The sequence below is a fragment of the Microbacterium azadirachtae genome (assembly GCF_000956545.1).
Taxonomy (GTDB): Bacteria; Actinomycetota; Actinomycetes; order Actinomycetales; family Microbacteriaceae; genus Microbacterium; species Microbacterium azadirachtae.
Genome location: NZ_JYIT01000061.1, coordinates 1 through 56,154, shown reverse-complemented (window position 1 = coordinate 56,154; position 56,154 = coordinate 1). Strand labels below are relative to the sequence as shown.

Below are 56,154 nucleotides of genomic sequence, written 5' to 3'. Positions count from 1 at the left end.
CATAGTTCTGGCCCTGTAGCGCAGTTGGTTAGCGTGCCGCCCTGTCACGGCGGAGGTCGCGGGTTCAAGTCCCGTCAGGGTCGCTCCAAGCGACGGGCCTTTCTTCGGAAAGGCCTTTCGTCTAGGACGCAGGTCAGAAGCTTCCACCTTCCGGCTTGTGCGGCTCTGTAGCTCAGTTGGTAGAGCGTTCGACTGAAAATCGAAAGGTCACCGGATCGATGCCGGTCGGAGCCACAAGGGTGATCGTTACAATCACCCCAGGAACCCTCGCGTAGCTTCTACATCGCGGGGGTTTCGTCTTTTCCTGGCGCGGTGCGGTTTCTGAGACGCTCCAGGGGCTGTCCCCCACCCGCGTCCCCGGGTCAGACTGGCAGCGTGCGCTATGTGGGCAGGAAGCCGGCTCCGCCGCTGGATCGCTACGCCGACGACCTCTACTGCCTCTTCGGCGACCCGGGGCATCGACGCCGGTTGCTCGTGCCTCCGATGCCGTCGGCGCACCTCATGATCAACCTCGGCGATCCGGTCGTGCTCCATGATCCGTCGGGCGAGCGCACGCCCGAGTCGCTGGTGGACGCGTGGTTCCTCGGGATCTGGACCCGCCGGTACGTGATCGAGTACGGGCGCCACGTGAACGTGGTAGGCGTGCATCTCAAGCCGTGGGGCCTGGCGCCTTTCGTGGACGCGCCGATGGGCGAGCTGCGGGACCGCTGTGTGCCCGCCGACGCGCTCTGGGGGTCGGGGATCCGAGGGCTCCGCGATCGGCTGGCCGACGCAGCCACCCCCTCCGACCGACTCGCCGTGATCGAAGCCGAGCTCCTGTCGCGCCTCGCCGACGCCAGTCCGGACGAGCGGGATCCGGCGCAGCACGCCGCGCGACGGCTCGAGTCGTCCTGGGGATCCGGAACCGTCGCGGCGCTGACGAGCGAGACCGGGCTCAGCAGCAACCGCCTCGCCTCCCGGTTCACCTCGGTCGTCGGCGTCACCCCGAAGCGGCTGGCGCGCATCTACCGGTTCGCGCGCGTGGTGCTGTCGGTCGACGCGGCGAGCCCGCCGGCCTGGGCCGACCTCGCGCAGACCGTCGGCTACTTCGATCAGCCGCACCTGATCAACGAGTTCCGCGACTTCACCGGCCGCACGCCGACCGACTACCTGGCCCTGCGGCGCCGCTTCCCACCGGAGCCGTCGTTCCCGCCCGACATGGGGCCGATGCCCGCCGAGTGATTTTTTCCAAGCCGGCACTCCTGAGGCTCGGCGAGGATCGTCGCACCAGCGTTCAGCAACCGAAGGGATCCCCTCATGGGCACGGTGATCATGCACAGCGTCACGAGCCTCGACGGCTACATCGCCGACGATCACGACGCGGTCGGGCCACTCCACGACTGGTACTTCAACGGGACAACCCCGATCCTCCCCGAGCCGGACGCCGCGGACGGCGACTTCGACCACTCGCGATCCGGAAGCGGCTTCCGGGTGTCCCCGGCATCGGCCGAGTATGTACGCGGGTTCTGGCAGTCGATCGGCTGCATCGTGATGGGGCGGCACCTGTTCGACCTGGTCGACGGCTGGGAGGGGCGCCCGCCGGCGGGCGAGCACGTGGTCGTCGTCTCCCACCGGCCCAAGCCGGAGGGCTGGCATCCCGAGGCGTCGTACCACTTCGTCGACAACGTCGCCGAAGCCATCGCCGTGGCCCAGGATCTGGCGGGCGACCGCATCGTCGCCGTGAACGCGGGCCGGGTGGGCGGCCAGATCTTCGCGGCCGGGCTCGTCGATCAGGTCGCCATGGACGTCGTGCCTGCCGTCTTCGGATCCGGAAGGCCCTACTTCGGCGACATCGACGGCCCCCGCCTGCTGGAGGGCCCGACGGTCGTCGTGCAGGGCGAGGGTGTGCTGCACACCCTCTACACGGTGCCGTCGAGCCGCCCCTGAGCGCCCGCGCTTACTGGTCGCGACGAGTGTACTTCCCGGGACGATCGTGCACCGAGTGAGGCGGGGGTGCACTGCGGTCCGCGTGCTCCGCGTCAGTGTAGGCGCCCTTGTCCTCTCGGTCGGGTCCGGCATGCTCGGTCCGCGTGTACCGGCCGCGCAGCGAGCGGCGCGTCACGGGCTTTCCGTCGACGTCCGTGTAGCGCCCCTCGGTCTGCTCGTTCGAGGCGCCCGTGCCGTCTCCCTGGAGAGCGTCGCCGTCCATGGTTCCTCCTCATCTCCTCCCTCATCGGCACGCTACGTCCGGCGCGAGCGCACCGTCACCCCCTTGACAACGGCTCGGGTCCGCCGGCGCACCACACCGGTGGACTGCCCTCCGAACATCGCGCTGGATCCCGCCCGGCCCCGGTCGCAGAATGAGACGATGGGCGCCCCTCTCCATGAGACCTCCGACGGACGGACCGTCCGGTCGCTCGACGAGGACACGTGGGACGCGTTCGCCGCCCTGGTCGAAGCCCACGGCGGCGTCTGGGGCGGCTGCTGGTGCATGGCGTTCCACGTGGACGTCAACGACCCCTCGCGCACCGCGGAACGGAACCGCGCCGAGAAGCGGAAACGGGTCACTACCGGAACCACCCACGCGGCACTGGTGTTCGAGGGCGACGCCTGCGTGGGATGGTGTCAGTTCGGCAGCCCGACCGAGGTGCCGCGGATCAAGAGCAGCCGTGCGTATGGGAAAGGCCTCACAGCGCTCCCCGCGTGGCGGATCACCTGCTTCTTCACGGGCAAGGGCCACCGCAAGCGGGGCGTCGCGTCCGCCGCGCTCGGGGGCGCGCTGACGGCGATCGCGGACCTCGGCGGCGGCATCGTGGAGGGCTACCCCGAGGAGACCGACGACCGCCGCGTCTCCGGATCCTTCCTGCACACGGGGACGATGCCGACCTTCGAGAAGTGGGGCTTCCAGCGCATCCGCCCGCTCTCTCCGCATCGCTGGGTCGTGGCGCGGACCGTTCGCGCTTGACCGCACGGACGATCGGCGGATCCGACGCGCGACGAGATCAGCCCGGGCCCGTCAGGCAGATCCCTCGAAGTGCGCGAGCCAGCCGGCCAGCGTCGCCTCGAGCGCTGGGCGTTCCTCGGCGGGCACCATCGACAGGAGCCGCTGCTCGTTCGCCACGTGGTCGGCGAACGCCGCGTCGATCAGCTCCCTCCCCTGCCCGGTGAGCGCGACGACCCGGCCGCGCCCGTCGCCCGATCCGACCCGGCGGCTGATGAGGCCTGCACCCTCGAGACGATCGAGCCGCTTGGACATGCCGCCGCTCGTCACCATGGTCGACGCGGCGAGGTCGCTCGGGCTGGCCTCGAACGGCTCTCCCGTGCGGCGCAGCGCCGCCAGCACGTCGAAGTCGCCCTCCGACAGCCCGTGCGCGCGGTACACGGTCACGAGCTCCTCGGTCAGCGCGAGCGCCAGACGATGCAGCCGCCCGATGGTGCCGATCGGCGTCACGTCGAGGTCGGGGCGCTCGCGGCGCCACGCCTGCTGGATCCGCGCCACCTGGTCATCGATCTCGGTCACCCCTTCACTATATCTTCCTTGGAAGCTATAGTGTCTTCCGTGGAAGCTAATTGGAGATGGCTCGGGGTCGCGATGATCGCGCCGATCGCCTGGGGCAGCACCTACTTCGTCACGCGCGAGTGGCTGCCCGACTCCCCGATCTGGGGCGCGGCCATCCGCGCGCTGCCCGCGGGACTGCTGCTCCTCGCACTCGTGCGGCGCCTGCCGCGCGGCTCCTGGTGGTGGAAATCCGCCGTGCTGGGCACCCTCAACGTCGGCGCCTTCTTCGTGCTCGTCTACGCGGCGGCGCAGCTGCTGCCCACGAGCATCGCCTCCACGATCATGGCGACCTCCTCGGTCGCGATCGCCCTCGCTGCGTGGGCGATCCTGCGCGAGCGCCCCGGCGTCCTGCGCCTGCTCGGCGCGACGGTCGGCATCACCGGCGTCGCGCTCATGCTTCTCGGCACCACCACCGCGGCGGATCCCCGCGGCGTGATCGCCTCGATCGCCGCGATGGCCATGTCGTCGATCGGATTCATCCTCGCCAAGCGCTGGAACGGCGAGGTGGGGATCCTCCCCTCGACGGCCTGGCAGCTCGTCTTCGGCGGCCTCGCGCTCCTTCCGATCGCGGTCGCCGTCGAGGGCCCTCCACCCCGTCTCGACGCGGTGACCCTCGCGGCCTACGGCTATCTCGCGCTGGTCGCGACGGCACTCGCCAACGTCGCGTGGTTCGCCGCACTGAAGCACCTGCCCTCCGGCACCGTGGGGCTGATCGGGCTGCTCAACCCCGTGACGGGCGTGCTCCTCGGCGTGCTCGTGGCCGGCGAGGTGCTGGAGGCCCGACAGCTCACCGGACTGGCCCTTGTGCTCATCGGGATCGCCGCCCCGCTCGCCGCCGGGATCCTCGTCGGCCGCCGGAGACGCGCGCGCACTGCTTCCTCCGCCGACCCGCTCCCCGCGGAGCACGCCACGAGCGCCTGATCCGGATCCGGAAAGGACCACGGGAACGAGACCACCCCGCCTCTCCGGGAGGCGGGGTGGTCGTCGCGGATCAGGCGAGAGCGAGGGTCGCCTCTTCCGAAATCAGGATCCCGCCGGACGTGTTCGCCGAATTGGCGATCGCCTGGATGCGCGCCGGGTCCAGCTCGGGCGGATTCGGGTCGTCGAACTCGAACCGGAGCTGGATCGACGGGTGCAGCCAGATCGTGGAACGACCCAGCGGCTGATCGCCGTCGTGCCGCCAGGACAGGGTGAAGCTCTCGTTGCGCCGGAGCTTCGTCGCGATCACGACCTTGAGGTGGGCGAGGGCGTAGTCCTCGATCTCGATGGCGTGCTCGGAGCTTCCGTAATAGAGAGTGCTCATTCTTCGACGCTACGCGCCGCCCCGGGCTGCCGCCGGGATCGCGGGCTTCTCACACGCGACGCCCAGCGCCCTTCACACGCGATGCTCAGCCTGCAGGACATCATCGGGCGGATCCGGTCGCGGTGTGCGATTCTGCACATCGTGTTCGCCGCAAATGGCCATTGTCGCATCGTCGCGTTGCCCGCAGGCTGGGGAGTCGACAGCCGAACTGGACGTGCAAAGGAGCACTGATGGCATACGAGACAGCATCCCCCTCGGGTCTGCGACGGGTCGTGGCCGCATCGATGGCGGGCACGGTCGTCGAATGGTACGAGTTCTTCCTCTACGCCTCCGCGTCGACGCTCGTGCTCGGCACGGTGTTCTTCCCGCCGTCGGACGACCCGTTCAGCGGCATCATCGCCGCCTTCGTCACCTACGCGATCGGGTTCGTGGCGCGGCCGCTGGGCGGCATCGTGTTCGGCCACCTCGGCGACCGGTACGGACGCAAGCGCCTCCTGCAGGCGAGCATCCTCATCATCGGGGCGGCGACGTTCCTGATCGGCTGCCTGCCGACGTTCGCGCAGATCGGCTATGCGGCACCCGCGCTGCTGGTGCTGCTCCGCTTCGCGCAGGGCTTCGCGATCGGCGGCGAGTGGGGCGGCGCGGTGCTGCTCGTCGCCGAGCACAGCCCCCGGGAGCGACGCGGCTTCTGGGCCAGCTGGCCGCAGGCCGCCGTACCGGTCGGCAACCTGCTCGCGACACTGGTGCTGTTCGTGCTGTCGTCCACCCTCACGCATGACGCGTTCCTCGGATGGGGCTGGCGCATCGCGTTCTGGCTGTCGGCCGTGATCGTGCTGATCGGCTGGTACATCCGCACCAAGGTGACCGAGGCGCCGATCTTCCTGGAGATGAAGAAGCAGCAGGAGCAGGAGGCGGCGAAGAGCTTCGGACCCCTCGAGGTCGTGCGCCGCTACCCCCGCGGCGTGCTCGTGGCGATGGGCCTCCGCGTCGCGGAGAACATCCTCTACTACGTCGTCGTGACCTTCTCGATCGTCTACCTCACGCAGACCGTGAAGGAGGCGACCTCGGCGACGCTGCTCATCCTCGCCGGCGCCCACGTCGTGCACTTCCTCGTGATCCCGCTGTGGGGACGACTGTCGGATCGCTGGGGCCGCAAGCCCGTCTACGCGACCGGCGCCCTGCTCGGCGCCGTCTGGGGCTTCTTCGCCTTCCCGATGATGAGCACCGGCAGCCCGATCGTCATCTGGGCGGCCATCGCACTCGGCCTCGTCTTCCACGCCGCCATGTACGCCGGCCAGCCGGCGCTGATGGCCGAGATGTTCCCGACCCGGATGCGCTACTCGGGAGTCAGCCTCGGCTACCAGGTCACATCGATCTTCGCGGGCTCGCTCGCCCCCATCATCGCGACCAGCCTGCTCGCGCAGTACCACTCGAGCGCTCCGGTCGCGGTCTACGTGGCGATCGCCTGCGCGATCACGCTCGTCGCCGTCGCCGCAGCGCGCGAGACGAAAGGCGCCGACCTGCGCGCGCTCGACGCGGACGATCGGAACCGGCCCGGTCAGGAGACAGGATCCGCGGATCCCGTCACCACGCGACGCTGACACGCACGGACGCGAACGGCGGCGCCTCTGCGGAGGGCCGCCGTTCGTCGTGCGGGCCGCCCGTCGATCGCGTCAGACGGTCGTGACCGGCACCGGACCCGCGCGGAGCCGGCCCGCGAGGAACGGGCGATACGACGCGGAGTGGTCGTGCCCGCAGGCGCAGCGCTCGACGTCGCCGTGCAGCAGCTCTCGCGGAGTCTGCCCCGTCAGCCGCAGGCACTCGCGGCTGAGGTGCGCCTGGTCGGCATATCCCGCATCCACGGCGAGTCCGGCGATGCCGTCGCGGCCGACACGTCCGCTCGGCGTCGCGTGAGCCTGGGCCAGCGCGAGGAAGCCCTGGAACCGCAGGGTGCGCTGCAGCACCTTGGGACTCAGTCCGACGGCACTCAGCGCGCGTCGCCGAAGCTGGCTCTCCGACAGGCCCACTCCTGCCGCGACGGCGCCGACCTCGACCGGCCGCCACGGCATGAGCGCCGCGACCGCGGCCCGCAGCACCGGATCCGCCGCACGGCCGACCCGGAACCGCTGCAGGAGGAACGCCTCGAGCGCGCCGATCGCGCGCTCGAGGGTGCCTGCGGCGGCGACGTCGTGCTGCAGACGGTCGGCCAGGCCGCCCCACATCTCCGCGAGGGGCACGCTCTGATCGACGAGCTCCTCGAGCGGCAGAGGCAGCGGCGGCGCGCCACCCGGGCGGAAGCGCACCCCCAGGATCGTGGTGCGCGGCGGGATGACCTCGAGCCGATGCCCGGTGAGCGGACCGAGGAGCCGCGCCCCCTGCCCTACCACGACATGGATCTCCACGCCGCCCGTGGGCAGATGGCGATGGACGGCGGGGGCCCCGCCGACGCTCTGCACCCAGATCGTGCGCACCGCACCGCCCAGCGCGGCGCTCGGCGCCCGCTCCCGGTACGTGTCGGCCATGACGCCTAGCCCTGCTTGGGGAAGGCCGCCCGCGTCGAGCCGCGGTTCAGCAGCACCGCGATCGCGACGATGAGGATCCCGATGGCCCCCTGCTCGATCTTCATCCAGAGCGGATACCCGGAGTCGGGCGAGATGATGATCAGCCCGATCCCGATCGGCGCGATGATCGAGATCCATCGCATCCGCGTGAAGGCACGACGACTGCCGCGCGATGCGGCCCTCGTGACGACGACGAACACGAGGCTGGCCACCGCGACGACCGAACCGCGCAGCCACACCACCCAGTTCACCTCCGCGGGATCCACGATCGCGAGCACCGCGGCGACGGCCAGAGCGATCAGCGAGACCGCGGCGCACAGCCACCACAGCCGGCGCACGGCGTCGAGGGCCGGACGGACCGCGGCGAGGCGGTCGACGGTCAGGGTCATGATCAGGATCCTCCTTCCGGGCGGGTGGCCCGGTGGTAGAGCGCGACGATCTCGTCGATCGCCGCCGCGGTCGCCGCCTCCTCGGACGGCATGGTCATGGCGAAGGCGTCGATGGTGGCGCGGATCGAGCGCGCCACCACCAGCGGATCGAAGGCGCGGAACTCCCCCGCCTCCTGCCCTTGCGTCAGGAGCAGCGAGAGGAGGAGCGCCGAGGTGTCCTCGCGAAGGTCGTTGTCGGTGCGCGGCGCGTTGCGGATGACCTCGATCAGGGCCCGGGCCGCGAGCCGGTTGTCGGCGAGGAACCGCAGGTTGCTCGTGAGGTACGCCGCGAGCTTGCCGCGCCACGTGGCCTCGGCCTCCATGGCCGGCACCATGACGGCGGCTGCCTGCTGGACGACGTGCTCCACGAGGGCGCCCATGAGCGCCGCCTTGTCGACGAAGTGGTACGAGATCATGCGGGTGCTGCTGAGCTCGGCGACCTCGCGGATCCGGGCGAACGACGTGGCCGCGAAGCCCTGCTCCGCGAGCACCCGCACCGTCGCCTCGATGATCTCGGCACGGCGCTCCTGCGTCGTCCGGTAGCTGCGCGTCGGTGTCATGGATCCATTTTTACTCAATTGAGTAATTTAGGCAAGGCCGTCTGCGCGCTGCCTCAGCGCGCGTTCTCCCGACGCCAGCCGACGTAGTGCGCCACCGCCGCGCGCAGGTCGAACGCCGGCGCGAAGCCGGTCTCCGCGCGCAGCCGCGCGGTGTCGAGATACGGCGCATCCTCCGGCGTCCCCTCCGGAGTCTCCACGGGCACCGACGCCCCACCGGATCCGGGCAGCGCGGCGTTCAGCGCCTCGACGAGCTCTCCCGCAGTGAACGGGACACCGCTCGACACGTTGTACACGGTGTGCGCGAGCGAGGGCTCCGTCATGAGCAGCGCGATCGCCCTTCCCGAATCCGGTGCGTAGGCGAAGTCCCCTCCCGCGGCAGGAAGCGGACGCGGGCGCTCACCCCGCAGCATGGCGCCGACCGTCGACGGCACCGGGTTGAACGGCGATTCCGGATCCATCAGCGGCCCCCACGTGCTGCCGATCCGCAGCAGCACGGGATGCACTCCGGTGCCCGCGAGGGCGAACAGGGTCAGCGGCTCGACGGCCTTCTTGAACGCGGCGATCGGATGCGGCGGCACCGCCGAAGGCAGGGCGAGGTCTTCCGTCCACGGCCTCTGCGCGAGCCCCTCGTAGGAGCTGATGCTGCCCGCGACGGCGAAGCGCGCGACCCCCCACGTGCGCGCAGCCTCGAGCGCGGTGAGCAGTGCCGCGGTGTCGCGACGGAAGTACGGGATCGGATCCGGCTCCGGGATGCTGCCGGCGAGATGCACGATGCCACCGATGTCGTAACGCTCGCCGAGGGCGAGGAACGCATCGCGGTCGGCGACGTCGACCGTCTCCACGGCCGCCCGTCCGGCGAGGAACGAGGGCACGTCGGTGCGGCGATGCGCCGTGATCACCACCTCCTCGCCGAGGTCGGCCAGCGCCGCCGCGGTGTGCGCGCCGATCATCCCGAGCCCGCCCGTGACGAGGATCATCGCGCGCCCCCCTCGTCGGCGCGGCCGGCGTGCTCGACGAGATAGTGCAGGTGCGTGACGTCGGGCGCCGGCACCACTTCGTGGATCCGCAGCGCGATGTGCCGCGGGAGCTCGTGGAAGAAGCGCCGGCCCGCCCCCAGCAGCACCGGCACCTGGTGCAGGATGAGCTCGTCGACGAGCCCGGCCTCGAGCGCCTCGGTGACGAGCACGCCGCCCATGAGTCCGACGTCCTTGCCGTCGGCGAGCCGCCTGGCCTCCGCGACCGCGTCGGCGAGGCCGGTGCTCACGATCGTCTGCCGCTCGTTGGCCGGGGCGAACGCCTCATGGGACAGCACCACGAGAGGGGCCGTCGGATGCGGAGCGCCTCCGACGAAGTCGTCGGAATCGGCATAGGTCGTGCGCCCCGCAAGACTCGCCCCCACGCGCGACGCGAGCGCGTCGAACACCCTCGCACTGGGCGCCGAGAGCCGGAAGCCCGCGAACACCGCGCTCGGCACATCCCCGCTGCCGTACCAGTCGAACAGCACGCCGCCGTCGCCGAGGCCGTGCCCCGGCCGGGGATCACGTCCCGTGATGAACCCGTCGACAGACACGGACAGACCGCAGATGACCTTGCTCATGATCGAACCTCCCGCTCGTGGATGCCTCCGACGATAGGAAGGACGACCGGGCGGGCGATTGAACAGAACGCGCATCGGGGCCCCTGCCGTCGGTGGCGCCACAGGCTGCGCCTCGTCGAAGGGCAACATCAGGGAGTGAGCGGATGCAGCTCCGTCCAGATCTCGTGCAGCCGAGGCTTCACGAGCATCGCGAGAGCCGTGTTCCGATCGATGCCGCCGTCTCGTCGCCTCAGCACCGGCATCATCCGGGCGAGGACCGGCCCGAAGCCTAGAGCGCAGCGCCGCAGTGCGACGCCGACGAACGGGATCAACACCGGAAGCGCGAGCAGCATCAGGCGGCCGACCTGATACGGGCCGGATGCGTTCCGATCCACGATGTAGCCGATCGCCGCGATCACGCCGACGCAGATGATGGCGAGGCTGATCAGCACCGCGACCGAACGACGCAGGACCAGGGACCGCTCGTAGTCGATCGCGATCGACTCACCGAACCTCTCCGACCGTTCCTGCCGCGTCCCGGGCCTGCCCCGTGCAGCGAGAAAAAGTTGCATGCGGCGCTCCGGATCCGGCAGGCCCGACGACGCAACGACCGACGCCCGCCGCCGATCCAGCCAGCGCCGGAGCCGCGGCATGCTCGAGATCGGTCGCCGGAGAGCCGACGCCGCGATCCGCCCACCGTCCGCGCCGCGCACTTGCCAGGACGCGACAGCCGCCGCCGTCCGGCGCCGAGCCGATGCCCAGCGGAAGAGCATGACTGCGATGGCTTCGAGGAACATCCCGCACAACAGCACGAACGCATCGATTGGCCCCGCCGGGTCTTCCTCGTGCGGGTTCAGGATGGTCGCCCGGATCACGACGACGAGACGGATCATCATCGGCAGCCCTAACGCGAACAGGATCCAGGCGATCAGGAGGGCCTGCGCCGCGCGCCGCTGGTACCAGGCGACGTCAGGGAGGAGGAGCGACAGATCAGCGCCGTTCCCGGAGAGGCTCATGAATCACCACGCAGGCCAGACACGGAGCTCAGTGTCGCGATCGGGCCTATGGTCGCGCCGGGAGCAGGGAAGGGCCGGGCACCCGAGTGAGGGTGCCCGGCCGATCGAGCCTTCGGCAGGCTCACGGATCTGATCCGGCTCAGCCGTCGGATCCGGCCGGGGTCGTCGACACCTTGGTGCCGGCGTCCTTGTTGGCCTTCTGCGCGTAGTCGTTCGTGAACGTCTTGCTCAGATCGACCTTGGACGTGTCCAGACCCAGCTGCTTCTCCATGTCCAGCACCGTCTTGGGTCCACCGGCGGGCATGATGCCGTCGGGCAGGAACTGGCCCTTGTCGGTGGTGAGACCGGCGATGTACTGGTCCTTGGTGATCGTGGAGTTGTTCACGTACTCGGCCGGCAGCTTGTTCGCGATGTCGGCGGCGGAGTGCTCGTCGATCCAGTGCATCGTGGCCACCAGGGCGTTCACGACGCGCTGCGTCGCGTCCTTGTGCTTGTTCACCCACTCCGAGCGACCGAGCAGGCCGGCGGCCGGCCATGCACCGCCCAGGGCCTTCTTCGCACCCTCGGTCGAGGCGAGGTCGACGACCGTGTCAGCGACCTTCTGGCTCGTGAGCGCGGTCACGGTCGGCTGCGTCGTCATCGCGCAGTCGGCGGAGCCCTGCTTGAGCGCCGCGATCGCCGTCGCACCGGCGTGCACCGCGACGGTCTGGTAGTCGCTCGTGGAGAGGCCCGCCTTGTGCGCGATGAACTGGGTGAGCTTGTCGGTGCCCGACCCGAGGTCGGTCACGCCCATGTTCTTGCCCTTGATGTCGGCGGCGCTCTTCACCCCGCTCTTGTCGGTGCACATCAGCCGCTCGCCCGGAGCCCCGGACAGCTGCACCACGTCGATGACCTCCTTGCCCTTCGGCTGCAGTTCGATCGTGTGGTTGTACCAGGCGCCCGCGAAGTCGACCTGGCCGGAGATCATCGCATCCTCGGCGCCGACGCCGCCGTTCTGCTCGGTGGAGAGCTCGACGTTCACGCCGAACTTCTTGTAGAAGCCGAGCTGATCGGCCAGCTTGTACGGCAGGTAGATCTGCTTGTCGATGCCGCCGACCATGATCTTCACGGTCTCGGGGGTGCCGTTGCCGGCTCCCGCCGAGCTGGAGGATCCGGATGCTCCGCCGCTGCAGGCTGCGAGGCTGAGCGCCAGTGCTCCGGCCGCCGCGACGGCGACGATGCCGCGCTTGTTCATGTGGTTTTCCTTTCGTTGCGCCGATCGGGTCGGCGTTCCTGGTGAGGGAGGGTTCTGCTCCGGCCCGTCAGATCGACGACGCCTCGGAGCGGGTGGGGGGACGCCAGCGCAGCACCCGCTTCTCGAGCAGCGAGATCAGGTACTCGGCGACGAGCGTGAACGCCGCGATGATGACCATGCAGGCGAACACCGTGTTCGGATCGAACGACCCCTGCGCCTGGCTGATGATGAGGCCGATGCCGCGCTGGGCGCCGAGCACCTCCGCGACCAGCGCGCCGATAATCGCGAAGCCGAACGCGGTGTGCAGGCTCGCGATGATCCAGGTCATCGCCGAAGGGATCGTGACGTGCCGTGCGACCTGCAGCGGCGACGCGCCCAGCACCCGCACGTTGGAGACGAGGTTCGGATCCACTTCGCGCACGCCCTGGAAGGCGTTGAAGAACACCGCGAAGAACACCAGCACGGCCGCCAGCAGCACCTTGGCAGGCATCCCGAGGCCGAAGGCGACGATGAAGATCGAGCCGAGCACGATGCGCGGGATCGCGTTGACGATCTTGATGTACGGCCCGCATACCTCCGCGAGGTAGCGGTTGCTGCCGAGCAGGATCCCGACGACCATGCCCGCGAGCGTGCCGACCGCGAAGCCGAGCAGCGCCTCCTGCACCGTGACCCACAGGTTCTCCCAGATGGATCCGAACGCCGTGCCCACGGTGAACAGGTGCACCAGGCTGTCCCACACGGCCGTGGGCTGCCCGAAGAAGAACCTGTCCACCCAGCCGAGCTCGGTGAACAGCTGCCAGCCGCCGAACACGACGACCGCGAACCCGATCCGCCCGACCCACACCCACGTGGTGTGACGGCGGCGTGCGCGGCGGCCCGCCGCCTGCAGCTCGGCCTCGGTCTGGGCCTCGGGACGGAAGACGTTGCGCGGGTCGTCGGCCGCGTAGCCGAGCTGACCCGTGAGGTCCGTCTGGGGCGGGGTCGAGAGCACGTCGTTCATGCCGCCACCGCCGCCGTCTGCGCGTATGCACGGTCGACCTCTTCGCGCAGCGACTCCCAGATCTGCCCCTGCAGCTCGAGGAAGCGGCGCTCGTGCCGGATCTGCTGCACGTCGCCGCGCGGGCGGGGCAGGTCGATGTCGAACACGTCCTTCACGGTGCCGGGGCTCGAGGTCATGATGACCACCCGGTCGGCGAGCGCGACGGCCTCGTCGAGGTCGTGCGTGATGAACAGCACCGAGGGGCGCAGCTCCTCCCAGAGCTGCAGCAGCTCGGTCTGCATGATCGCCTTGGTCTGCACGTCCAGCGCGCCGAACGGCTCGTCCATGAGCAGGATCCGGGGCCGGTTGATGAGCGCGGCCGCCATCGCGACGCGCTTGCGCATGCCGCCGGACAGCTGGTGCGGGTAGCGGTCCTCGAAGCCGGCCAGCCCGACCCGGCGCAGCCAGTCCAGCGCCAGCACCGTGGCCTCCTTCTTCGGCGTGCCGGTGAGCACCGGGCCGACCATGACGTTGTTGAGCACGGTCTTCCAGGGGAACAGCGAGTCTGCCTGGAACATGTAGCTCACGCCCTGCGTGATCCCGTCGACGATGCGACCGCCGACGCTGACGGATCCGGCACTGGGACGCTCGAGTCCCGAGACCTGCGCCAGCGTGGTCGACTTGCCGCAGCCGGTCGGGCCGACGATCGCGCAGAACTGCCCCGGCTCGACGCTCAGGGTCACATCGCGGATCGCGGTGAACGTGTCGCCCTTCGGGGTGAGGAAGCGCTTGGTGAGGCCGACGATCTCGATGCCCGCGGCGGGTCCGCCGGCATCGAGGGTGCGGCCGGCACCCGGGGAACGTGTGTCGCTCATGGCACGAAGACCTCTCTGTCTGTGTCTGCTCGCCGCGGCGACGACGCCGGGCGATGGATCGATGCTCGTCCCGCGCCCCCGGCGCTGTCGCGCTTGCGCGCATTGCCCGTCGTTTCGGGCGTTGCCGCACCTTTTGGGCGTTCTGCGCACGGTTCGCACAGGGGCGACGATGAGAGAATCCGGAGGTGATGCGACGACGGATCCGAAGACTGTCGAGCCTGATCCTGCTGGCTCAGGTCGCGATCCTCAGCGCCTCGCTGCTGATCGGCTTCGTGCTGTTCGCCGTCACCGCCCGCGCCAACCTGACCAGCGACTATCAGGACCGCGCGGCCGACATCGCGCAGACGTTCGCGGAGATGCCCGCCGTGCAGCGCTGCCTCTCGTCAGGCCCCTCCTCCTGCGACGGCGACGTGCAGCAGCTGGCCACCGCGACCGAGCAGCGCACCGGCGCCGCCTATGTCGTGGTCATCGACATGGATCGCGTGCGCCACTCGCATCCGGATCCGACGCTCGTGGGCCGGAAGGTGTCGGAGGACGTCGTCGCCCGTGACGGACAGGTGCACCGCGGCACCGACGTCGGCGCGACCGGCACCACCGCGAACGCCCGGGTCCCGGTGTTCGCGGGCACCTCGCGCACGGTGATCGGCGAGGTCTCGGTGGGCATCAGGGAGTCGAGCGTCGCCGCGGAGCTGCTCGGCCAGCTCCCCATCTACGCGACCTGGATCGTGCTCGCGTTCGCGATCGGCACGGCGGTGTCCTTCGGACTGGCCGCCGTGCTCAAGCGCCGCACGTTCGGCCTCGAGCTGGACGAGATCGCGCACCTCCTTCAGGAGCGCGAGGCCACCCTGCACGGGATCCGCGAGGGCGTGATCGCGATCGACCCGGCGGGGCGCATCACGGTCGTCAACGACGAGGCCCAGCGCCTGCTGCGGCTGCCCGACGGCGCCCGCGGACGCCGGCTCGACGACGTGCTCGCGGCGAGCCCGATCCGCGACGCGCTCACCGGGACCACCGAGGTGAAGGACGCGATCGCCGTCACCGACTCCGGCGTGCTCGTGCTCAACCGCATGCCGGTGACGCTGGCCGGCCGGCCGCACGGCGCCGTGCTCACCCTGCAGGACCGCACCGAGGTGACCGGGCTCAGCCAGGAGCTCGACGGCGAGCGCAGCTTCGCCGAGTCGATCAGGGCGCAGCAGCACGAGTTCTCGAACCGGATGCACGCCGTCGCCGGGCTGCTGGAGCTCGGCCGGGCGCCGGAGGCGCTGCAGTACCTGAACGAGATCCGCGGCACGTCGGCCGACCTGGACCGCACGCTGCGCACGCACATAGAGGCGCCGATGATCGTCGGGCTGCTGCTGGGCAAGGCCGCCGAGGCGAACGAGCGCGGAATCGACCTCGTAATCGCTCCCGAGACGGATCTCGGATCCGCCCCCGACCGGCTGCAGGCCCTCGTCACGATCCTCGGCAACCTCATCGACAACGCCTTCGACGCCCTGGCCGACTCCCCCGCGCCGCGCCGGGTGACGGTCGCGATCGTGGAGACCCCGCAGACGCTGACCGTGCGCGTCGCCGACAACGGTCCGGGCGTGCCGGACGGATCCATCCCGCGCATCTTCGAGAGCGGCTACACGACCAAGCGCGGATCCCTCGCCCGGCACGGCGGCCTGGGCCTCTCGCTCGTGCACACCACGGCCTCGCGGCTGGGCGGCACCGTGTCGGTGGCCCGCGACGGCGGCGCCGCCTTCACGGTCGTGATCCCCCGCCCCACCGCTCCGTCTCTTTGCGCCGAACCGTGGGAAACCGGGGCCGAACGCCACGGTTCGGCGCAAATAGACGTGAGGGGAGGAGAACGGTGAGCCTGGCGGACTCCACGGTGCTCGTGGTCGACGACGACTTCCGGGTCGCGAGCGTGCACGTCGGCTTCGTCGAGGCGGTGCCCGGCTTCCGCGTGGTCGGGCAGGCGGGCTCGGCGGCCGAGGCGCTGCGGCAGGCCCGCGAGCTGCGCCCCGACCTGGTGCTCATGGACGTGTACCTGCCCGACGGCGACGGCCTCGACGTGGTGCGGCAGCTGCTGGCGGATCCGGATCCGGATCCGGATCCGTCGACAGGATCCGGCACGGGGCCTGCCGTGATCGTGATCTCGGCCGCCAACGACCTCGCGACCGTGCGGCGCGCGGTGCAGCTCGGCGCGCTGCACTACCTGGTGAAGCCGTTCGGGTTCGCCGAGCTGGCGGAGCGGCTCACGGCCTTCCGCCAGGCGCAGGAGCGGATCGCCGCGCTCGGCGACGCCGCGACCCAGGACGACGTGAACCGGCTCTTCGACCTCCTGCGCCCGGCCCCCGCGTCCGTCCCCGACGAGGGACGCCGCCTCGCGCCCACCCTGCAGGCCGTGCTCGACGCGGTGACCGCGCGGCGCACGGACGCCTCGGCGCAGGAGATCGCGACCGACATCGGCATCAGCCGAACCACCGCGCAGCGCGCCCTCACGCAGCTCGAGCAGTCGGGCCTCGTGCGCCTCGAGCTGCGCTACGGCAGCACGGGACGCCCCGAGCACCGGTACGTCGCGCGGCGTCGGTGACGCCCTTCGTCTCGCGCCGCTCGCTCAGCGACCGACGAGACGAAGGGCGCCCCTGCCCCGGAGGGCGGCTACTGCACCCAGCCGGCGCGGGCGCTGCCCCAGCCGGTCTCCGTGTCCCAGCCCGTGCCGACGGTCTGCGTCGAAGTGGCGCCGTTGAAGGTGCGCACCGAGTAGACGTAGCCGCCGGTGGCGTCGAGGCCGTTGGCGTAGTCGACGCGGATGGCGCCCTCGTCGATGCCGGCGCCCGTGACGTCGTGGAAGCCCTGACCCTGCGTGCCGTAGATCGTCGGGTTCAACAGGCCCAGCCCAGTGCCGCCCGCCTGGATCTTCAGCGCCGTGATGCCGGCGAACAGCGGGGATGCCAGGCTCGTGCCGCCGATCCGGTAGGTGTCGTAGGCTGCCTGGCCGGTGAAGGTCTGCGTCTGGCCGACGAGCATGCCCGTGGTCGGATCGCCGTCCATCGAGACGTCCGGCACCGCGCGCCCGCCGTTGGGGCTGACGATGCCCGCGTCCTTCTGGTACTGCGGCTCGGCGATGTTCGACGAGTAGCCGCCGCCTCCGCCGTACAGGAACGCGTTGCTCAGCGACCACGCGCCGTCCTTCAGCACGTACTTCGAGGTCTGCCAGCCGGTCTCGCCCGTGATGCCCGCGTCGGTGATCGCGGTCGAGGTGCCGCCGACGGCCGTGACGTACGGGTCGGAGGCCGGGTAATCGGTCTGCGCGGATCCGATCTTGGCGACGTTGTCGCCGTCATCGCCCGAGGAGAAGACGTAGCTGATGCCCTGGGCGGCGCCCTGCAGGAACGCCGTCTGGTAGGCCAGCAGCAGCGACGGCTTCACGACGTCGCCCGTCCCGCCCCACGAGTTCGTCACGACGTTCGCGACGTTCTCGTCGTTGATGCGCGTGAAGGTGTCGAGGAGATCCGGATCCATGCAGCTCTTGCCCGCGTAGTAACGGATGTTGGCACCGGGTGCCATCGCGTGCACGGCCTCGACGTCGAGGGTCTCCTCGCCGTACCAGCCGGCCATGCCGCACTGGTGATTGGACTTGTTGCTGTTGACGTTCGTGTACGCGTTCGGCAGGTTCTGCGAGAACTGGCCGGCCGCGAACGGCTTGTCGCCCGTGTCGCTCGCGTACCGGTTCGCGTCGGCCTCGATCGTCGGCGACGCGTAGGCGTCGGTGATGGCGACCGTCACGCCCGTGCCGTCCCAGCCGCCGGTGAGCCCGGCTTCGTAGGCGCTGCGCAGCTGCGGTCCGGTGTAGCCGCACGGCGAGTACGGGAGCGTCTTGCCGTCGAACGGCGGCAGCACGGTGCCGTCGGGCGTCGCGAGATTGCCCGGCGTCGCGGATCCGTAGGTCTTGCCGCAGATCGGCGAGTTGCGGAAGCCGCCGTCCGGCGGTGCGGGCTTCTGCGTCTTCGGCTCTACGAGCGTGGGCGTCGTGTCCAGACCGCCGACCGCGATCACCGCGCCCGCGAGCGCGCCCGGCGTGCTCGCGGCGCCGTCGGGCGCCTGCACCGTGAGCCCGTCGTGCGTGTAGTTCGAGATCGTCACCCCGAACGCCTTGCTCGCGTTGCCCACGCCGCCGGTGACGTCCACGTAGCGGTGCGCGGCGTCGACCGTGGTCTTGAGCCCGGCGCCCTGGAGCCAGGAGGTCACGGCGTCGACGGTGGACTGCGGCGCGTCGAACTTCGCGTGGTACTGGGCCGCCGTGAGGAACTGCTTGTACTGCGCGGATCCGGGCGTCGACACCGCGGACGCGAACGCGGTGAGCGCGTCCAGGCCTCCGGCGGGTGCGAGGTAGACGCGCGCGCTCACCGATCCGGTCGCCGGTCCTCCCTTGGTCGCATGGCTGAGCCAGCCCGGTGTCGAGTTCGGGATGGGACTCTTCGGCGGCGGCGCCGCATTGGCGGCTCCCGCTCCGGCGAACGTGGCGGCGACGGTGGCGACGACCGCGAGGGCGACGCCGAGGACTTTTCTGCGCATCCGGGATCTCCAGACTCTGATTCGGCCATCGGCGGTCGCCGCTGACCGAGGGCGATGCTATTCCCGCGCGCGGCGGCGGCGCGAGAGCTCGCGACCCCGCAGAGCCCGGCTCACAGCGCACGCATCAGGATCTCCCAGCCCGCTCATGTGCGCCGTTCGAGGTCAGGGCCGCCCTACATCGATCGTGACGTCGCTGCGGATCGCGCCCACCGCGACCCGGATCGTGACCCGGCCTGTCCCCTCCGCGCGCAGGCCCAGAGAGCTCGCCACCCCGTCCGCGTCGGTGGTGGAGGTCTCGAATCCGCCCGGGTACTCCGCCGGTCCCGAGACCACCTCGAACGTCGCGTCCCGCCCCGCGAGCGGCGCCCCGTCGTCGGTGGCGCGGACGACGAGGCGCACCTCGTCGCCGGCGCGCACCCCGCCCTCCGGCGAGACCACGCGGATCGCGGGCCCGCGCTGCGCCGCGGACGACGACGGCGACGGCCCCGCCCCACCGGGCGCCCCCGCGGTGCAGCCGCTGCGCAGCCCCGCGGCGAGCGCGACGAGCGCGACCGCGAGCGCCGCGGTGCCGCGCCGTGCGGTGCGGGTCACGCCTGCACCAGCGTGATCACGAAGGTGCGGCTCACCGGCCCCACGTGCACCACGACCGGGAAGGTGCCGGCGGCGAGCGCCACGATCGGCAGGATCAGGGTCCCGTCGGGGTCGATCGTCGCCGAGGCCGTCGCACCCTGCAGGAGGACGGACTCGTCCCACGAGGCGATCGCGGCGGCGTTCACCAGCTCTGCGGTGCCGTCGGCGGGGATCGGCCCGCTCCCCGAGACCTGGAAGATCAGGGGCGCGGTGTCCCCGGCGGCGGAGAACGGATAGGTCTGCGCGTCGTCGACGGCGCCGACGAGGTCGACGACGATCGGTGCGGACGCCGCGGCCTGCGGCAGGGCGACGGCCGCCGCGACCACCGGCACCGACCAGGCGCCTGCGGCGAGCGCGCGCCGTCGCGTCCAGCCGCGGTCGCCTGCGACGGCTCCGCCGCGATCCGTCGTCGAGTTCCGGGTGGTCATGGTCCTGCCTCCTGCGTGGGTGTGTGCGCGGCGTCGGGTGGGCCGCGGAGGGGATCCGGTGCCGGCGCTCATCGCGTGGCCGGATACGGGGTCGGGATGGTCGCCATGCCGGATCCGTTCGTCAGCGTGACGGTCACGGTTCCCGCGGGGATCGCCGTCAGGAACGTGCTGACCGCTGCGGACGCCGTGGCCCCCGGCGCGACCGCCGGGAACGAGCGCGTGCCGTACTTGGTGGCGATCTTCACGTCGGCGGCGGCGGATCCGGTGTTCTTCACCGTGACCGAGAGCACGACCTTGCCGGAGACCACGGACGGGGTGACCTGCACGTCGGCGGTCAGCGTCGTGGCGGCGTCGACGACCGTGATCGGCGGCAGGGTCGCGGTGCGGTCGCGGACGGCCGCGGTGATCGTCACCGCGCCGGCCGTCGCCGCCGTCGCACCGGGCGCGACCGCGATGCCCGCGGCGTTGCTCGCGACGGTCGCCGTGGTCGCTCCCCCGGCGAAGACCCCGCCGGCGATCGTGAACACCACGTCGACGCCGGCGACGCCGTTGCCGGACGCGTCGGTCACGCGCGCGCCGAGACCCGTGATGGCCTCGCCGCGCAGCACGGTCTTGGCGGATCCGAGAGGCTGCAGATCCTGCACCGCCTCCGCACCGCCGGCCGCGAGGACCAGGCTCGAGATCGGCCCGCTCACGCCCTGGTCGGTGGCACGGTACTCGACGAGCGCGGCCGCGGTGCCGGGCACCGCGAAGGGCGCGGCGTATGGCTGCCAGGCGCCCCCGCCGACGCGGTACTCGATGCCGGCCGCCCCCGCGGGGACGGTGTGCAGGGTCACCGTGCGGCCGTCGGCGCTCGCCACGACGGCGGGCAGCGACGACGGATCCGGAGCGGCCTTGCCGATCGAGAACGACGCCACCACGGCGCGATGATTGCTCGCCCAGGCGTTGCGCAGCACCGCGGTCGGCGACGGCCAGCCGGCGACGACCGTGTTCGCGCCGAGCACCTGCAGCGAGGATCCGGCGTAGTGCACGGCATCGATGCGGTCCTGCGGCTCGTCGGCGCCGGCCGGCGTCTTGAGGACCAGCGGCGACCACGTGTCGCCCGGGTCGGCCACGGGATCGGGGTTCGCGGTGCGGTACGCGTCCGCGAGGCCGGCCTGGCGCAGGCGCGCGGGCACGGGCCAGTCCACGGCGCCGACCCCGCAGTGCGCATCCGCGGTCGCCGCGGTCCAGTCCGCTCCGGAGGGGGACTCGAGATCCGAGAGGACCACCACGGGGGTCGCGCCGGACGTCTCGCCCGAGATCGCCGACGCGAGCGCGTCGACCTGCGCGTAGCGGGTGTTCCCCCGCTCGGAGGCGACGAGCGCGGCGGGGTCGGTGACACCGGACAGGCACGCGGCCTCGGGACCGTAGCCGGTGCGGTCCAGCCCCATGGCCCACACCCGCACCGGGCGGCCCAGCACGTCGACCGTCGCTCCGAGACCCGGTTGCTCGCCGACGACCGTGCGCGCGGTGAGCGGATGCGGCGAGAGGAGCCCGACGCCACCCGGCCCTTCGAGCGCGTTCCATCCCAGGGCCTTGGCGAGAGCGGTGGCGGCCGTGCCGCCGTCCTGCTGCACGCCGATCACGTCGAATCCGTTCTCGGCGATCACGGCGAGGTTCTTCAGTGCGGCGTCGTTGACATGCCCTCCGGCGTCCCAGAGGTTCCAGGTCACCGCGTCGAAGGGCGTGGCCGCGTCGGCCGCGATCACGGGGACCTCCACCTCGATCCGCGCCGTGGTCGTGCCGTCCGTGGCCTCGACGACGAGGAAGCCGGGATCGGCCGGGGCCTGCGCGGGCGCGGTGCCGGAGACGACGCCGTGATCGTCCACGCTCAGCCAGTCGTCGCCCTCGACCTTCGTGAACGAGGTCACGGTCCCGCCGTTCCAGAGGCCGGCGACGGTCTGCGACACCTGTCCCCCTGCACGCACGGCCGGGGCGCGCAGCACGCCGGAGACGAAGCCGGGGGCGAGCGTGGATCCGTCCGTCACGACGTCGCCGGAGTGCGTCGCCGTGTAGTCGTTCTGGATCTGCGCCGCCGAGATCGCGCGGTCGTAGAAGTCGAAGGTGTCGATCGCGGCGTTCACGAAGCCGTCGCCGTCGTCGAGCAGCGATCCTTCGGCGCCCACGCGGAACGGGTATCCGCTGACGAGCGAGAACCCCGAGCCGAGGCTCGTGCTCTGCGCGGTCTGCTCCCCGTCGACGAACGTGGTCATCGTGCCTGCAGAGCGATCCACGACCACCGCGACGTGATGCCAGGCGCCGATCACCGAGGTGCGGCTCGCCCCGGCGAGGTAGTTCTGCGTCGTCGAGGTGCCGTTCTGCCCGAAGCATCCGCGCAGGATGCCTGGGCTGCCCGCCGTGTTGTACAGCGTGGATCCGCGGTTGTAGCAGTGCCGGAAGTCCTGGTTCGAGACGATCGGCGAGTCGGAGCTCGACGACTTCTCCTTGAGCCAGAACACGTACGAGAAGCTGCCGGATCCGTCGGTGCGGCCGGGGACGAGCGGCAGGGAGAAGAAGTTCACACCCCGCGTGCTGCCGTCCGGTGCATTGACGTACGCGGCCTTGCCTGTCGTGCCGGCGACGTACGACGGCGTCCCCGACCAGGTCGCGTCGTTGCCGCGCCCCGACGAGTCGGCGATCGTGGCGCCGTCGGAGGTCTCGAAGTCGTAGGAGGCGAACGGCGCGACCGTGTCGCCGGGCGCCCGCAGCCGGCTCCAGATCGCGGAGAGGGTCACCGTGGTGCCGGCGCGGACGGTGAGATCGGCGACCGACTGCCCGTCGGTGTAGACGACCTGGCCGCGCGGGCTCAGGGCCCACCCCTGGAACTGGTCCCCGGGTCGCACGAAGGCGTTGGCGGGGAGGGCCGAGGTGCTGCCGATCGTGAGCGTCTGCGTCGCCATCGTCCCCGAGGTCGCGCCGTTGCCGTCGAACGCGACCGTGTAGGTGCCGGTGTCGGGTTTGAGCGCCGCGTAGTCGTCGGCGATCTGCGCCGGCGGCAGCACCGCGCTGTAGAAGCGGAGGTCGTCGATCGCGGCGTTGACGTAGCCGTCGCTGACGTCGTTCTCGCTGCCGCTGAATCCGCCGATGTTGAACGCGTAGCCGCTCTTCAGGTTCGTCGACGCCGTCACCTCGCCGGCGGCCGAGCGCTTGGTCTCGACGCCGTCGGTGTAGACGATGATGACGTTCGCGGTGCGGTCGACCGTGACGGCGACGTGATGCCAGGATCCGGCGATGTTCGGCGACGCGCCGTTGAGGTAGCGCTTCGTGCCGCCCGCCGTCGTGCCCCAGCAGGCCTGCAGCACGCCCTGCGTGGTCTGGTTGTAGAGCGTCAGCCCCGCGTTGTTGCAGGACGCGAAGTCCTGGTTGCTCATGAGCGTGCCGTACGAGGTGCGGTTCTGCTCGGACATCCAGAACTCGTAGGAGAAGCTCCCCGATCCGTCGGTCTTGCCCGCCACCAGCGGCAGCTTCACGTAGTTCGCGCCGAGCCCGATCGTCGCCGCCGACCCCGAGACGCCGGGGCGATACCCCGGGGACCCGATCCACGTCGCGTCGTTGCCGTTGCCGGAGACGTCCTTCACCGTGGATCCGGCGTCGGCGTCGAACGTGTACGCCGCGACCGGCGCGATGGCGCCCGGCACGGCGGCGCGCGGAGCCGGTGCCGGAGGCGCCGCGGGCGTCGTCGGCGAGGGGGCCGAGGTGGGCGCCGGGGCGGGATCCGGTGTCGGCGAGGCGGACGGCGCGGGATCCGGCGTCGGGGTCGGCGAGGGCGCGGCGGTCGACGAGGGAGAGGGGACCGGATCCGCGACCGCGGCCGGAGACGCGGCGAGCGTCGAGACGACGAGTGCGGCCCCGGCGAGGGCGGCGAGGACGAAGCGGCGCAGGGGCCGGCGCGGGAGGGGCATGCGGGTCTCCATCGGATCGGGGGCGGCGAGGACGGCGCTCGGGCGGCGGCCGTCAGGCGGGGAGCTGCGCGACGCGGCCGGCGTAGCGGTGCCGCCAGCCAGCGCCGGTGTCGGCGGTGATGACCACGTCGTAGTAGCCCTCGTCGGTGGGCCAGGTGACCTTCTCGGTCCCGCCCGGCTTCACCCAGACGCGCTGCGCCGTGCCGGCGTGGTCGTTGGGCACGAGCTCGAAGTGCACCCGCTGGCGGCCGTCGTTGTGCAGGGAGATCTCGACGGTCGGGTTCTCACCGGCGACCAGGTCGACCTCGGCCCGGGGGACTCCCGCCCCGTTCTGGCCCGCCGGGACCACCGTGCCGGCGTGCGAGCGCACGAATCCGTCGGGCCCGTACACCGAGAACGCGTACCGGCCGTCCTGCGCGGTCGCATCCCACACGTGCGCCGCCGGCTTCGCCGCCGAGACCGTGTAGGGCGTGTTGGCGAACGGCAGGTACCTGTCGGGGAACGCCTGCAGGCTCACCGCCTTGCCCGAGGGGCCGCCGACGAGGCTCAGCTGCACGCTGACCTTCCCCGTCTTACGGTCCTCCACGAACACCCCGTGCGGGTGGTACGACAGGGGGCGGTGCTTGAGCGGCGTGCTCGACCACTTGTCCGCCGGGGGCACCTGGGTGCCGATCGTGCCGCCCGCCCTGGCGATCTGCACCAGTGCGTCGGTGTCGGGCAGCGAGGGGATGTCGATCACGGGGTGCGCGAAGTCCATTGCGCTCGTGAGGTCGCCGCTGATCCCGCGCCGCCATGCGGTGATCGTGGTCGACAGCGCCGGGGTGCCGATCGCCGTGGTCCAGGTCTCCAGGAACCGGATCAGCGACGTGTGGTCGAAGGTCTCGGTGCCGACCCAGCCACCGCGCGTCCAGGGCGAGACGAGGATCGTCGGGATGCGTGCGCCGTATCCGATCGGGGTGGATCCGTTGTACTCGCCCGGCGTCCCCGGCTCGGCGAACGGCGGCAGCACGTGATCGAAGTAGCCGTCGTTCTCGTCGAACGTCATGATGAGCAGCGTGCTCTTCCAGATGTCCGGGTTGGACTGCAGGGTCTGGATCACCCGGTTCGAGAAGTGCGCGCCGTGCTCGGGGTTGGCGGAGGGATGCTCCGACCAGCTGTAGGGGGCGACGATCCACGACACCTGCGGGAGCGGGTACTGAGCGCCGGGCTTGCATGCCGCGATAAAGTCCTTCAGCACGCCGTTCAGGTTCGCGTCGCTGTCGTTGTTGACGACGCCGGTCGACGCATAGGGCGCGGAGCCCGCGCGCCAGACGAGGCCCGTGCCGGGGGCGTTCTTGGCCGCATCGCCGCGGTTCGCGAGGTCGGTCGCCGTCGAACCGGAGGTGGTGAACGCCGAGAACCCGCGGATCGGGTTGTCGGTGTAGTCGCCCACCCAGCTGGATCCGTTGTTCGTGTTGTCGACGTAGATGCGCCACGAGACTCCCGCGGCCTGCAGCGCCTCGGGGTAGGTCTGCCACGCGCGGGTGCCGTTGGACTCGCCGCCGTTGTCGACGACGCCGCCCGAGGTGCCGGTCCACGCGTACAGGCGGTTCGGCGTGGTGGGCCCCATCACCGAGCAGTGCCAGTTGTCGCAGATCGTGTAGGCGCTCGCCAGCGAGTACTGCCAAGGGATCTCCTCGCCGGAGACGTAGTGCATGGTGTTGGCGCCCTTCGCGCCGACCCAGTTGTTGTAGCGGCCGCCGGCCCAGGCCGAGGTGCCGCCCGAGTACGAGTGGTCGAGCCCCGTGGTCGTCCCGGCGACCGTGGTCACCCGGCTCGGCTTGACGAAGGACGAGCCCTGCGGCTGGGAGAACACGTCGGTGCCGTTGGGGAAGCGCAGCGCCTGCTTGTCGTCGAAGCCGCGCACTCCGGGGAGGGCTCCGTAGTAGTGGTCGAAGGAGCGGTTCTCCTGCATGAGGATCACGACGTGCTTGATGTCGGTGATGTCGCCCGAGAAACCCTCCGGCAGCGCGTAGGCGCGAGACGTGCCCGCGGCCTGCGCTCCGCCGCGAGCGGTAGCGGCCGCGGCGGACGAAGCCGAGACCCCTGCGCCCAGGCCCGCGCCCACGGCGGCCGCACCGCCGAGCAGGCCGAGCGCGCGCAGCATGCCACGACGGGTCATGCCGCTGCGCAGCACCTCGTCCGGGACGGTCTGCGGCCGGTCGTAGGGGTCCGGGGTGAAGGGGACGGGCTCGCTGGACATGGACGCTCCTCGAAACGGCGGGGCGGCACCCGGATGCGGCGCCGACCTCGAGGAGAGCAAGGGCAGGGGAACAGCCGGTGAACGTGCGAGGACGAGCCGGTGGCCCCGGCCGCCGCAGCCCCGGATCCGGCCGCCGAGCGTGCACACTGGGCTGTTTCGGCCGCTGCGCTGGGCTGTTTCGGCCGCTTCGCTGGGCTGTTTCGCCGCGCCCCCGGTCGTTGAGCGAGGGCGGCGCAGCCGACCGATACGAAACGCCCCCGGAGGCCGGTCCGCCGCCTCCGCCCGGCGCCCCGCTCAGAGCGCGGTGCGGACCGTCTGCCCCGCCTCGATCTCGAACGCGATCGCCCCGGCGCGATAGCGGTCCACGCCGATCTCCACGAGCCGTCCCTCGCGCGTCGTGGTCGTGCGCCCCACCTGCAGCAGCGGGCTGGAACGGCGCACGCCGAGCAGCGCGGAATCCTCGGTGGTGGCGGCGGCCGCCTCGATCCGGTGGTTCGTCGACGCGACGCGGATCCCCGCATCGGCGAGCGCGGCCGTGGTCGACCGCACGTCGTCCGGCAGGAGCGCCACGACGTCGGAGACCCAGGGCGCCCACACCGACCGCTCGATCATGACCGGCAGGTCGTCGAGGGTGCGCAGCCGCACGAAGCGGTGCAGGGGCTCGCCGAGCCGGATCCGGAACAGCTGCGCCTCGCGCGCATCCGCCGGCCCCACGGTGCGGGAGGTGATGGATCCTCCCGGGACCCGGCCGCCCTCGCTCGCCCACTCCGTGAACGACTGCATGCGGTCGAAGCCCTGCGTCTGGTGCGCGGCCTGCACGATCCAGCCGCCGCGTGGGCGGGAGACCACGAGCGAGAGCCGCGCGAGCCGTGCGAGCGCCCCACGGATCACGCTGCGGGTCGTGCCGTACTCCGCGCTCAGCGCTGCCTCGCTGGGCAGCCGGGTTCCGGCGGCGAAGCCGCCCTCCGCGATCCGCCGGCGCAGATCCGACGAGATCTGCGCCGTCCGCGAGCTGTCGCGAGCGCCCTCCGTCATCTCCCGCCTCCGTGCGCGGGGAGGAGGATCGGCGGCAGGGGCATGCCTCCATTCTCGCGCGCATCGGTGGCCCGCCATGCGCGGGCATGACGGGCCACCGTGATCGGGCTCAGGCCCGGATCGTCGAGCTCAGGCCTCCGGACGGTTCGCGCGGAGCACCTCGAGCCGCGCCCGGTATTCGGTCTCATCGATGTCGCCGTTCGCGAAACGGCCGGCGAGCACCTGCTCCGCGCCGCTGGTCTGCGGTCTGGCCGCCCACGGCGCCGGGGCTCCGGGAGCGCCCGGAGCACCGTGCGGTCCGCCCCAGGGTCCGTACCCCCCGCGGCGGTGGCGCACGAGGAGGGCGACGAGCAGGCCGACGATGACGAGGAACATCAGCGGGCCGATGATGAAGACAGGCCAGAAGGGGTGGAACCCCATGTGGCCGGGATGCGCGGCGACGGCCGCGACGGTTGCGATCATGAGTGACCATCCTTGGATCGGTTCGGTCGCATCTCGACCGATGCCTCCAGCCTCGCGATCCGTGCCCGCCGCCGAATCCGGCCCGGGGAGTGATTCCGCGTGCTCCCCGGGGAGTAGTGGTCCTGTTCGAGGAGCGATGTTCGCTCTCCGCAGCCTGGACCCGGAGCAGACTTCGCTCCCTGAATCACGTTCCCGCCACGGACGCCGGGTCCTACTGCCAGCCGGGTGCGACGAGTCCGGTCTCGTACGCGAGCACCACGAGGTGCACCCGATCCCTGGCGTGCAGCTTCGCCATGATCCGCGAGACGTGCGTCTTCGCGGTGAGGGGGCTGAGGAAGAGCTGCACCGCGATCTCGTCGTTCGTGAGGCCCTGTCCGACCAGACGCAGCACCTCGCGCTCCCGCTCCGTGATGCCCTCGAGCAGGCGCTGGTCGGGCGCATCGCGCAGCCCCACCGTGAGCCGCTCGAGCAGACGCCGGGTGACCCCGGGCGAGAGCAGCGCCTCGCCCGCCGCGACGACGCGCACGGCGCGCACGAGATCGGCCGGCTCGGTGTCCTTGACGAGGAAGCCCGCGGCGCCCGCGCGCACCGCCCGCACCACGTACTCGTCGAGCTCGAACGTCGTCACGATCACCACGTGCACGCCCGCGAGCGCCGGATCCGCGGCGATCTGCTCGGTCGCCCACAGCCCGTCCCCGTCCGGCATCCGGATGTCCATCAGCACGACGTCCACCGGCGTCCGCCGGATCCCCTCCAGCAGCTCTCGCCCGCCCGCCGCCTCGACGGCCACCTCGATGCCGTCCTCCGCGTCCAGCAGGGCGCGGAACCCCGCGCGAACCAGCAGCTGGTCGTCGGCCAGCGCCACCCGGATCACGAGGCCCTCCCCCACGGAAGCGTCGCGACCACGCGCGCACCTCCCTCGGGGCCGTCGCCCACGTCGACGCCGCCGCCGAGGAGCGCGGCACGCTCCCGCATGCCGAGCACGCCGCCGCGCCCGGAGACCGTCGGATCCGCCCCGGCGAAGCCGCGCCCGTCGTCGGTCACCGTCACGACGAGAACCGGATCCGGCTCGTCCCGCCGCTCCAGTACGACACGCACATGCCCGGCCTGCGCATGCCGCACCGCGTTGGTGAGCGCCTCCTGCACGATGCGGTAGGCGGCGAACTGCGTCGCACGGCTGGGCGCGGTGCCCTGCAGGCGATCGTCCAGCGCGATCTCGAGGCCCGGCGTGGTGAGCCCCGCGATGAGCCGGGGAAGCTCGGCGAGCTCCGCCTGCGGCACGAGCGGCACCTCGCCGTCGCGGAGCACGCCGAGCACGCCGCGCACCTCCTCCAGCGCGAGCTTGGAGGTGTCCTTCACGTTCTGCAGCGCGGCGCGCGCCTGCTCCGGATCCCGATCGAACAGGTGCAGCCCCACGCTGGCCTGCACGTTCATCTGCGACAGCGCATGCCCCAGCACGTCGTGCAGCTCACGGGCGATGCGCACCCGCTCGCGCTCCTCCGCACTGCGCCGGCGCCGCTGCGCGTCGGCCCGCACCTGCGCCATCCGTGCACCGCGCGTGCGCACGAAGGCGCCGACGGCGAAGCTCAGCGCGAGGCCGACCGTGGCGGCGACGATGAGTCCCGGATGCCAGATCCGCCCGATGGCGACGCCGACGAGGATCGCCGTCGCCCACCCGGTGGCGACGGAGACGGCCGCCCAGATGACGGCGCCGCGCGCGACCGCGAGGGCGATCGCGAAGGCGAGCGCCACGTAGGGCGGGCCGTACACCGGTGCCGTCAGCACGTCGACCAGGGCGAACGCCGAGACCAGCGCGACGGTCGGGCCCGGCAGACGCCGCGCGGCGAGGAGCGCGAGCGGCCCGGCGACCGCGAGCGCCAGGTGCAGGGCGAGTCGCCAGTGCAGGCCGTGACCGGGCGCGTGCGCCGCGGTCCAGACGCCGGCCGGCACCTGCACGAGCAGGCTCAGCACCATCGGCGCGATCAGCCGCACACGCTGCGACGGTCCGAGCGGAACGCGACCGGTGTCGGGGCCGAACCACGCGGTCGACGCGCTCGGGGCGCTGTCGTGGGGCTGGTCGGGCATCCTCCGATGCTACGCGCGGCCCCGTGGACGCAGATCCGTCCGCGGGGCGCACCCCGCATACTCCCCGGGGAGTAGCCCCGAGCGGGAGGCGGCCGAGGATCATCATCCGGTCGTCGCGTTCCTCGGCGAGGAGGTCGTCGGCACGGCGTCGCTGTGGATCACGGACGGCCTCGGGCAGATGCACGTGCCGGACGGTCCGTGGCGAAAGGCCGAAGCCGGGATCGGCTACATGATCGACCCGGCGCACGCGGGGCGGGGATATGCCACCGAGATCGCCTCCGCGCTGCTGTCGCTCGCCTTCGACGACCTCGGGGTCCACCGGGTCACCGCCGGATGCTTCGCCGACAACGTCGCGTCGTGGCGGGTGATGGAGAAGCTCGGCATGCGCCGCGAGCAGCACGGCGTCCGGGATTCCTGGCACGCCGAAAGAGGGTGGATCGACGGGTTCACCTACGCGATGCTCGCCGAGGAGTGGCGCGCACGCCAGGCCCGCTGAACCGCGTGGCCTGCGGGCGGGCTCAGTTCTCCCAGGAGCGCGAGCGCTTGGTGGCGCCGCCGGGCTCACGCATCATGTACGCGAGCGCGAGGCTGATCGCCAGGATTCCGGCGACGAAGACGGGGCCCTGCCACGCGGGCAGGCCGGGAGCGATGCCCAGCAGCACGAATCCGCCGAGGAAAAGAATTCCGAACACGATGTAGTGAAGGATCACCGGGCAACCTCCTGTTGAGCCTCTCGAGTCTATCGCGACGTGCGGCCTCGGCCCGCCCCCGCTCCCCTGCGTCCATCGCGCATCTGCCGCGACGCCTGCAGGATCCGACGACGCCGGCATGACGGTTCGCCCGATTCCGTCCTGCACGCGTCGCACGGTCCTGCAACCGTCGCACGCCCACGCCCACGCCCCCGGCCCCGCCGCGGTGTCGGCACCCCTCGCTACGCTCGCGCCATGAGCATCTCCTACCCCTCCGTGCCGGGGCTCGTGAACAGCCCGGGCTTCAGCCATGTCGCGGTGATCCCGCCGGGATCCACCCTCATCCACGTCGGCGGGCAGAACGGCGTCGACGAGACGGGCGCGGTCGTCTCGGACGACGTCGCCGTGCAGTCGGCCCGCGCCCTCGAGAACGCCGAGGCGGCCCTCGCGGCGGCCGGCGCGACGCTTGCCGACGTGGTCGGCTGGACCGTGCTCATCCATCAGGACGCGGATCTGCGCGCCGCTTACGGCGCGGTCGGGCCCACGCTCGCGCGCAAAGGGGCTCCGCCGCTCGTCACCGCGGCCCGCGTCGTCGGTCTCGGCGTGCCCGGCGCCCTCATCGAGGTCGGCGCCGTCGCCGCGCTCGCGCCCTGACGCCTGCGCGCCTCGCGGATCCGGCCCGCCCCGCGACAGGACGCGGATCCGTGACGGATGTCATAGCGGATCCGTGACATCGTTCATCGTGCCCCGCGCGCGCTGCGGAGCAGACTGGATGACATGAACGAGGCGACATCATGAGCGACACCCGGACGGCCCCGTCCGTCACCCGCACCTCCGCTACCCCTCCTGCCGCGATCTCCGCGCGTGGTCTCACGAAGCGCTTCCGCGGCTTCACCGCCGTGGACGGCGTGGACATCGAGGTCGCGCAGGGCGAGGTGGTGGCGTTCCTCGGGCCCAACGGCGCCGGCAAGACCACCACGATCGACATGCTGCTCGGGCTCTCCCAGCCCGACGACGGCGCGGTGTCGCTGTTCGGGCTGACCCCGCGGCAGGCGATCGGACGCGGTCTCGTCTCCGCGGTCATGCAGACCGGCGGCCTGCTCAGCGACGTCACTGTGCGCGACACGATGAAGCTGACCGCGTCGCTGTTCGCGCACACCACGAGCATCGACGCCGCGCTGGAGCGGGCGGGCATCGCCGACATCGCCGACCGCAAGGTGCAGAAGTGCTCCGGCGGCCAGCAGCAGCGTCTGCGCTTCGCGATGGCGCTGGTGTCGGATCCGGGCCTCATCGTGCTCGACGAGCCGACCACCGGGATGGACGTCGAGGGACGCCATTCGTTCTGGCAGGCCATCCACGCCGACGCGCAGCGCGGCCGCACGGTGCTCTTCGCCACGCACTACCTCGAGGAGGCCGACCAGTACGCCGACCGGATCATCCTGATCCGCAGGGGCCGGATCGTCGCCGACGGCACCACCGCCGAGATCAAGGCGATGGCGGCCGGCCGCACCGTCGAGGCGGAGTGGGACGAGGCGTCCGGATCCGCGCAGGCCGAGATCGCCGCTCTCCCGGGCGTCGACTCGGTCGAGGTGCGCGGCCCCCGCATCATCATCCGCGCGAACGACTCCGATGCGGTCGCGCGGCACCTGCTCACCCGCACGAGCGCGCACGACGTGACCATCACCAGCCAGAACCTGGAGCAGGCGTTCCTGCAGCTCACGGGCGACGACCAGGAAGGGGAATGACCATGACCACCGCTGCAGAGCGCCTGGACCGGATCGATCCGTCCACCCGCCGCGTGCCGCCCCTGGGCGGCTTCAGCCTCACCTTCCTCGGCGTCGAGCTCAAGCGCATCTTCCGCAACTCGAGCGTCGTCGTGTTCACGCTGATCTTCCCGATCGCGATGCTCGTGATGATCGGGCTGCCGAACAAGAACACGGCGATCACGAACGTGCCGGTCAGCCAGGGCGGCCTGTCGGCCGCCGTGCCGATCATGATCTCGATGGCCGTGTACGGCGCGATGGTGGCGAGCACGATGACCGGCGTCTCCGTCGCCGCCGAACGCGCCCAGGGGTGGAGCCGCCAGCTGCGGCTGACGCCGCTGAACCCGGTGGTCTACATCCTGGTCAAGGTCATCTGCGGCCTGGTGCTCGGCGGCATCGCCGTGGTGGTGACGCTGATCGTCGGCGCGGCACTCGGCATCACCGCCCCGCTGGGGAACCTGATCGCCGCGGGACTGCTGGCCTGGCTGAGCTCGCTCATGCTGACCAGCCTCGGCCTCGCCGTCGGCTACGCCTTCCCGGCGCAGAACGCGATGCGCTACCTGGGTCCGATCCTGCCGATCCTGAGCTTCATGGGCGGCCTGTTCGTGCCGCTCGCGATCATGCCCGAGGCGGTGCAGATCGGCGCGAAGTTCACCCCGCTGTGGGGCATCGCCGAGCTCTCCCAGTCGGCCATCATCGGCGTCGCGCCGAACGGCTGGGCGGTGCCGAACCTGATCGTGTGGTTCGTCGTCTTCACGGCTCTCGCGGTGCTGATGTTCCGCCGGGACACCAAGCGCGTCTGAGATGACGGACGACGTCTGCGACGAGCAGGGCGCGGCGGCTGCGGCCGCCCGCCCTGCTCGTCGCGAGCACCGGTTCGGCCTGCTCGGGCGGATCGGGATCGGCGAGGGCGGCTTCCTCGACGCCCCGTCGCTCGACGGCGTCACCGGGTGGCCGCGGCTGCGCCTCACGCTCGGCGCACCGGGCGCGAAGCGGTGGTACCCCGGCGCGCTCATCAGCCAGCTGTTCATCGTCGGCTTCATCCTCGTCCCGCTGCTCACCCAGCTGCCCGCCCCCGCCTCCTGGTTCTGGGGGCTCGGGGTGATCGTCTACGGCGCACTGTTCACGGTCTCCTTCCCGATCGCGATGGCCCTGCCCGACCGCTGGCGGTGGGTGCCGCCGGCGGGGCTGCTGCTGCTGTCGCTGCCGTTCCTGCTGGTGCTCGGCCCCGACCTGTCCGGACTCTGGACCTACGTCGCGGTCTCTGCGGCGATGTGCTTCGGCGGAGACCGCCGCGCCGTGTTCTCCGTGTTCGGCCTTTCGGCAGTCGCGTTCGTGATCAACCTGATCGACGGCGCGCTCCAGCCGTCGAACACCCCGCCGTGGACGATGCCGCTCATCATCCTGTCCATCGGCACGCTCATGGCCGCCTTCACCCGCAACCTGCAGACCCTCTCCCAGCTGAGGCGCACGCAGAAGGAGCTCGCCACGGTCGCCGTGGAGGAGGAGCGCAACCGCGTCGCCCGCGACATGCACGACATCCTCGGCCACTCGCTGTCGGCGATCGCCCTCAAGGCCGACCTGGCCGCCAAGCTCTCCGAGCGGGATCCCGCCGCGGCCTCGGCCGAGATCCACGAGGTGCAGACGCTCGCCCGCGCGACGCTCAGCGACATGCGGGCGGTCGTCTCCGGCTATCGGCAGGTGCGCATCGCGAGCGAGCTGGCCTCGCTGCGCACGCTCCTGCCCGCCGCCGGGATCACCGCGCACCTGCCCACCACGACGGATGAGGTCCCCGAGCGCAACCGCGAGCTGTTCGGCTGGGCGCTGCGCGAGGCCGCCACGAACGTGATCCGGCACGCCGGCGCGGAGAACTGCTGGGTCACCCTCGCCCCCGGGCGCATCACGGTCGAGGATGACGGGATCGGCCCGGCCGCGCGCTCCCCCGAGGCCGCGGGCGGCACCGGACTGCACGGGCTCGCCGAGCGTGCATCCGACGCCGGAGGCGCGCTCACGATCGGCCGCTCCCGCCGTGGCGGGTTCCTCCTGGAGGTCACCGCATGACGCCCGAGACCACCACCGCGTCAACCGGAGGCATCCGCATCCTGCTCGCCGACGATCAAGCCCTCGTGCGCGGTGCGCTCGCGACCCTGCTCGGCCTCGAGGACGACCTCGACGTGATCGCCCAGGTGGGCCGCGGCGACGAGGTCCTCCCCGCGGCCGAGCAGCATCGGCCCGACATCGCGCTGCTCGACGTGGAGATGCCCGGCGTCGACGGGCTCACCGCGGCCGCGCAGCTGCGCCGGGCGCTGCCCGACGTGCGGATCGTGATCGTGACGACGTTCGGCCGGGCGGGATACCTGTCCCGCGCGCTGGCGGCCGGCGTCGCGGGGTACGTGGTCAAGGACACGCCCGCCTCCGAGCTGGCCGACGTCGTCCGCCGGGTGATGAAGGGGGAGACCGTCATCGACGCCGCCCTCGCCACCGACGCGCTGACGGCCGGGCCTTCGCCGCTCACGCCGCGCGAGACCGAGGTGCTCGCCGCAGCCCGTGACGGCGGCACGATCTCGGATGTAGCCCGCGCCCTGCACCTCTCCGAGGGCACGACCAGGAACCACCTCTCCTCCGCGATGCAGAAGCTCGAGGCGCGCACGCGTGCCGACGCCGCGCGCATCGCACAGGAGCGCGGCTGGCTGCTCTGAGGCGCCGTCATCGCTTCAGGATCCCGACCCCTCGATCCCTTACACTCGGCACCATGACCGGAGCCTCCCCCACTTCGTCGCGCCCTCCGCGCCCTTCCCCCGCGGTGATCCGCCGTCGTCGCCTCGTGGTCGGGCTGATCGTCGTCCTCGCGATCGCCCTGGTCGCGGTGCTCGCGACGATCGCCGTGCGCGCCTTCTCCGGCGGGGATCCCAAGGCTGCGGCGATCGGCACCGGAGGCACGCCCACCCCCACGCCGACCTCGACGCCGCTCACCCCGGCCGAGCAGCTGCTCAAGACCGCCGCGGATCCCGCCAAGGCGTGCGCGGTGTCGTTCTCGGGTGAGGGCGTCACCCAGGCGCCGATGCTGCAGACCGAGGGCGTGCTGTACACCGGTCTGCCGATCCCGGAGCGCGCGGGCGCGGTGTTCGCCGGCTGGTATCCGACACCGGAGACCGCGACGTCGCAGGTGCAGACCGACCGCGTGAACGGCTCGCAGCTGGCCGCCTGCACGGATCACCGGCGCACCCTGTACGCCGCGTGGACCACGCCGGAGCAGAACGTCGCGACGGCGGCCAAGATCCCGATCCTGATGTACCACCAGTTCACGACCAAGCCCGAGGGCGAGGACAACTGGCTGCGCAACAACTACGTGTACATCGAGGACTTCAAGGCGCAGATGGACTACGTCGCCGCGCAGAAGTTCTACCTGCCCACCTGGGACGAGCTCAACGCGTTCATCGACGGCAAGCTGTTCCTGCCGCAGCACTCCCTCATCATCACCGACGACGACGCGGATCCGACCTGGCTGCAGCTCGCGGTGCCGGTCGTGACCGAGCGGAAGCTGCTCACCACGTCGTTCGTCATCACGGGCGAGCGCAAGGACGGATCCCCCTCCCCTTACGTGCTGCAGCGCTCGCACACCAACGACATGCACCGTGCCGGCGACAACGGCAAGGGGCGGATGGTGAACCTGTCGGCCGACGAGGTCGCCGCGGATCTGGAGGAGTCGGCGAAGGTGCTCGGCGCCAAGGAGGTCATCGCCTACCCGTACGGCCACTACAACGCGACCGCCGAGGAGGGCGTGACGAAGGCCGGGTTCCTGCTGGCGCGCACGATCGAGCACGGCTACGTGAAGATCGGCACGCACAAGCTCGAGCTTCCCGTGATCCGCATCAACTACGGCGACACGGTGCAGGGACTCAAGGAGAACATCGGCTGACCCCGGGGCGGGCCCGTCCTCGGTTACTCCGCCGCGGCGGCCTCCGCCTCGAGGCGCAGACGCTGGCGCTCTTCGGACTTGCGCGCGAGGCGCACCGAGCGCCGCGGTGCGTAGACCACGAGGGAGTGGAAGAGGAAGCGCACGAAGAACGCGGCGACCAGCGTGATCGCGGCGGCGAGGATGCTGGAGATGTGCCAGGTCTCGACCATGAGGGCGAGCACCGGGATCCGCACGGCCGCCTCGACGTTGTTGAACGTGAACGACTGGGCGAACCGCACGCCGATGGCGGAGGCGTCGCCGCGCATGTCGTTGAAGACGTAGCGCTCCTGCAGGATGAAGTTGCCGATGATCGTCACCTCGGCCGCGATGATCGCCGCCCAGACGTACTCGACGCCCAGATGGGTCAGCGCCCACATGATGGCGAGGTTCGCCAGCGCGCCGACGCCGCCGATGATCGCGAACAGCGACATCTTGCCGAACCGCAGGCGCGCAAGGTGCTTGAGGAACTCCATGCCCTGCACGAACGACGCCTTGGACTGCCCGTGCAGCCGCTCGCCGAACTCCATCGGCACCTCGGCGATCCGCACGTCGGAGCGCACCAGGATCTCCAGGAGGATCTTGAAGCCGTTGGGCCGCAGGGCCTCCGGGTCGATGCCCCGGCGGTCGACGAGGAAGTAGCCGGTCATGGGATCCGAGGCGCCGGACAGCCGGATCGGGAACATGGCCTTGGTGAGCAGGGTCGCGCCGCGCGAGACGCCGACACGGACCGCTCCGGCGAGACCGCCGTTGTCGCCGCCGCCGATGTAGCGGGAGGCGATCACGACGTCGGCGTCGCCCTCCTCGAAGCGGTCGATCATCTCGGGCAGGAGCTCCGGCGGGTGCTGCAGGTCGCCGTCCATCACGATGCAGACGTCATAGGACGCGGCGGCGATCCCTTCGACCACGGCACCGCCGAGACCGCCGACGGGCTTGTCGCGATGCAGGAGCCGCACCGGCACCGGCGCGCCGGCGGCGATCCGCCGGATCACGTCAGGGGTGTCGTCGGAGCTGTCGTCCACGAAGAGGATCTCGACGTCGCGATCGACCAGCGCGCCGGAGACGCGTGAGACGAGGGCCGCGATGTTGTCGCGCTCGTTGAAGGTCGGGATGATGACCGTGGCGCCGAGAATGGGGTCCCCGGCAGACATGTCCTCCATGCCCCTCCTCCGTTCGCCTGACTCGCCATGATCCCACGTGAAACCATGCGAAACCTGCGCGTTTGGTGTCAGCCAGCCTTCCCGACCCAGGCGAACGGCAGGTGAACGGGGGTGCGGAGCCCTTCCCTCCGATCGCGCCGGCCCCTCGGATCCGCCGTACCCTGGATGCATGACCACCCCCGCCTCTGACTCGATCACCCTGTTCGGCGCCGACTGGTGCCGCGACTGCATCCGCACCAAGAAGCAGCTCGACGAGCTCGGCATCGAGTACACCTACATCGACCTCGTGGAGGACCCGGCGGCCGCCGACGTCGCCAAGGAGATCTCCGGGCGCACCAACATCCCAGTGGTCGTGTACCCCGACGCCTCCCACCACGTCGAGCCGTCCAACGCCGACGTCGAGGCGAAGCTGCGCGAGCTCTCGCTGATCTGACGCCGCCCGGTCGCGCGTCGGCCGGGTCGAGGGCGCCGATACACTGACGCGCATGAGCACCGCCGCTCGCGCCGGACGAGCCTCCACGCGCCTTCCTGCCCGCACCGTCGCCCGCTATGCGGCCGGATCCCTGGGCACGGGCGGCTTCGCGACGCTGCCCGGCCTGGTGCTGGCGTACTTCCTCACCGACAACCTCGGTGTCGCGGCGATCCTCGCCGGCACGATCGTGACCCTCGCGAAGATCTGGGACGTCGTCATCGATCCCGTGATCGGAGCCTGGTCGGACCGCAGCCTGCGCCGCACCGGCAGCCGCAAGCGGTTCATGCTGATCGGCGCGTTCACCCTGCCGGTGTTCTTCGCCCTCACCTTCGCCGTGCCGCCGGCTTTCGGCCCGGTCGCAGGGGTGATCTGCGTGCTGATCGCGTTCCTCGCCACAGCCTCGGCGTTCAGCCTCTTCCAGGTGCCCTATATCGCCCTCCCCGCCGAGCTCACGCCGAGCTACGACGAACGCACCCGGCTGCTGAGCTGGCGAGTCATCGCCCTCACCGTCACGATCCTGCTGTTCGGCGGCGGCGGGCCCGAGCTGCGCCGCCTCACCGGCGACCCCGTGACGGGCTACCTCGTGATGGGCGTGGTCGCCGGCGTCGTGATCGGCGTGGGCATGCTCATCGCGGCGCGCACCGCCGACGACGCCGTTGCCACGCCGTCCGCGGTCGAGCACGTCGGCATCCGCGCGCAGTACGCCGCCGGTTTCGCCGCGGTGCGCCGCTCGCAGCCGTTCCGCGCGCTGCTGGGCACCTACCTGCTGCAGGCGCTCGCGACCGGCACGATGCTGGCCGGGGCGCAGTACGTGGCGACCTGGGTGATGCGCTCCGAGAGCGCGGTGACGCTGCTGTTCGTCGCGCTCGTCGCCCCCGCCGTGATCGCGACGCCGGTCTGGGAGCGGGTGTCGCGCCGGATCGGCAAGGAGAGGGCGTTCCGCATCGCCTCGGCGATCTTCCTCCTCGCGTCGGCCTCGATCGTGCTCGCCCTGTGGACTCCCGGATCCTGGATCTACGTCTCGGTCGCGATCGCCGGCGTCGCCTATGCGGGGATGCAGGCGCTGCCGATGGCCATGCTGCCGGACGTGATCTCGCACGACGAGCGCTCCAGCGGCCCGGGCCAGGCGGGCACCTTCACCGGGATGTGGACCGCGTCCGAGACGGTCGGGTTCGCGCTCGGCACGACGATCGTCGCGGTCGTGCTGGCGATCACCGGATACGTCTCGCGCACGGCCGGCGACGCGACCGCGATCGCGCAGCCGACGAGCGCCGTCACCGGGATCGTGCTGATCTTCAGCGTGGTCCCGGCGGTGCTCATGCTGCTGAGCCTCGTGACGCTGGCCCGCTACGGACTGCGCCGTCACGACATCGACGGCGCCGATCGCTGAGACTGAGTCCCACGGACGGCGTACGCTGGGCGTGTCTCGCCTCCCAGACCGCGCCGAAGGAGATCCGATGCCCGACACCCTCGCCGACGACGTCCGCGCCCCGATCGAGGCGGACATCACCGCTCTTCGCAAGGGATCCACGGCATGGTCCGCCCTCACCGTCGGGCAGCGCGTCACGCTGCTGCGCGGCGTGCGCCGCACGGTCGCCGCGAACGCGCGCACCTGGGCGCGCACCGCGGTGCGGTCGAAGCAGCTGGGCGACGACCACCCCCTGCGCGGCGAGGAGTGGCTGAGCGGCCCGTACGCGACGCTCGGCGCGCTGGACGCCTACATCGAGACGCTCGACCGGATCGCGAACGGGCGCAATCCGCTCGACGGGATCCCGATCGACCGCACCGCGAGCGGTCAGACCCGCGTGCACTCCTTCCCCCTCGTGGGCATCGACAAGCTGCTGCTGTCGGGCTTCACCGGCGAGGTGTGGCTCACCCCGGGCACCACGCCGGGCGACGCCCGGGCCCGCGCGGGCCTCGCCCAGCGCGCGCCGCAGCCCGGTGACGGCGGCATCGGCCTCGTGCTCGGCGCGGGGAACATCACCTCCATCCCGGTGCTCGACGTGCTGTACGAGCTGCTCGCGCACGATCGGGTGGTGCTGCTCAAGGTCAACCCGACGCAGGACGCGCTCGTGCCCGTGTTCGAGAAGGCGCTCGCGCCGCTGATCGCTCCGGGATTCCTGCGGATCGTGCGCGGCGGCCCCGATGTCGGCGCGTACCTGACCGCGAACGACGCGTTCTCGCACGTGCACATCACCGGATCCGCCCCGACGTTCGACGCGATCGTGTGGGGCACGGGCGCGCAGGGCAAGCGCCGCCGGCGCGAGAACCGGCCCCAGCTCAAGAAGCCCATCGCCGCGGAGCTCGGCGGCGTCTCGCCGATCATCGTCGTCCCCGGCGCCTGGAGCGACGAGGATCTGCGCTTCCAGGCGGAGCACGTGGCGACGATGCGCCTGCAGAACGCCGGCCACAACTGCATCGCCGGCCAGGTCGTGATCCTGTCCCACGACTGGGCGCAGAAGGACCAGTTCCTCACCGAGCTGCGCCGCGCCTACGCGATCGCTCCGGAGCGCCCGATCTGGTACCCCCGCTCCGACGAGCGGATGGCGCAGGCGGCGGAGTCGTATCCGGACGCACTCGTACTCGCCGACCGCCTGCTGGTCGAGGTCGACGACGGCGACGACGCCACCGCGCTGGAGCAGACCGAGTACTTCGCACCCGTCCTGGGGGTGGAGCAGCTGCCCGGCACCGGCCAGGCGTTCCTGGACGCGGCCGTCGCGCACGCGAACGAGCGGCTGCAGGGCACGCTCGGTGCGAACGTGCTGATCGATCCCGCCACCGAGGCCTCGCTCGGGGCGGGCTTCGAACGGGCGATCACGGCGCTGCGCTACGGATCCATCGCGATCAACACCTGGACGGCCTTCGGCTTCATCACCCCCACGGTCACCTGGGGCGCGTTCCCGGGCAACACGATCGCCGATGTGGGAAGCGGGCTGGGGGTCGTGCACAACGCGCTGCTGCTCGCCGACGTGGAGCGCTCCGTGGTGCGCGGCCCGTTCCGGCCGTTCCCGCGCTCGGCGTCGATCGTGCGCGACGGCGGCCGGTTCACGATCCTGCCGAAGCCGCCGTGGTTCGCCTCCTCCCGCACTGCGGCGGAGGTCAGCGAGGGCCTGACCCGCTTCCGCGCCCAGGGCGGGGTGCTCGCGCTGCTGCGCACGCTCGTGCAGGCGATGCGCGCCTAGCCGCGGTCCGCACGCGAGCCGGCTTCGGCGCGGGCGATGGGCGTGGGCCGCGTTCGGCGTGGGCGCGTCCGGTGGCCGCGTTCGGCGAGATGGATAACGTCGCTCGCAGCCCGATCGGAGCAGCGAAATCCATCTTCACGACGGCACCCGTCGGTCCAGAAGATGGATAAGGTCGCTCCCCGTCCGTCACGATCGACGTTTTCCCTCTTCAACGGCAGGCCGCGATCAGGAGGCGGGCACAGGCGTTCGCACCTCGGACGAGGCGGAGCGGTCATGCCGAGGACTACGGCGTGCCGACCGAGAACGTGTCGCACTGGCCGAGACCGTTCTTGTAGCCGGTCGCGAACCACTTCTTCCGCTGGTCGCTGGATCCGTGCGTCCAGCTCTCCGGATTCGTGTATCCGGCCGACTGCTGCTGGATGTGGTCGTCTCCGACCGCCGCGGCGGCGTCGAGCGCATCGCTGATCTGAGCCTCTGTCGGCGTCTTCATGTACGGGACGCCCTTCTTGTCCTTCTCCTGCGTCATCGACGCGATGAAGGCGCCGGCATAGCAGTCGGCCTGCAGCTCGGTGCGCACGCCGTTGCTCGTGGGACCCGTGCCGTTGTTCGGGTACTTCTCCATCGTGCCGGTGATGTTCTGGATGTGGTGCCCGTACTCGTGCGCCACCACGTACACCTGGGCGAGGTCCCCGGCCTCGGCGCCGAACTGCTGGTGCAGCAGCTGGAAGAACGTGGGATCGATGTAGACGGTCTGATCCGACGGGCAGTAGAACGGGCCCACATCGTTGGAGGCGGTGCCGCAGGGGGTCGACGTCGAACCGTCGACGTTGACCTGGCCGGGCTCGACGTAGCCCTTCACGTGCTTGGACCAGTAGTCGTTGAGCACCAGCGAGACGGCGGCGACGCGGCAGTCGACGCTGTTGTTCGCGTCGGTGCCGGTGTTGCAGCTCTGCACCGAGCCCTCGGACGACGACGTCGCCTGCGGCTGCGCGCCCGTCCCGCCGCCGATCAGGCCGGTCAGGTCGACGCCCGTGAACGCGCTGATGAGCAGCACCACGACCGCGCCGAGGCCGACCACGCCGCCGCCGGCGATCGCGGCAGTGCGCCCGCCGCCCCGCCGCTGGACCTTGTTGTCTGAGACATCGGCATCCGGGTTGAACGTCATGAGCACAGTTTTCCACGGTCCGCGCCCCGACGGCGAGGCATAGGCTCGCACTGAGGGTCGCGTCCGCGATCGAAGGGAGCCCGAAAGTGACCACCACGGTGACTCTGACCGGTGCCGGCGGGCAGATCGGATATGCGCTGCTGTTCCGGATCGCCGCCGGCGACATGCTCGGCCCCGACGAGAAGGTGCGTCTGCGGCTGCTGGAGATCCCCGCCGGACTCGCAGCCGCCGAGGGTGCGGCGCTGGAGCTGCAGGACGGCGCCTTCGGACTGCTGGAGCACGTCGAGGTGACGGACGACCCGGCGGTGGGGTTCGACGGCGCCGATCACGCCCTCCTCGTCGGAGCGCGTCCGCGCGGCCCCGGCATGGAGCGCGGCGACCTGCTCGCGGCCAACGGATCGATCTTCGGCCCGCAGGGATCCGCGATCGCCGCGCACGCGGCCGCGGGCGTGCGCGTCACGGTGGTGGGGAACCCCGCGAACACCAACGCCCTCATCGCGGCCGCGTCGGCCGACGGGGTCCCCGCCGAGCGGTTCAGCGCCCTCACGCGCCTCGATGAGAATCGCGCGCGGGGTCAGCTCGCCGCGGCTCTGGACGCGCCGGTCGCCGAGATCGCCGGCGTGACGATCTGGGGCAACCACTCCGCGACGCAGTTCCCCGACGTCGCGCACGCCACGGTCGCGGGGCGCCCCGTCTGGGAGGCGCTCGCCGAGCAGACCGGCGACGTGCGCACCTGGCTCGAGAGCACCTTCATCCCCCGCGTCGCGAAGCGCGGCGCGGAGATCATCCAGGTGCGCGGATCCTCGTCGGTGGCCTCCGCGGCGAACGCGACGATCGACCATGTCCGCGACTGGGCGCTCGGCACCGGCGAGCGCCGCACCAGCGCCGCGGTCGTCTCGCACGGCGAGTACGGCGTGCCGGAAGGGCTGATCAGCTCGTTCCCGGTGCAGTCGGCCGAGGGGGAGTGGCGGATCGTCGAGGGTCTGGATCCGGACGACTGGGCGCGGGAGCACATCGACCGCTCGGTCGCCGAGCTCGTCGAGGAGCGCGACGCCGTGCGCGCCCTCGGCCTGATCTGACGGCTCCCCTGAAGCAGGGAGCGTCAGATCGTGGCGGCGTCGATCACGAAGCGGAACCGCACGTCGCTGGCGAGCACGCGCTCGTAGGCGTCGTTGATGCCGGCGGCGTCGATGAGCTCGATCTCCGCGGCAAGGCCGTGCTCGGCGCAGAAGTCGAGCATCTCCTGGGTCTCGGCGATCCCGCCGATCGCGGATCCGGCCAGCGACCGGCGGTATCCGAGCAGCTGGTTGATCGAGACCGACATCGGCTCGGGCGGCGCGCCGACGCACACGAGGGTTCCGTTGGTGTCGAGCAGGCGCAGGTAGTCGTCGAGCGGCAGCGGAGCGCTCACCGTGTTCAGGATCAGGTCGAACGCGCGGCGGTTCCCGGAGAACGTCTCCGGGTCCGACGTGGCGAGGTAGCGGTCCGCGCCGAGGCGGATCCCCTCGTCCTTCTTGCGCAGCGACTGGGAGAGCACCGTGACCTCCGCACCCAGGGCGTGCGCGATCTGCACCGCCATGTGCCCGAGGCCGCCGAGGCCGATGACGGCGACGCGCGTCCCCGGCCCGACCTTCCAGTGCCGCAGCGGCGAGTAGGTGGTGATCCCGGCGCACAGCAGCGGCGCCGCGCGGTCGAGCGGGATGGCGTCGGGGATCCGCAGGACGAAGTCCTCGGTGACGACGACCTGGCGCGAGTAGCCGCCCTGCGTGACCGTGCCGTCGCGGTCGATCGAACCGTAGGTGCCGACGGAGCCGCCGGTGCAGTACTGCTCCTCGCCGCGCAGGCAGGCGTCGCACTCGCGGCAGGAGTTGACCAGGCAGCCGACGCCGACCCGGTCGCCGACCGCGAACCGCGTGACCTCGGACCCGACCGCCGCGACGACGCCGGCGATCTCGTGGCCCGGAGCGAGCGGATACCGCTGCGGCCCCCAGTCGCCGCGCACGGTGTGGATGTCGGAATGGCAGATCCCGGCGAAGGCAATGTCGATCACGACGTCGTGCGGGCCCGGCTCGCGCCGCTCGATCGTGGTGGGCGCGAGGGGAGCACCCTCGCTCGGTGCGGCATAGGCGGCGACGACAGGCATGCGTACTCCTCGAACTCCGTGGCGGACATGTGCGAGAGTACCCCGCCCCTCTGAGGAGAGGGCCGATGGTCGCGAACTGGACGCCCGGCACGCCGGTGTCGGCGGGAGAAGGCACAATAGTCCTGGAGGCGGATGACATGGAAGCGACCACGCACGCGCACGGCGACGCCGACGGCACGACCGGGGCTCCGCTCGACGCCGCCCTCACCAGCCCCCTGCACCTGCCGCACGCCGCGGCGGAGTGCCCCAAGTGCTTCACCGAGCTGCAGCAGAATCGCGACTGGTGGTCGGCCAAGCCCGACGGATCCCGCCTCGTCGGTCTCGTCGTGGCGCGTGAGGGCATGCCCTCGGTGGTGCAGCAGCGCGACGACCTCACCCGCTTCGGCGTGCCGATCGAGGGCTTCCGCCACCCCGCGCCCGACATCCTGGAGAGCTGGACGGACCGGATCGGCCGGCTCATCGACACCCTGCAGGCGGGCGACGTGCTCGTCGTCGCCAACATCCACGCGCTGGGTCGCGATCTCGACGAGGAGACCCGCACCGTCGCCACCCTCCGTCGGCACGGCGTGATGGTGAAGGTGCTCAGCCACGACGCGCGCCACCTGGCCGACGCCGGTCGCTGAGCCTAGGCTCCCGCGAGCCGCCCTCCCTCCACGAGCGGCAGCTGCACGATGACCTGTCGTCCGGCCTGGACGAAGATCCCGCGCCCCTCGGGGAAGTCGGTGCGCTTGACCTTCGGGAACGGCACCTTGAACACGGCGTCGCCGTCGAACGCGTCGGGCTTGAGCACGATGCCCTTGCGGCCGGCTTTGAAGTCGCCGATATAGCCGAACCCGCTCGTGGCTTGTGTCACGTCGAGATCGCCGATCAGCAAGTGGTCACTGCGGTTGATCGCCTGGAACAGCGCCTTCATGTCGCGCTCGGCCGGGGTGTCGGCGAACTGAGGTACGTCCTCGACCACGACGAGCAGGCGTACCGGCATCGACTCGTCACCGGCGAGCTCAGTGAGCTCCGCCGCGAGCTCCTTGGCCGCTTCGGGCGTCGTGGCGCTGCGCGTCCAGTCGGCATAGTCCTTGAGCTGCGACCGGCGTCCGCCGAAGTGGAACAGCTTGATCGCCGGGTCGAAGCGGCGCATCGACGTGATGATGCCTTTGAGCGCCGTCGTCTTGCCCGACAACGGCGGACCTGCCACGAGAAACGTCCCGACCGGGTCGAACTCGCGCGGAGCGAGCGTATCCTCGGCGATGCCGAGCACAGGGAACTCGCCGATCCTTTCGGGCAGGGCGGCAACACCGAGCCGCGTCGGCAGCGCGCCGATCTCGGCAACCTCGCGGGCGCCGTCGGCGCGAAGCGCCGCGGCCATCGCCTCGAGCAGCTTGGTCTGCTCGGCGACGTTCGGGGTGCCGCCCAGGGTCGCGATCTGCGTCTCCAACCCGTCCACGATCGCGCGCCCCGGCGCGGAGCGCTCGTCGAGCACGTCCTTCGGCGCGTTCAGCATCGCGTAGCCCGACTCGTCGGACAGCCGCAGCACGACCTTACGCGACACGTTCGCGCTGACCGCGGTGGGCACCGAGCCCGAGCGGTCCGCGGTCGCGATCACGTGCACGCCGAGCGGTCGCCCCTCGCCGAGGATCCGCATGAAGATCTGATAGAACGGCATGCGCGCCGTGGTGGACTCCCAGTCACCGCGGAACTGCGGGAAACCGTCGAGCAGGAACAGGACGCGCGGCTCGTCGATGCCGGTGAGTTCGCGGTACTCCGTGAGGCTTGCGGCGTTGGCGGCGCTGAACCGCTTGCCGCGGTCGTCGAGCACACGCGCGAGCGAGCGCAGGAGGCGCTGCACGCGCTCGGCGTCGTCGCCGGAGATCACGGATCCGACCTGCGGCAGGATCTCCAGGCTCTTCAGCGCACCGGATCCGAAGTCCAGCGCGTACACCTCCACGTTCGTCGACGCCTGCGAGGCCGCCGCGATCGCGAGCGTGCGCAGCACCGTCGACTTGCCGGCGCCGCTCGTGCCGTACACGAGCAGCGAGCCGTCGCGGTCGGGCACGAAGTACGTCGGCTCCTGCAGCTGACGGGCCGGCACGTCGGTCTTGCCGAGCAGGATCTGCCCGTCGCCGAGAGTCGGCAGATCGCGGATGTCGACGGCGTGCTCGAGATCGTCGAGCCAGGGCCGGCGCGGAGCGGGGATCCCGGCCTGCCGAGCAGCCGCGACGAGCGTCGCGACGATGCGCTTCTGGTCGTTGGGGCCGAGATCCTCGTCGTGGCTGTCGGACTCGGGCTCCTGGTCGGGCTCCCACAGCTGCGTGGACCCGAACCGCAGCTCGGCCACGCGCACGTCGGCCGCCTGCACCTCGTCCGTGGACCAGCCGCCGGCATAGGCGGATTGGAACGGCACGAGGCGACCGGGGCCGGTCTTCGCGATGCCGCGGCCCGGGATCGAGGGCGGGAAGGAGGCGGCCACCGGGTCGTCCACGACGTCCTTCGAGTCGGACTCGTCGGCCATGCGCAGCGCCACGCGCAGGTTGGTGTTGGCGCGGAGATTGTCCTTGATGACGCCGGCGGGGCGCTGCGTCGCCATGATGAGGTGGATGCCGAGCGAACGACCGCGCTGGGCGATGTCGACGACGCCGTCGACGAACTCGGGCACCTCGCCGGCGAGGGCTGCGAACTCGTCGATCACCAGCACGAGTGCCGGCGGGGTGTCGGGGTCGCGGCGCTTCTCGAGCTCGAGCAGGTCCTTCGCCTTCTTGCGGTTGAACAGGTGCTCGCGGTGGTGCAGCTCCGCTCGCAGGCTCGTCAGGGCGCGGCGCACCAGGTGCGGGCTCAGGTCGGTGACGAGGCCGACGGTGTGCGGCAGGTCGACGCAGTCGGCGAACGCGGATCCGCCCTTGTAGTCGACGAAGAGGAACGTCACCCGATCGGGGCTGTGCGCGGCGGCCATGCCGAGCACCCACGCCTGCAGGAACTCGCTCTTGCCCGCCCCGGTCGTGCCGCCGACGAGCGCGTGCGGGCCCTGTGTGCGCAGGTCGAGCGTCATCGCATCGGTCTTCGCCTGCCCGATGATCGCGCGCAGGTTGCCGGCTTTCCTGAGGCGCGGCTGCGGCACGCCGGAGCGGTCGATGATCGTGTTGTTCTGCCTCCAGCGGTCGATGACCGCGGTGGGATCGGACGCCGTCTCGGCGCCGACGAGCGACAGGAACATGACCGAGTTCGGGATGTCGGACGAGTCCTCGACGACCGTCGACGCGTCGACCACGGGTGCCAGGCGCTTGGCGAACATCGTCATGTAGGCGTGCGAGACGCCCTCGACCATCACGTCGGGGTAGCTCACGCCGTTGCGCACCGTGCCGATCCTCGCGTGCTCGAGCCCGGCCGACACGTCGATGAAGCTGCGGCACGCGGCCGGGAGCGCCTCGACCACGGGGGCCACGAACAGCGCGTACACGCCGACGTCGGCGCCGCGCTCGAGGATCTGGGTGAGCCGCGCGCGATCGACGGGCGCATCGTTCGTGACGATGACGAGCACCGCCGCCTGCCCCTCGAAGGTCGACTCCTCGGCGGCGCGCTTGACGTCGGTGCCGTAGCGAGTGGGATACCAGTCGTCGCCGTACGGCGGCCGCAGCGACGAGGTCGCGGTCGAGCGACGCATCACGATCTCCTCGAGACCGTTGAGCAGGGCGGTGCCGGTCGAGGCGGAATCGGCCAGCGCCATCTCCTGGAACGGATTGCGCTCGCTGGAGGTATGCGGCAGCCAGGTCAGCCAGTCCAGCTCGTTCGCCCAGCCCGGCTCGGTGAGCGCGACGGCGACGAGCTCGTTCGGAGAGTGCATCCCGAACAGCTGCACGGCGAGCCCGCGCAGCGCGTCGCCGGCGACCGAGGTGGGGCCGGCCACGCCGATGGATCCCACGCTCTGCAGCGACTCGAGGATCGGCACGTCCTCGATCATCCGGTAGCGCTCCTCCAGCCGGTCGACGCGCTCGACGAACTCGGGCAGCGCCTCGGCCGCTTCGGTGCGGGTGATCGAGGTGCGCGACACGTCGGCGCAGGTGCCCAGCCGCACGGCGAGGAAGTTCCAGTGCTCCGGGCGGCGGGTCCACAGCAGCGGACCGAGCTTCATCGCCTCGTCGAACACGACCGCGACCGCGGGCACCTCGCTGTTGCGCACCGCGTGCTCGCGCGGACGGGCGTGGTACAGCTTCTCCTCGAGGCGCTCGAACTGGTCCTCGAAGATCTCGGCCTCTTTGCGCAGACGCTGGCCGAGGTTGGTCTTCTGCGAGATGAAGTTGCCGAACATCATCATCGGGCTCGCCGCCGCCATGAGCAGGGAGAGGCTGCGCCCCGTGAACGCCCACATCGTGATGGCGAGCAGGATCGGGGCCACCAGCATGGGCCACGGGAACAGTCGCTGCACCTGGTCTCGCGGGTACCGCGGCTCGTCGATCTCCTCGCCCGCGAAGCGCTCCTCGACGCGCGGGCTGCGGTTGAACAGCAGCGCGCCGCCGCGTTCGAGCACCGGGTCCTCGTCGGCGGCGGTGCCGTCGAAGTCGCCCACGAGGCGCACCACGATCTCGCTGTCGCCGAGGGTGAACGGCTGTCCCGGGATCACCCGAAGGCGCTGCACCAGCCCGCCGTCGACGAGGATCCCGTTCGCCGAGTTCAGGTCGACGAGCTCGACGAACGTCGCCGCGACCTCGATGCGGGCGTGCCTCTTGGAGACCAGCGGATCGGCGAGGTGGACGTCGGCAGATGCCTCGCGACCGATCACGAAATGGCCGACGGGCAGGGAGAACTCCTGGCCTGCCGCCGGACCGGAGAGCACCCCGAGGTGCGCCGCAGGGCGAGCCCCGGCGGTACCCGTCACGATGCGCTCGGCGCCGAGGTTCACGACCTCGGCGAGGAAGCCCGACCCGACGGGCGCATCGCCGATCGCGAGGTCAGGGTTCAGCGCCACGAGCCGTTCGCTCGTCGGCGGCGCGACCGAGAGCGTGAGCGTCTCGCCCGGCGCGACGTGGATCGAGCGCATCGGGTCGGTCGTCGCGATGTGATGGGCGACGTCCGCGACCGTCGCCGTCGAGTCGGCGGTCACGACGATGTCGGTGAGCGGTGCGCCCGACCGTCGCAGGGTGAGTTTGACCTTCATCGATGTCCCTCCGGGCGCGGCACGCGCGCGTCGACGGCCAGGGGCCGGTGGATTCCCGAGACGGCGCGAAGGGCCGTTCCCCCGGCAGTCGCGATCCCTTGCAGGGCGACGGTGCGGATGCCGCCGGTCATGCCTGCTCCACGCGCAGGCTGCGGTCGCCGAACCGCAGCACGTCGCCGGCGCGGAGTTCGGCGGGGTGCCCCGGGGTCAGCGGGAGCTCGGCCCCCTCGCGGACGATCGAGCTGCCGTTGGTGGAGCCGCGATCGACGACGACGACGCCACGTCGTGAGAGCAGGATCGCGAGATGGGTCTTGGAGACCGAGCGCGTCTCATCGGACACGCGCACCAGCTGCGGCTCGCCCTCGCCGGTCGCGGCAACGGACGAGGGTGCGTCGCCCGCGCCGGCCGCCGGGGCGCGGCCGATGAGGGTGGCCGTGCGCACCTCGACGCGCTCTCCGTTGTCGATGACGAGCACCGCCCGGGGCGCGTCAGGTACAGGGGTCGCCGCCGGAGCAGCTGCCGCCGGGGCAGGCGCGGCGACGATCGGGGCGATCTCGGGCGGCTGCCACGCGGCGGGCGCGGCCCCTGCCGCGGGAACCTGCACAGCGGTTTCGGCGGCAGCAGCGGGCACCGGCGTGGCGGGGGCCGGCACAGCCGGGGCCGGCACGGCGGGGGTCGGCGCGACGGGAGCCGGCACGCCCGGGGCCGACGCGGAGACCGCGGGCGTCGGAGCCGTCGCGCGATGCGCGCCCACGACGCCGCCGGAGAAACGTCCGGTCGGCACGTACACCGCCGGGGCGTCCCGGTCGACGGGGGTGGCGAGCGACGGAAGGACCGGCGCGGCCTCGTGAACCTCGGTGGTGATCTGCTTGCGGGCGATGCGCATCCGCTTGGCGTCGTACGGGTTGAGTCCGCGGCGCACGTCGACGAGCCAGGTGGCGGCGGCGCGGTCGGCCCAGCCGCGGCCTCGCCGCTCGGCGTCGAAAAGCGGCGAGAGCGCGACGACGAGCAGTGGCCCGATCAGCGGTACCACGAACGATACGGCGAGGATCAGATAGCGCACCACGGCGCCGCGCCAGAAGCCCGGCTTCTCGAGAGTGCGTACGTTGACCGTACGGATCCCGAAGGCGGCCTTGCCGAGCGTCACGCCCTTCAGCCCGTGCAGGACTAGCTGCACGAGCGTGAACACGAACATGAGCACGAACGACACGAGCGGCGGCAGCAGGAGCCAGATGAGATCCTTGCGGGCCAGGAACGCACCCGGGTCCGCAGTGCTCAGCAGCATTGCGTTCACGCCGGCGACTGCTCCGGGGATCGAGACGAGGAGCGCCACGATCAGCTCGAGCACGGTCGCCATCACCCGCATCCCGGCGCGGGCGGGCACCAGGCCGATCGCCTGGGCGTAAGCCGGGTCAGGACGCCCCTGCGCGTCCAGACCCTCGATGTCGGTGGTCTGGGCCGGAATCTCCCAGATGTCGTTCGACAGGCTCATATCCCCTCACGTTATCAATCCGGTGTCCCGCACCCGGACGCCGCGAGGGGCCGGTGTGATGCACCGGCCCCTCGCCTCTGGATCGGCGTGGTTCAGCCGCCGGCGAGCTGCGTGTCCAGATCCTGGATCGCACGCATCATGCCCAGCAGCGACTCCGACATGTCATTGATGCCGTCCACCGCCTGCTTCAGACCCGTCGTCAGCTCCCCATACCCCTCACCGAACTTGCCCGACGCATGCTGCGTCTTGAAGTCCTCACCCAGCAGGTTGTCCACCTGACCCTTCAGAGTGTCCAACTGACCCTGAATGTCATCACGAGCCTGCGACAGCGACGACGCCACCTGCTCCATCTCCGCATAAGACGCCCCGAAATCAGCCATCCTCAACACCTCCGGTAATCCACTGGACCGGACCCCACCGGCCCGACACCCACAAAACTAACAACCCCACCCACACCCGTCGATGGGGACAACTCCCCATCCCCCCACCCTCACTCGGCGGGGTCGTCGCCTGCCGGGCCGGCGGGCAGCACCGGCTCCTCGAGCTCGCTCTCCCAGGTGAACGTGGAGATCATCGCGTCGCTGAGCAGCTCCAGCGAGTCGACGACCTCCGCGGGCACGACGTCGCCGTCGGGGATCACGATCGTTGTCGTGAAGACGAGGGCCTTGCGCCGCTGGGTGCCCGGTGCGGGGATCACGTAGGTGAGCGTTCGTCCGCTCACCCCCTCGATACGGCGTGCGTTCGCCGGCCGCTGAGGCTCCGACCGCCAGCGCACGATGTGGGGGGCGTCCTCGTCGAGGAACTGGGCGCCCTTCGTGCGGAAGGCCTCGGACACCCAGCCGTCGAGATTCTCCCCGTCGGCGGCGTTCAGCGCCGACGCCGTGATCGACATCGGCAGCAGCTCGTCCATCTCGACCTGCTCCTGGCGGTAGATCGCGAACACCTTGGTGCGCGCCATCGCCTGGCTCGTCTGCGCCATCAGACCGCGGAACTCCGCATCCAGATCCGGCCGGTTCGCCTGCCGGAAGATCGCGCTCGCCCGCTTGACGTCCTCCTCCTGCGCCGCGTTGGTCGGCACATGCTGCACCCAGCCCGGCGGCAGGACGAAGCGGAAGGCCGGGATGCCGAACCGCAGCTCGACTCCGAGATCATTCATCGCACCCATGTCAGTTCCCCCTCGTCGATCGCCCGAGCGGCGAGCGATCCTTTTCATCCTCGCCGAAACCGTCGACGATCTCGCCCACACGACGGCCGCGGGCCGGCGACACTCCCGCGCCGGATCAGCCGTGGATCGCATCATCGCTCTTCACTGCCAGAGCGGCGAGACCTGCTGCCCCGAGGCCTCTCCTGCCCGCACGCCGCCCTTCGGCACCCACCTGGATCTGCAAAGCCTTCGCCGTCAAGGCTGCCAGCTGCTTCCAGCGCTCGGACGGCAGATCGCGCCCCGCTACGAGGAGGCGGCGACCCGACCGCCGCAGCCGGCCCAATGCCCGACCGCCGCGCGCGCGCTTCGATGCGACATCCGAGATCGGCGCGTCACTGGGCACACCGATCTGCTTCTTCTGACGCGCCTCCGTGTCGGAGAGGATCTCCTCGACCCGAGCACGGTACTTCGGGACCAGCGCGAGCAGCCGAAGCTCCTCGGCGCTCCATCGCCGCACCACGAGCTCGCCGCACTCGATGCACAGCCCCTTGGCGATGACCCCGCTCTCGGCATAGCCGCAGGCGCAGTCGATCACAGGAGCGTTCGGAACGACGGGCCGGAGGCCCCACGAGTCGCGAAGCAGGAGCGCGCCGGCGGCGCTGTCACGCACCTCGTCGACGAGCAGTCCTCGTCTGGAACGCGTCAGCCCTTCATCCACGAGCGCCGTCCACCGTGCGCTGTCAGCGCCGTCCGTCACGGCGGCCGCCTGTGCCGCGTACTCCCGCAGAAGCGCGTACACCTCCGCTTCCACGATCGCCTGCCGCATCCCCGACACCGAGGTGGTGCCCTGCCAGGGCGACGGCGCACGCAGCGACCCTGCGGCCCTCAGACGCGCCGCGCCGTCGAGCTGCGCCTGCCGGTGCAGTTCCGCCAGCGGAGCATTCCGTTCCAGGAGCGGCCGTTCGAACTCGGCCGCCGCGTCGAACCAGGGCGCGATGCTCATCGCGCGGCGCCGGGACGGCCGCGCAGGGCGAGTCGCGACAGCTGCGCCATACCGAGGCGACGACGAGCGCGACGCGCCTCGCCGGCCATCGTCGGCATCGAAGCGCGTGCAGTAAGGGCAGCGAGCTCGCGCCACCGGGTCAGATCCAGTCGCGACACCTCATCCCGATGCCGTCGGTTCGCCCGCGCGAGCGCACGCCGCGTCTTGAACAGCAACGCCTCTTCCGTGCTGTACGCATCATCCGTCCCGATCGCACGCGCCTTCGCGATCGCCGACCTCGCCTCGTCGAGGATGCGCACGGTCTCGGCACGGAGGCCCGACGCACCCTGCAGGAGTCGCTGCTCCTCCGCCTCCCACGCGGTGGCGACGGCGGTCGCACACGGCTGGCACAGGCGCTTGGGAACGACCCTCGTCTTCGCGTATCCGCAGACGCACCTGCCGGCGGCGGCCGCGAGACTGCGGTCCAGGTCGTCGGACGGCGCAGCCCCGCCTCGAACGGATTCCACGGCTGCGAGCAGCCTCGCTGCCCCCGGCGTTCCGTGTGCCCGCAGGAGGTCGTTCGTCCGCACCGGATCGAAAGGCGAGTCCGAAGGCAGCGTGGACGCGAGCTCGCGCCAGGCGCGGATGTCCTGCTCGGCGACGAGAGCAGCCGCGCGCGACGCGTAGTCGTCCAGTAGTTCCGCGCACAGCGGTCCTAGCCGGGCCTCGGCCTCGTCGATGTCGATGCCGCCGTCCTGCTGCAGCGCGATCACTGCGGCCCGTGCTCGCTGCACCGCATCTGCGTGGATGCCGCGTAGCTGCCGCGACGCCGCGAGCAACCGCTCCTCTCGGGCGACGAGATCGCGTACCGACGTCATCGAACCACCGCGCCGGGAACGCGGACGCCCACGATCAATTGAGGCAGCTGCTGTTCGAAAAGCAGGAACGCGGGCAGTGTCGTACCGAGCACATCCATCAGGATGGTCCAGGTGCCGTCGTTCAGCAACACGGTCCACTGAGCGACGAGCGTCCCGTCCTGTTCTGCACCGTCCTCTTCCGTACCGTCCTCGAGGAACACCCCCCAGCGCACGATGTAGCCGGCGCCGTGGGTCTCGGTGCGCAGCGGCGTGACATCGACCGCCGTCGACGAGGTGGCCCCGGCGAACAGTTCTTCGGTGTCGGGACGATCTGCCGACGACTCGACGGCGATGCTCACCAGGAGATCGCTGTAGATGCCAGGGGGCGCGAACCACAGGCGCGCCGCACCGGGGCGGGCGTTACCGAGCATCATTCGGGCCGTGGCGGCGATCTGTTCCGCCGGTCCCGGGGCCGCATCGGGACGGATCCCGTATCGATCCAGAACCGTCCCGATCCAGACGTCGGCGCCCTCGGCGTCGGTGGCGTCCACGTATGGAATCTCGACGAACTGGGCGGCGTCGTAGTCAAGCTCCCAGGGCAGCTGACCCTGGTCCGTCATCAGAACAGCCCTCGGACGAAGCCGACGGGCGAGAGCGCACCCGAGGGCTTGCCGTCGACGCCGACGGAAACCCCGCGGTCAGTCCACTTGTACGTGTTCCACATCGCCTCGAACGTGGAGAAGGACGGCGCATCGGCGATGCCTTGGAAACCCTTGGGCAACGACTCGGTCAGCACCTTCTGGAAGAAGGTGCTGCCGGAGCTGACGCTTTCGTGGAAGGCCACCGAGAACGAACGTCCGGGCCCAAACAGCATGCGTTCGGTGACGCCGTCCACGAAGCCCGTGATGGGATTGACACCGAGGCGGCGCAGACCCCTCACACCCGCGTAGTACTCCTTGAATCCCCGCGAGCCGTACTCGATCCCCGCGTCCGCGAAGCTCTTCAAGCCGCGCATCTGCTGGACCGGATTGCGGAACTGCCCGACGAACTCGGACCCGAACTTGCTGAGCATGTTGCCCTTGCCAGCGCCGAAGACCTTCCCGAGTTTGCCTATCGGCAGGATGCCGACCACCGCCCAGGCCAGATCCCACCCGTCTTTCCTGCCGTCGAACATGAGCGCCACGGTCAGGGCCAGCGCGATGACGCCGACGACGAGAGCCGCGATCGCGAAGAACGGGCCGCCGATGATGAGGCCGAGCACGGCGATCGCGAGGCCGATCCAGCCGACCCAGTCAGAGATCACGGCGAGCACGCCCGCGATGTTCTCCCAGGTGCTGTCCTCACCGATCTTGTTGGCGTCGCTGAGGCCGTTCACCGCGTTCTCGTAGGCCTCGTGCCAGGTGTCGTACGCGGTGTCGAAGCGGTGAAGGTTGCCGTCGTGCTCCCTGCCGGCGGTCGCGAGCGTCGACTGCGCCGAGCTCGCGGCCCCGGAGAGGTTCTCGCCGGTCTTCTTGGAGGAGGCCTCCTGATCCGGTGTCGGCGGGTGGTCGGCCACGGCCGTCTCATGCAACGCGAGCGCGTGGTTCGCCTGATCCGCGTCGGTCTGCGCGGTGGCCAGGGCCTTCTCGCTCTTCTCGCAGTCGCTGACGATGGTCTTCATCTGCGCCTGCACGGTGGCGAGCACACCCGCGTAGGTCGTGAGCGTGCTGCCCGCGGGCTTGTAACGGCGCCCGGCCTCGTCGAGATCGCCGTGGACGTCGCCGATGACGTCCTTGATCTTGTCCATCGCGTAGCCCTCGCCGACGAGCTTGCCGCTCTTGATGTCCTGCAGCGTCTGCGCCGCCGTCGTCATCTGCGTCGCGAGCGTCGTGATCGTCGTGCCCCGGGCGCTGATCGCGCCCGCATCGCCTTCGACGACGGCGACCTCGTGCCCCTTGTGCGTCTTCATCCCGCTCCCCCTCAGTTCGCCACGGCACGGCCGCGAGCGGCGCCGGCGCCGTGCCCGGACTGCTGCATCGAGTTGGCCATGTCGGTGTCGGTCTTGGTGACCTCCTCGACGGTGCCCTTGACGCGATCCGAGATCTCCTTGAGCTTGGACAGCAGCTTGTCGCGGCTGTCGTTCCAGCTGCCCTCGAAGTCGTGGACGCGGTCCTTCAGGCGGCTGTCGCCGTCCGGGCGACCCACCGCATGCTCGAGATCGTCTCGCCGCGCCGACGCCGCCTCGAACTCGTCGACGATCGCGATCAGCTGCGCGCTCGTCGTCTTCAAGTCGTCGATCGGGTAGAGAACCCGGTCCCCCGCCATGTCATGCCCTCCGTGTCATCGCCCATGCGGGCGCCTGCAAACGTGCCAATGCCGTGATCGAGGGGCGCCGCGCGAAGCGATTCCGGCGCAGCGTCCCCCCGATCGCGTGATACGACCGGTTCAGCCGCCGGCGAGCTGCGTGTCCAGATCCTGGATCGCACGCATCATGCCCAGCAGCGACTCCGACATGTCATTGATGCCGTCCACCGCCTGCTTCAGACCCGTCGTCAGCTCCCCATACCCC

Annotated in this window: 53 protein-coding genes and 2 tRNA genes; 21 read left to right on the top strand and 34 right to left on the bottom strand. The window is 71.1% G+C overall.

The window, feature by feature from the left end; genetic code table 11:
- Window positions 1–9 precede the first annotated feature (9 nt).
- The 4 genes from RL72_RS04370 (at window position 10) to RL72_RS04355 (ending at window position 1,926) form a co-directional block, all read left to right on the top strand.
- Window positions 10–83 (top strand) — tRNA-Asp (locus RL72_RS04370).
- A gap of 78 nt (window positions 84–161) precedes the next feature.
- Window positions 162–234: transfer RNA gene (locus tag RL72_RS04365), tRNA-Phe, on the top strand.
- A 141-nt stretch (window positions 235–375) separates the two neighbouring features.
- The gene (locus RL72_RS04360; RefSeq protein WP_045249589.1) at window positions 376–1,221 is read left to right on the top strand and encodes a helix-turn-helix domain-containing protein; all 846 of its coding nucleotides are present in this window, start codon (window positions 376–378) and stop codon (window positions 1,219–1,221) included.
- 75 nt (window positions 1,222–1,296) lie between these two features.
- On the top strand, window positions 1,297–1,926 hold the full coding sequence (locus RL72_RS04355; protein ID WP_045249588.1) for a dihydrofolate reductase family protein: 630 nt from the start codon (window positions 1,297–1,299) through the stop codon (window positions 1,924–1,926).
- A 10-nt stretch (window positions 1,927–1,936) separates the two neighbouring features.
- Here the strand turns inward: RL72_RS04355 and RL72_RS04350 are convergent, their stop codons facing one another.
- Window positions 1,937–2,188: a hypothetical protein gene (locus tag RL72_RS04350; RefSeq protein ID WP_045249587.1), complete on the bottom strand. Its 252-nt coding sequence runs from the start codon at window positions 2,186–2,188 to the stop codon at window positions 1,937–1,939.
- A gap of 159 nt (window positions 2,189–2,347) precedes the next feature.
- Between RL72_RS04350 and RL72_RS04345 the strand changes: the two genes are divergently transcribed.
- Complete coding sequence (locus tag RL72_RS04345; RefSeq protein ID WP_045249586.1) at window positions 2,348–2,944, top strand: putative GNAT family N-acetyltransferase; 597 nt, start codon at window positions 2,348–2,350, stop codon at window positions 2,942–2,944.
- A gap of 51 nt (window positions 2,945–2,995) precedes the next feature.
- On the opposite strand, the gene RL72_RS04340 is transcribed toward RL72_RS04345, so the two are convergent.
- The gene (locus tag RL72_RS04340) at window positions 2,996–3,499 is read right to left on the bottom strand and encodes a MarR family winged helix-turn-helix transcriptional regulator (protein ID WP_045249585.1); all 504 of its coding nucleotides are present in this window, start codon (window positions 3,497–3,499) and stop codon (window positions 2,996–2,998) included.
- Window positions 3,500–3,538: 39 nt separating this feature from the next.
- Here RL72_RS04340 and RL72_RS04335 point away from each other — a divergent pair, with 39 nt between their 5' ends.
- Window positions 3,539–4,459 (top strand): DMT family transporter, encoded by a 921-nt coding sequence (locus RL72_RS04335; RefSeq protein ID WP_052674180.1) that lies wholly within the window; start codon window positions 3,539–3,541, stop codon window positions 4,457–4,459.
- Between the two features lie 70 nt (window positions 4,460–4,529).
- Here the strand turns inward: RL72_RS04335 and RL72_RS04330 are convergent, their stop codons facing one another.
- On the bottom strand, window positions 4,530–4,841 hold the full coding sequence (locus tag RL72_RS04330; protein ID WP_045249583.1) for a DUF7882 family protein: 312 nt from the start codon (window positions 4,839–4,841) through the stop codon (window positions 4,530–4,532).
- A gap of 230 nt (window positions 4,842–5,071) precedes the next feature.
- Between RL72_RS04330 and RL72_RS04325 the strand changes: the two genes are divergently transcribed.
- On the top strand, window positions 5,072–6,442 hold the full coding sequence (locus tag RL72_RS04325; RefSeq protein WP_045249582.1) for an MFS transporter: 1,371 nt from the start codon (window positions 5,072–5,074) through the stop codon (window positions 6,440–6,442).
- Window positions 6,443–6,514: 72 nt separating this feature from the next.
- Here the strand turns inward: RL72_RS04325 and RL72_RS04320 are convergent, their stop codons facing one another.
- The 9 genes from RL72_RS04320 to RL72_RS04280 form a co-directional block, all read right to left on the bottom strand.
- Entirely contained in the window at window positions 6,515–7,363 is an 849-nt protein-coding gene (locus RL72_RS04320; RefSeq protein WP_045249581.1) for a helix-turn-helix domain-containing protein, read from the bottom strand.
- A gap of 5 nt (window positions 7,364–7,368) precedes the next feature.
- Entirely contained in the window at window positions 7,369–7,791 is a 423-nt protein-coding gene (locus tag RL72_RS04315; RefSeq protein WP_045249580.1) for a hypothetical protein, read from the bottom strand.
- Window positions 7,792–7,793: 2 nt separating this feature from the next.
- A complete protein-coding gene (locus RL72_RS04310) occupies window positions 7,794–8,390 on the bottom strand; it encodes a TetR/AcrR family transcriptional regulator (protein ID WP_045249579.1) in 597 nt (198 codons plus the stop codon).
- 53 nt (window positions 8,391–8,443) lie between these two features.
- Window positions 8,444–9,367, bottom strand: coding sequence for an NAD-dependent epimerase/dehydratase family protein (locus RL72_RS04305; protein ID WP_045249578.1), 924 nt, complete (start codon window positions 9,365–9,367; stop codon window positions 8,444–8,446).
- Window positions 9,364–9,987: a dihydrofolate reductase family protein gene (locus RL72_RS04300; RefSeq protein WP_045249577.1), complete on the bottom strand. Its 624-nt coding sequence runs from the start codon at window positions 9,985–9,987 to the stop codon at window positions 9,364–9,366. The genes RL72_RS04305 and RL72_RS04300 overlap by 4 nt, the downstream gene beginning before the upstream one ends.
- A gap of 128 nt (window positions 9,988–10,115) precedes the next feature.
- Window positions 10,116–10,982 (bottom strand): hypothetical protein, encoded by an 867-nt coding sequence (locus RL72_RS04295; RefSeq protein WP_045249576.1) that lies wholly within the window; start codon window positions 10,980–10,982, stop codon window positions 10,116–10,118.
- Window positions 10,983–11,121: 139 nt separating this feature from the next.
- Complete coding sequence (locus RL72_RS04290; protein ID WP_045249575.1) at window positions 11,122–12,216, bottom strand: ABC transporter substrate-binding protein; 1,095 nt, start codon at window positions 12,214–12,216, stop codon at window positions 11,122–11,124.
- A 67-nt stretch (window positions 12,217–12,283) separates the two neighbouring features.
- Window positions 12,284–13,216 carry an ABC transporter permease gene (locus RL72_RS04285; protein WP_082072060.1) on the bottom strand — a complete coding sequence of 311 codons (933 nt, stop codon included), beginning with the start codon at window positions 13,214–13,216 and terminating at the stop codon, window positions 12,284–12,286.
- Window positions 13,213–14,070 carry an ABC transporter ATP-binding protein gene (locus RL72_RS04280; RefSeq protein ID WP_045249574.1) on the bottom strand — a complete coding sequence of 286 codons (858 nt, stop codon included), beginning with the start codon at window positions 14,068–14,070 and terminating at the stop codon, window positions 13,213–13,215. The genes RL72_RS04285 and RL72_RS04280 overlap by 4 nt, the downstream gene beginning before the upstream one ends.
- 188 nt (window positions 14,071–14,258) lie before the next feature.
- Between RL72_RS04280 and RL72_RS04275 the strand changes: the two genes are divergently transcribed.
- Together RL72_RS04275 and RL72_RS04270 are read left to right on the top strand one after the other, a co-directional pair.
- The gene (locus RL72_RS04275; RefSeq protein WP_082072058.1) at window positions 14,259–15,926 is read left to right on the top strand and encodes a sensor histidine kinase; all 1,668 of its coding nucleotides are present in this window, start codon (window positions 14,259–14,261) and stop codon (window positions 15,924–15,926) included.
- Window positions 15,923–16,648, top strand: coding sequence for a response regulator (locus tag RL72_RS04270; protein WP_248700369.1), 726 nt, complete (start codon window positions 15,923–15,925; stop codon window positions 16,646–16,648). Before RL72_RS04275 ends, RL72_RS04270 begins: the two co-directional genes overlap by 4 nt.
- A gap of 68 nt (window positions 16,649–16,716) precedes the next feature.
- Here RL72_RS04270 and RL72_RS04265 read toward each other — a convergent pair whose 3' ends face one another.
- From RL72_RS04265 to RL72_RS04225, 9 genes are all read right to left on the bottom strand, one after another.
- On the bottom strand, window positions 16,717–18,633 hold the full coding sequence (locus RL72_RS04265) for a S53 family peptidase (RefSeq protein ID WP_045249573.1): 1,917 nt from the start codon (window positions 18,631–18,633) through the stop codon (window positions 16,717–16,719).
- Between the two features lie 162 nt (window positions 18,634–18,795).
- Complete coding sequence (locus RL72_RS04260; RefSeq protein WP_045249572.1) at window positions 18,796–19,224, bottom strand: hypothetical protein; 429 nt, start codon at window positions 19,222–19,224, stop codon at window positions 18,796–18,798.
- Window positions 19,221–19,691: a hypothetical protein gene (locus RL72_RS04255; RefSeq protein ID WP_045249571.1), complete on the bottom strand. Its 471-nt coding sequence runs from the start codon at window positions 19,689–19,691 to the stop codon at window positions 19,221–19,223. The genes RL72_RS04260 and RL72_RS04255 overlap by 4 nt, the downstream gene beginning before the upstream one ends.
- 68 nt (window positions 19,692–19,759) lie before the next feature.
- On the bottom strand, window positions 19,760–23,635 hold the full coding sequence (locus RL72_RS19055) for a LamG domain-containing protein (protein ID WP_052674177.1): 3,876 nt from the start codon (window positions 23,633–23,635) through the stop codon (window positions 19,760–19,762).
- 52 nt (window positions 23,636–23,687) lie between these two features.
- A complete protein-coding gene (locus tag RL72_RS04245; RefSeq protein ID WP_082072057.1) occupies window positions 23,688–25,877 on the bottom strand; it encodes an alkaline phosphatase family protein in 2,190 nt (729 codons plus the stop codon).
- 294 nt (window positions 25,878–26,171) lie between these two features.
- Entirely contained in the window at window positions 26,172–26,912 is a 741-nt protein-coding gene (locus RL72_RS04240) for a GntR family transcriptional regulator (RefSeq protein WP_045249570.1), read from the bottom strand.
- 129 nt (window positions 26,913–27,041) lie between these two features.
- A complete protein-coding gene (locus RL72_RS04235; protein WP_045249569.1) occupies window positions 27,042–27,374 on the bottom strand; it encodes an SHOCT domain-containing protein in 333 nt (110 codons plus the stop codon).
- Between the two features lie 211 nt (window positions 27,375–27,585).
- Window positions 27,586–28,248, bottom strand: coding sequence for a response regulator transcription factor (locus RL72_RS04230; RefSeq protein ID WP_045249596.1), 663 nt, complete (start codon window positions 28,246–28,248; stop codon window positions 27,586–27,588).
- Window positions 28,245–29,459, bottom strand: a complete 1,215-nt coding sequence (locus RL72_RS04225; protein ID WP_082072053.1) for a sensor histidine kinase — start codon at window positions 29,457–29,459, stop codon at window positions 28,245–28,247. Before RL72_RS04225 ends, RL72_RS04230 begins: the two co-directional genes overlap by 4 nt.
- On the opposite strand from RL72_RS04225, the gene RL72_RS04220 reads away from it, so the two are divergent.
- On the top strand, window positions 29,398–29,955 hold the full coding sequence (locus RL72_RS04220; RefSeq protein ID WP_052674176.1) for a GNAT family N-acetyltransferase: 558 nt from the start codon (window positions 29,398–29,400) through the stop codon (window positions 29,953–29,955). The two genes, RL72_RS04225 and RL72_RS04220, sit on opposite strands and share 62 nt — an antisense overlap.
- A 22-nt stretch (window positions 29,956–29,977) precedes the next feature.
- Here the strand turns inward: RL72_RS04220 and RL72_RS04215 are convergent, their stop codons facing one another.
- On the bottom strand, window positions 29,978–30,169 hold the full coding sequence (locus RL72_RS04215) for a hypothetical protein (protein ID WP_045249567.1): 192 nt from the start codon (window positions 30,167–30,169) through the stop codon (window positions 29,978–29,980).
- 234 nt (window positions 30,170–30,403) lie between these two features.
- Between RL72_RS04215 and RL72_RS04210 the strand changes: the two genes are divergently transcribed.
- The 6 genes from RL72_RS04210 (at window position 30,404) to RL72_RS04185 (ending at window position 35,830) form a co-directional block, all read left to right on the top strand.
- On the top strand, window positions 30,404–30,802 hold the full coding sequence (locus RL72_RS04210) for a RidA family protein (protein ID WP_045249566.1): 399 nt from the start codon (window positions 30,404–30,406) through the stop codon (window positions 30,800–30,802).
- A gap of 140 nt (window positions 30,803–30,942) precedes the next feature.
- Complete coding sequence (locus RL72_RS04205; protein ID WP_045249565.1) at window positions 30,943–31,893, top strand: ABC transporter ATP-binding protein; 951 nt, start codon at window positions 30,943–30,945, stop codon at window positions 31,891–31,893.
- Between the two features lie 2 nt (window positions 31,894–31,895).
- On the top strand, window positions 31,896–32,714 hold the full coding sequence (locus RL72_RS04200; protein ID WP_045249564.1) for an ABC transporter permease: 819 nt from the start codon (window positions 31,896–31,898) through the stop codon (window positions 32,712–32,714).
- A gap of 1 nt (window position 32,715) precedes the next feature.
- The gene (locus RL72_RS04195) at window positions 32,716–33,972 is read left to right on the top strand and encodes a sensor histidine kinase (RefSeq protein WP_052674175.1); all 1,257 of its coding nucleotides are present in this window, start codon (window positions 32,716–32,718) and stop codon (window positions 33,970–33,972) included.
- Window positions 33,969–34,610 carry a response regulator transcription factor gene (locus RL72_RS04190; RefSeq protein WP_045249563.1) on the top strand — a complete coding sequence of 214 codons (642 nt, stop codon included), beginning with the start codon at window positions 33,969–33,971 and terminating at the stop codon, window positions 34,608–34,610. The genes RL72_RS04195 and RL72_RS04190 overlap by 4 nt, the downstream gene beginning before the upstream one ends.
- A gap of 53 nt (window positions 34,611–34,663) precedes the next feature.
- Window positions 34,664–35,830, top strand: coding sequence for a polysaccharide deacetylase family protein (locus RL72_RS04185; protein ID WP_082072051.1), 1,167 nt, complete (start codon window positions 34,664–34,666; stop codon window positions 35,828–35,830).
- 23 nt (window positions 35,831–35,853) lie between these two features.
- Here RL72_RS04185 and RL72_RS04180 read toward each other — a convergent pair whose 3' ends face one another.
- Window positions 35,854–37,026, bottom strand: a complete 1,173-nt coding sequence (locus RL72_RS04180) for a glycosyltransferase (protein WP_428838618.1) — start codon at window positions 37,024–37,026, stop codon at window positions 35,854–35,856.
- Window positions 37,027–37,195: 169 nt separating this feature from the next.
- On the opposite strand from RL72_RS04180, the gene RL72_RS04175 reads away from it, so the two are divergent.
- The 3 genes from RL72_RS04175 (at window position 37,196) to RL72_RS04165 (ending at window position 40,680) form a co-directional block, all read left to right on the top strand.
- Window positions 37,196–37,459 (top strand): glutaredoxin family protein, encoded by a 264-nt coding sequence (locus RL72_RS04175; RefSeq protein ID WP_045249562.1) that lies wholly within the window; start codon window positions 37,196–37,198, stop codon window positions 37,457–37,459.
- Between the two features lie 52 nt (window positions 37,460–37,511).
- Window positions 37,512–38,888, top strand: coding sequence for an MFS transporter (locus tag RL72_RS04170; protein ID WP_045249561.1), 1,377 nt, complete (start codon window positions 37,512–37,514; stop codon window positions 38,886–38,888).
- A gap of 67 nt (window positions 38,889–38,955) precedes the next feature.
- On the top strand, window positions 38,956–40,680 hold the full coding sequence (locus tag RL72_RS04165) for an aldehyde dehydrogenase family protein (protein ID WP_045249560.1): 1,725 nt from the start codon (window positions 38,956–38,958) through the stop codon (window positions 40,678–40,680).
- Between the two features lie 283 nt (window positions 40,681–40,963).
- Here RL72_RS04165 and ypfJ read toward each other — a convergent pair whose 3' ends face one another.
- Complete coding sequence (gene ypfJ, locus RL72_RS04160; RefSeq protein ID WP_045249559.1) at window positions 40,964–41,845, bottom strand: KPN_02809 family neutral zinc metallopeptidase; 882 nt, start codon at window positions 41,843–41,845, stop codon at window positions 40,964–40,966.
- An 86-nt stretch (window positions 41,846–41,931) separates the two neighbouring features.
- On the opposite strand from ypfJ, the gene RL72_RS04155 reads away from it, so the two are divergent.
- Window positions 41,932–42,924: a malate dehydrogenase gene (locus RL72_RS04155; protein ID WP_045249558.1), complete on the top strand. Its 993-nt coding sequence runs from the start codon at window positions 41,932–41,934 to the stop codon at window positions 42,922–42,924.
- Between the two features lie 23 nt (window positions 42,925–42,947).
- Here the strand turns inward: RL72_RS04155 and RL72_RS04150 are convergent, their stop codons facing one another.
- Window positions 42,948–43,988, bottom strand: coding sequence for an NAD(P)-dependent alcohol dehydrogenase (locus tag RL72_RS04150; RefSeq protein WP_045249557.1), 1,041 nt, complete (start codon window positions 43,986–43,988; stop codon window positions 42,948–42,950).
- Window positions 43,989–44,125: 137 nt separating this feature from the next.
- On the opposite strand from RL72_RS04150, the gene RL72_RS04145 reads away from it, so the two are divergent.
- Complete coding sequence (locus tag RL72_RS04145; protein ID WP_052674174.1) at window positions 44,126–44,611, top strand: recombinase family protein; 486 nt, start codon at window positions 44,126–44,128, stop codon at window positions 44,609–44,611.
- A gap of 2 nt (window positions 44,612–44,613) precedes the next feature.
- Here RL72_RS04145 and RL72_RS04140 read toward each other — a convergent pair whose 3' ends face one another.
- The 9 genes from RL72_RS04140 to RL72_RS04100 form a co-directional block, all read right to left on the bottom strand.
- On the bottom strand, window positions 44,614–49,131 hold the full coding sequence (locus RL72_RS04140; RefSeq protein WP_045249556.1) for a type VII secretion EssC family protein: 4,518 nt from the start codon (window positions 49,129–49,131) through the stop codon (window positions 44,614–44,616).
- Window positions 49,132–49,258: 127 nt separating this feature from the next.
- A complete protein-coding gene (locus RL72_RS04135; protein ID WP_045249555.1) occupies window positions 49,259–50,623 on the bottom strand; it encodes an RDD family protein in 1,365 nt (454 codons plus the stop codon).
- 92 nt (window positions 50,624–50,715) lie between these two features.
- Window positions 50,716–51,003, bottom strand: a complete 288-nt coding sequence (locus RL72_RS04130) for a WXG100 family type VII secretion target (RefSeq protein ID WP_052674178.1) — start codon at window positions 51,001–51,003, stop codon at window positions 50,716–50,718.
- Window positions 51,004–51,113: 110 nt separating this feature from the next.
- On the bottom strand, window positions 51,114–51,779 hold the full coding sequence (locus RL72_RS04125) for a hypothetical protein (protein WP_156156694.1): 666 nt from the start codon (window positions 51,777–51,779) through the stop codon (window positions 51,114–51,116).
- 124 nt (window positions 51,780–51,903) lie between these two features.
- On the bottom strand, window positions 51,904–52,770 hold the full coding sequence (locus RL72_RS04120; protein ID WP_045249553.1) for a YciI family protein: 867 nt from the start codon (window positions 52,768–52,770) through the stop codon (window positions 51,904–51,906).
- Entirely contained in the window at window positions 52,767–53,627 is an 861-nt protein-coding gene (locus RL72_RS04115; RefSeq protein WP_045249552.1) for a hypothetical protein, read from the bottom strand. Before RL72_RS04115 ends, RL72_RS04120 begins: the two co-directional genes overlap by 4 nt.
- Window positions 53,624–54,157, bottom strand: a complete 534-nt coding sequence (locus tag RL72_RS04110) for a hypothetical protein (protein ID WP_156156693.1) — start codon at window positions 54,155–54,157, stop codon at window positions 53,624–53,626. Before RL72_RS04110 ends, RL72_RS04115 begins: the two co-directional genes overlap by 4 nt.
- A gap of 68 nt (window positions 54,158–54,225) precedes the next feature.
- Complete coding sequence (locus tag RL72_RS04105) at window positions 54,226–55,554, bottom strand: hypothetical protein (protein ID WP_045249550.1); 1,329 nt, start codon at window positions 55,552–55,554, stop codon at window positions 54,226–54,228.
- Between the two features lie 11 nt (window positions 55,555–55,565).
- Window positions 55,566–55,910: a hypothetical protein gene (locus tag RL72_RS04100; protein ID WP_045249549.1), complete on the bottom strand. Its 345-nt coding sequence runs from the start codon at window positions 55,908–55,910 to the stop codon at window positions 55,566–55,568.
- Window positions 55,911–56,154 lie beyond the last annotated feature (244 nt).

Excerpts from the sequence above, each read along its gene's own strand:
- RL72_RS04245 (WP_082072057.1), bottom strand. The coding sequence starts at position 25,877 with ATGTCCAGCGAGCCCGTCCCCTTCACCCCGGACCCCTACGACCGGCCG.
- RL72_RS19055 (WP_052674177.1), bottom strand. The coding sequence starts at position 23,635 with ATGCCCCTCCCGCGCCGGCCCCTGCGCCGCTTCGTCCTCGCCGCCCTC.
- RL72_RS04325 (WP_045249582.1), top strand. The coding sequence starts at position 5,072 with ATGGCATACGAGACAGCATCCCCCTCGGGTCTGCGACGGGTCGTGGCC.
- RL72_RS04280 (WP_045249574.1), bottom strand. The coding sequence starts at position 14,070 with ATGAGCGACACACGTTCCCCGGGTGCCGGCCGCACCCTCGATGCCGGC.
- RL72_RS04175 (WP_045249562.1), top strand. The coding sequence starts at position 37,196 with ATGACCACCCCCGCCTCTGACTCGATCACCCTGTTCGGCGCCGACTGG.
- RL72_RS04100 (WP_045249549.1), bottom strand. The coding sequence starts at position 55,910 with ATGGCGGGGGACCGGGTTCTCTACCCGATCGACGACTTGAAGACGACG.
- RL72_RS04140 (WP_045249556.1), bottom strand. The coding sequence starts at position 49,131 with ATGAAGGTCAAACTCACCCTGCGACGGTCGGGCGCACCGCTCACCGAC.
- RL72_RS04180 (WP_428838618.1), bottom strand. The coding sequence starts at position 37,026 with ATGGAGGACATGTCTGCCGGGGACCCCATTCTCGGCGCCACGGTCATC.
- RL72_RS04150 (WP_045249557.1), bottom strand. The coding sequence starts at position 43,988 with ATGCCTGTCGTCGCCGCCTATGCCGCACCGAGCGAGGGTGCTCCCCTC.
- RL72_RS04315 (WP_045249580.1), bottom strand. The coding sequence starts at position 7,791 with ATGACCCTGACCGTCGACCGCCTCGCCGCGGTCCGTCCGGCCCTCGAC.
- RL72_RS04235 (WP_045249569.1), bottom strand. The coding sequence starts at position 27,374 with ATGATCGCAACCGTCGCGGCCGTCGCCGCGCATCCCGGCCACATGGGG.
- RL72_RS04185 (WP_082072051.1), top strand. The coding sequence starts at position 34,664 with ATGACCGGAGCCTCCCCCACTTCGTCGCGCCCTCCGCGCCCTTCCCCC.
- RL72_RS04305 (WP_045249578.1), bottom strand. The coding sequence starts at position 9,367 with ATGATCCTCGTCACGGGCGGGCTCGGGATGATCGGCGCGCACACCGCG.
- RL72_RS04195 (WP_052674175.1), top strand. The coding sequence starts at position 32,716 with ATGACGGACGACGTCTGCGACGAGCAGGGCGCGGCGGCTGCGGCCGCC.
- RL72_RS04115 (WP_045249552.1), bottom strand. The coding sequence starts at position 53,627 with ATGACGTCGGTACGCGATCTCGTCGCCCGAGAGGAGCGGTTGCTCGCG.
- RL72_RS04240 (WP_045249570.1), bottom strand. The coding sequence starts at position 26,912 with ATGACGGAGGGCGCTCGCGACAGCTCGCGGACGGCGCAGATCTCGTCG.
- RL72_RS04330 (WP_045249583.1), bottom strand. The coding sequence starts at position 4,841 with ATGAGCACTCTCTATTACGGAAGCTCCGAGCACGCCATCGAGATCGAG.
- RL72_RS04350 (WP_045249587.1), bottom strand. The coding sequence starts at position 2,188 with ATGGACGGCGACGCTCTCCAGGGAGACGGCACGGGCGCCTCGAACGAG.
- RL72_RS04135 (WP_045249555.1), bottom strand. The coding sequence starts at position 50,623 with ATGAGCCTGTCGAACGACATCTGGGAGATTCCGGCCCAGACCACCGAC.
- RL72_RS04265 (WP_045249573.1), bottom strand. The coding sequence starts at position 18,633 with ATGCGCAGAAAAGTCCTCGGCGTCGCCCTCGCGGTCGTCGCCACCGTC.
- ypfJ (WP_045249559.1), bottom strand. The coding sequence starts at position 41,845 with ATGACGTTCAACCCGGATGCCGATGTCTCAGACAACAAGGTCCAGCGG.
- RL72_RS04145 (WP_052674174.1), top strand. The coding sequence starts at position 44,126 with ATGGAAGCGACCACGCACGCGCACGGCGACGCCGACGGCACGACCGGG.
- RL72_RS04210 (WP_045249566.1), top strand. The coding sequence starts at position 30,404 with ATGAGCATCTCCTACCCCTCCGTGCCGGGGCTCGTGAACAGCCCGGGC.
- RL72_RS04225 (WP_082072053.1), bottom strand. The coding sequence starts at position 29,459 with ATGCCCGACCAGCCCCACGACAGCGCCCCGAGCGCGTCGACCGCGTGG.
- RL72_RS04320 (WP_045249581.1), bottom strand. The coding sequence starts at position 7,363 with ATGGCCGACACGTACCGGGAGCGGGCGCCGAGCGCCGCGCTGGGCGGT.
- RL72_RS04255 (WP_045249571.1), bottom strand. The coding sequence starts at position 19,691 with ATGACCACCCGGAACTCGACGACGGATCGCGGCGGAGCCGTCGCAGGC.
- RL72_RS04125 (WP_156156694.1), bottom strand. The coding sequence starts at position 51,779 with ATGAATGATCTCGGAGTCGAGCTGCGGTTCGGCATCCCGGCCTTCCGC.
- RL72_RS04205 (WP_045249565.1), top strand. The coding sequence starts at position 30,943 with ATGAGCGACACCCGGACGGCCCCGTCCGTCACCCGCACCTCCGCTACC.
- RL72_RS04345 (WP_045249586.1), top strand. The coding sequence starts at position 2,348 with ATGGGCGCCCCTCTCCATGAGACCTCCGACGGACGGACCGTCCGGTCG.
- RL72_RS04295 (WP_045249576.1), bottom strand. The coding sequence starts at position 10,982 with ATGAGCCTCTCCGGGAACGGCGCTGATCTGTCGCTCCTCCTCCCTGAC.
- RL72_RS04310 (WP_045249579.1), bottom strand. The coding sequence starts at position 8,390 with ATGACACCGACGCGCAGCTACCGGACGACGCAGGAGCGCCGTGCCGAG.
- RL72_RS04275 (WP_082072058.1), top strand. The coding sequence starts at position 14,259 with ATGCGACGACGGATCCGAAGACTGTCGAGCCTGATCCTGCTGGCTCAG.
- RL72_RS04190 (WP_045249563.1), top strand. The coding sequence starts at position 33,969 with ATGACGCCCGAGACCACCACCGCGTCAACCGGAGGCATCCGCATCCTG.
- RL72_RS04170 (WP_045249561.1), top strand. The coding sequence starts at position 37,512 with ATGAGCACCGCCGCTCGCGCCGGACGAGCCTCCACGCGCCTTCCTGCC.
- RL72_RS04300 (WP_045249577.1), bottom strand. The coding sequence starts at position 9,987 with ATGAGCAAGGTCATCTGCGGTCTGTCCGTGTCTGTCGACGGGTTCATC.
- RL72_RS04200 (WP_045249564.1), top strand. The coding sequence starts at position 31,896 with ATGACCACCGCTGCAGAGCGCCTGGACCGGATCGATCCGTCCACCCGC.
- RL72_RS04355 (WP_045249588.1), top strand. The coding sequence starts at position 1,297 with ATGGGCACGGTGATCATGCACAGCGTCACGAGCCTCGACGGCTACATC.
- RL72_RS04105 (WP_045249550.1), bottom strand. The coding sequence starts at position 55,554 with ATGAAGACGCACAAGGGGCACGAGGTCGCCGTCGTCGAAGGCGATGCG.
- RL72_RS04165 (WP_045249560.1), top strand. The coding sequence starts at position 38,956 with ATGCCCGACACCCTCGCCGACGACGTCCGCGCCCCGATCGAGGCGGAC.
- RL72_RS04290 (WP_045249575.1), bottom strand. The coding sequence starts at position 12,216 with ATGAACAAGCGCGGCATCGTCGCCGTCGCGGCGGCCGGAGCACTGGCG.
- RL72_RS04120 (WP_045249553.1), bottom strand. The coding sequence starts at position 52,770 with ATGAGCATCGCGCCCTGGTTCGACGCGGCGGCCGAGTTCGAACGGCCG.
- RL72_RS04285 (WP_082072060.1), bottom strand. The coding sequence starts at position 13,216 with ATGAACGACGTGCTCTCGACCCCGCCCCAGACGGACCTCACGGGTCAG.
- RL72_RS04130 (WP_052674178.1), bottom strand. The coding sequence starts at position 51,003 with ATGGCTGATTTCGGGGCGTCTTATGCGGAGATGGAGCAGGTGGCGTCG.